The following is a 57,671-nucleotide window of genomic DNA, read 5'->3' as shown; positions in this document are numbered from 1 at the left end:
GTCGCTGAACATCACGGGCGAGGAAACGTTCGACGTGTCGGGCCTGGAAAACGGCATCAAGCCCCAGCAGGATGTAACGCTGACGATCCATCGCAAGGACGGCTCGACGCAGGCGGTGCAGGTGCTGTTGCGCATCGACACGCCGATCGAGGTCGATTACTACCAGCACGGCGGCATCCTGCCCTTCGTATTGCGCCAATTGCTGGCCGCCTGAAGGCGGGCCAGCCCCGCCGCCGGCCGGTACGGCGGTGGCGGGAGCAACACAGGACCGGGCCTGAGCGGCCCGGTCTTTTTTTATGGCGCCTCGATCGGGCCATGCAGCCGGCGCCAATCAGGCCATGCCGCCCGCGTTCAATCCAGCCGGATATCGGCCTTCTGCACCACGACCGCCCAACGCTGCCGTTCTGCCGCCAGCCATTTGTCCATTTCGGCGGGGGTCATGGTCACGACGTCGGCGCCCTGCTCCGCCAGCTTGGCCTTCAATGCCGGCGCGTTCAGGATGCCGGCCAGGTCCTTGCTGAGCCTGCCCAGGACTTCCGGCGACATGGACGCCGGCGCCACCAGTCCTTGCCAGGTACCCGACTCGAAGCCGGGCACGCCCTGTTCCGCGATGGTGGCGACATTCGGCAACTGCGGCATACGGTTGCGGCTGGACACGGCGATTGCCTTCAGCTTGCCGCTCTGCACATGCGGCAGTGTGGCGAGCATGCCGTTCATGATGATCTGGGTCTGCCCGCCGATGGTGTCCGTGATGGCCTGGGAACCGCCCTTGTAGGGCACATATTGCCATTCGGCATGGGTGGCCTGTTCCACCGCCACGCCGGCGACGTGCGGCGCGCTGCCCATGGCCGTTACGGCGAAGTTCAGGCGTTCGCGCTTGGACAGGGCCACGAGTTCGGGCAAGGTATTCACGGGCACCGACGGGTGCACCGCCAGGATATGCGGCGAATAGGCCAGCATGCTGACGCCGCGCAGATCCTTGTTGGGATCGAAGCTGAGCTTGGTGTAGACCGACGGGCTGATCATCAGCGCGCCGACGTCGCACAGCAGCAAGGTATGCCGGTCTTCGCCCGACTGCGCCACGATGGCGGCCCCCAGGTTGCCATTGGCGCCCGGGCGGTTATCGACGATGACGGTCTGCTTGAGGGTTTCGGACAGAGGCTGGCTGATCGCGCGCGCGATGATGTCGGAGGAGCCTCCCGCGGGATAGGGCACCAGGAGGCGGACGTTGCGTTCGGGCCAATTCTGCTGCGCGCGGACAACCGGCGCGGTGCCGTACAGCGCGGCCGCGCCGGCGGCGGTCAGGAACGAGCGTCGGGATAGGGGCATGGACTTGTCTCCTCGGTCTATTGCTGTTATAGGACATCATATGAGTTTCGGCAGATTCTGCCGAGAATTCAGGTCGACGTCAAATGCAATATCCGGGGACATGAGGGGCTGCCCGGGCGCCAGGCCTCCGTGCCTTTGCCGCCCACGCCACGAGCGGCAGACCACAGATGTACGATGACATGCCGGAGCTGGCGGGTGGAGCCCGGCGCAACGCATCAAGACCGAGGGTCCAACCCGCACTCCCGCCTGCGTTTGCGCGCTTTCGACAGCCGACCGGCGCCGCGCGGATCGGCCCCAAGGCCTGCGGGGACCGGCCGGGCTTAGCCGAACTGGTAAGCGTCCATGGCCAGGGCGCCATAGGCGACTTCATCCACCAGGCGCATGGCGGCGCCCTCCCCGGCCCCCCATCCGACGAACAGGGGCATGAGATGGTCGTCGTGCGGATGCGCCTGTCCGGCCTCCGGCGCGCGCGCATGCCAATCCAGCAGGGCCGGCGTATCGCCGGCGGCCAGGCGGTCGGCAAACCACTGCTGGAAAGGGCGTACGTAGGGCAGCGCGGGCGCGTCATGCCGGCGTTGTACATGGCGCAGGTTATGGGTCAGGGAGCCTGATGCCAGGATCAGCACGCCTTCGTCGCGCAGGGGCTTGAGCGCCTGGCCCAGCAGATAGTGGCCCGCCGCATCGCGCGTCGCATCCAGTGCCAGCGCGACGACCGGAATATCGGCATCCGGATATAGGTAACGCAGCGGCACCCACACGCCATGATCCAGCGGGCGCTCCGGGTCAGCATCGACCGCGATACCGCTGTCGGCCAACAGCGACCGGACCTTGGCCGCCATCCCCGGCGAACCGGGAGGCCCATAGTCCAGCCGATACAGCTCATCCGGAAAGCCGCCGAAATCGTGCCATGCCTGCTGCCGCGCGCGCGTGGCAACCGCCACCCCCTGCCGATACCAGTGCGGCGAAATGGCGAGAATGGCCGTGGGGCGTTCGCGCCCCCGCGACCAGCCGGCCAGGGCCGCGCCCGCGCGGCCGGGATCGAGCGCCAGCATGGGCGACCCGTGGGAAACGAAGAGAACGGGCCAGCGCATCGGCGGCTCCTGTAAAGAGGTTGCTTTATCGTAACGCCGTCATGTTGCCTTGCCGCAGACAGACTCGCGCCCGGCCGTAGCAGTACACTATATGGTTCCCCTTCCTCGGCCCAGTCATTCATCGCCATGCCCCGCACCCGCAGCCATACATCCTCACGTCTGACTCGCGACGCCTCGCGCCTGGCCACCCTGGCGCTTGCGCTGGACAGCTCAGGCAGCCGCGTGGAAGACCTGTTCTGGGAAGAGCAGCTGCGCGCCGCCATACCGAAACTGCTGCGCGCCCGCAACGACGCGCCGCTGGAATCGGCGCTGGATCATCTGTCCCAGACCCATCCGGGCGCCTACGAGGTGCTGATCGAACAGGCCGAAACGCTGACCGAATCGACCGTCATCGACAAGAACGGCGTCAGCTACGACGTGCTGCTGATCGTCGCGCCCATGGTGGCCTGGACGCGCTATACCATCCCCACGGGTCCCGTCTCGCCCGCCGCCTTGCAGGCGCTGATGGCGCAACTGCATGGACACGTGCTGGCCAAGGATGTGCGCCTGTCGATGATGCCGCATCTGGTCAGCATCGACCAGATGCCCCGCACGTTTTCCGAAACCTGGCACTGGCTGCAACGCCTGGGCTCCCAGGCGCTGGGCGCGGAAACCATGAAGCCGGCGATCGAGGAAGAAGCGGAAACGGCCAATATGCTGGCCGATACGCGTTATCTGGTCGGCGCGGTCGCCGTGCCGCGCGGCGCGGCGATCTTTCGCTGGCAGGAAAGCCCCGGGGATGCCGACGCCTCGCGCGAAGCGTGCCTGGCGCGGTGGGTGGAGCAAGCCCAACCCACGCTGGCCAGCCTGCTGCCCGGCTGCAGCTTCGAATGCCTGTTGCCCGACGCCTACTACATCAGCAACCGCGAAGCCGACCGCCGTGTGCGTCCGCTGGCGCTGCGCGCCGCGGTCACCTGGCTGGAAGGCGCCGTGAATCTCGAACCGGCACGCCTGCGCGCGGTGGTGGCGGGCTGCGGCGAAGGCCGCATCGACGAATACCGTGTCTCCTTCACCGCGCGCAACAGCAACGACGTCATCTACGGCTGCGTGTGGCCGCTATATGGCCGCGAAGACGAAGCCGGCGGCGAGGACGACAAGCCCGATCCCGTGGAACAGATCGCCGCCTTGCTCAAGGAGCTGGGCGTAACCGAGGTTCGCCGCATTCCCGGCGTGCTGCCGGCGGAATACTGCGAGGATTGCGGCACCCCGTATTTCCCCAACCCGTTGGGGGAAATGGTCCACGCCGAGCTCCCCGAAGACGCCGAATCGGCACCGGCCCGCTTCCACTAAGCGCCGGCCCGCGCCACAGGAGCTTCGCATGGACACGCTTACGAAGGCATTGGCCGGCCACCCCGCACCCGGGCCGCACCGGGCGTTTTCCGGGCATCACAGGCCCTAGGGGCAACGCATGCCGATATCGGAAATGCATGCCGATATCTTCTGCAGGCGCGTCGACAACTACGGCGACGTCGGCGTGTGCTGGCGTTTGGCGCGGCAGTTGCACCGGGCCGCCGGATGGCGGGTCCGCCTCTGGATCGACGACCTCGCGGCGTTTGCCAGGATGGAACCGCGCTGCGAAGTTGGCAGGCCGATCCAGGACATCGCCGGTATTACCGTCGTCGCATGGTCCGCCCAACCGCCCGCGCTACCGCCGGGCGACGTGGTGATCGAAGCCTTCGCCTGCGACCCGCCCGAGGCCTTCCGCGTGGCGATGCGGCAGCGCCCGCCCATCTGGATCAACCTGGAATACCTGAGCGCCGAGGCCTGGGTCGAGTCGCATCACGGGCTGCCCTCGCCCCAGCCGGACGGCCTGATGAAGTACTTCTTCTTCCCCGGCTTCACACCCGCCACGGGGGGATTGCTGCGCGAACCGGACCTGGCGGGGCGGCGCGATGCCTTCCAGGCGTCGCCCCAGGCGCAGCGGACATTCCTGCGCGAGCTCGGCGTGCCGGCACCCCTGGTGGCCCGCTGGCTGGCCCCGACGGAGCGCCACGCGGGGCACCGGTCCTTGCGCCTGGCCAGCCTGTTCTGCTATCCGGATGCCCCCTTGGAGGGGCTGGTCGAAGGCCTGCGGGCCGATCCCACGCCCTCCGTGCTGCTGGTGCCGGAAGGCGTGGCGCCCCGGCTGGAAACCGTGGCCGGGAGGGGCACGGCGCCCCATATCGCGCGCATCCCTTTCCTGCCGCAGGACGACTATGACCGCGTGCTGTGGTGCGCGGACCTGAATTTCGTGCGCGGCGAGGATTCCGTGGTGCGTGCCGGCTGGGCCCGCCGTCCCCTGCTTTGGCACATCTATCCCCAGGCCGACGACGTCCACCTCCACAAGCTGGACGCCTGGCTGGATCGCTACCGTCCTCCCCTCCCTGCCCGGACGCTCTTCCATGCCTGGAATACCGGCGCGGCACCCGCGGTCCTGGCCCAGGCATGGCGCGATGCCATGGCCGAGCCCTGCTGGAGCGCCTGGGGGGACACCGCGCGGACCTGGGACGACACGCTCTCTTCCTTGCCCGATCTGGCCACCCGGCTGATCCGATTTTGCGCAGATCTGCGCCAAAAATGCTAGAATTGTGGGTTTTGCAGGCCCTTGAAAGCCGCCCCCTTTGAAGCGGCCTTTTGGGCAGTGGCGGCGAAGCAGGATCTTCCCGGCAGCTCCATTTTCAGCCATGGCGACGTGGCTGCCACGCGGCTTGGGGCAAGAGTCAGGGCAGCCGCGCAAGCGTATTGTTCCCGTTCCGACGCCGTGGCCGGACCGGGCAGAACCAGGAATCTCCCCGGAGTTTTAATCGATGAAAACCGCTCAGGAATTGCGAGTCGGCAACGTGGTCATGGTCGGCAAGGATCCGCTCGTGGTCCAGAAGGCCGAATACAACAAGTCGGGCCGCAATGCGGCCGTGGTCAAGCTGAAGTTCAAGAACCTGCTGACCGCCGCCGGCAGCGAGTCGGTCTATAAGGCCGACGAAAAGTTCGACGTGGTCGTGCTGGATCGCAAGGAATGCACCTATTCCTACTTCGGCGACCCGATGTACGTCTTCATGGACGAGGAATACAACCAGTACGAGATCGAAGCCGAAAGCATGGGCGACGCGCTCAACTACCTCGAAGAAGGCATGCCGGTTGAAGTCGTGTTCTACGACGGCCGCGCCATCTCGGTCGAACTGCCGACCAGCGTGGTTCGCGAAATCACCTATACCGAACCGGCCGTGCGCGGCGACACGTCGGGCAAGGTGCTCAAGCCGGCCAAGATCAATACCGGCTACGACATCAATGTGCCGTTGTTCTGCGCGATCGGCGACAAGATCGAAATCGACACCCGCACCGGCGAATACCGCAGCCGCGTGAACGGCTGACACAGCCGCTATCGCACGGCATGCCGGGCAGTCCGGTTGCCGCAGGGCCCTCCGCAAGGAGGGCCTTTTCTTTTGCGCCCAGGCATGCGTCGGACTCGCCCGGCGGAACCGCCCGCTTTCGCCAGTCTACCCAGGTGGCGCCGCCTGCCCGCGGCCGGCTGGCGGGCGGCGACGCGATTCCGCCGAAAAACGAGTCTTCAGAGAGGTTGGCCCCATGTTTCCCATCCGCGCATTCCATCCTGTCATCCCGACGCGGATCGACACGCAGCAATCCCCCACGGCGCCGTTCCAGTTGGGCAGCAGCGCCGTACCCCGGGCCCAGGCCCGCAAGCGGGCGGGTGCCACGTTCCAGGCCGCCATCCCATCCAAGCGAACCACCATCGCCCCCGGGACGACCTGCCTCGCCAAACCGCGCGGCTCCGCGGCCGCCGCGCAGGAAGCCCGCTCCCCCGCCAAGTCCGGGCGCGCCAGCCTTGCCGCCGCGAACCATACGTCGCCACGACGGGCCGTCACCGTCGATACCATACGCGGGGCCAGCCAGCTGCTGGCCTACGACGAATACCAGAACGTGCGCGCCTGCGCCGGAAAATTCCAGGTCTCGGAACGCGAGCTGCGCAGCTTCGTCAAGCCCGACGGCAATTTCACGGACCTGGGCCATCGGGTCCACCTTGGCTCGTTGCTGACCCCGGGCGACCGCCAGGCGGCCCAATTGCCGCCCCTCGTACGCAAGACCGAGCTAACAGCCGAGGATTTCAACCTGGCGAACGGGCTGTTGGGACGGTCGGTCGGCAAAATGTCGCGCACGCTCTTCTGCGACCTGTTCGGCTACGACTACGCGACGATCTATCGCGCCTACAACAAGGACGGTTCCCTCACGCCGTGGGGACGGGAGAACCGGGAAGCGCAACCGGACGCGGCGCCATCGCCGGACGGTGCCGCAGGCGCCGTTGCCGCCGACGAGGCGGAACGTGCCGCCGAACAGGCGGCCGCGCGATGCCTGTCGCAGCGCGCCCTGCATGACGGTATCGCCATCGGCTACTGGGAGGGCGGCGGATTCCGCAGGCTGGGCGTGCCGGGTGCCCGCTTTGCGGGCGACGTCGACAGGATGGGTGGGCATTGGCGTATACGGCCGGCCCGCGATGGCCACTATCGCCTCGCGCCAGGGCCGCGCGAGACGGATCACATCGTGAATATCCTGCACCTGCACGAAAAGGGAGGGCGCCAGGCCGTGGCCGCCCGCTACGACCTCTTGCCGGCGGACCAGGGCAGTGCCATCCCGCTCGTGCCCAAACCAGGCGCGCTGCCGGACGAAAACATGTTGCCGCCGGATGTGACCGCCGGGTCCTGAGCCGCCGCGCCGGCCGCCTACTGCAGCCGGTCGTCGTCGAAGATATCGGGCAAGGCCATGAAATCGATGCCGTCCTCGGCCAGCGCCTGGCGCTCCTCCGGCGTCGAGGTGCCACGGATCGGACGTTCGTCGGCCTCGCCATCATGGATGCGGCGGGCCTCCTCGGCGAAGCGCGGACCGACGTTTTCCGCCTTGCGGACCATGTCGCGCACCTGCTTCAGCAGGGTCGCCTGCAGCCGCGCCATGTCCATGGGCGGATTCCCGGATTCCGCGCCCGGCGCCTGCGGCGCTGTCTGGGGGGCTTTCAAGTGGGAGACGTTCAGACGCGGCGCGGACAGGCGCTTGGACACCTTGTTCGTGCCGCACATGGGACAGGAAACCAGGCCGCGCGCCTGCTGCTCGTCGTAGTTTTCATGCGATGCGAACCAGCCCTCGAATAGGTGGCCCTGATCGTCGCATTGAAGGTCGAATACTTTCATAGAAGGGAGGTGCAAACGCACAATCCGCAATGCTACAGCGTTTCCGCCGGACCGATGGCTGTTTCATCGGCACCGTTCAACTCGAATTTGCGCATTTTCTCCCACAATACCTTGCGGCTGATCCCCAGCGCGGCCGCCGTGTCCTGGCGGTGCCAGCCATTGGCGCGCAACGCCGCCAGCACCCGCTCGCGTTCCTCCCGCCTGGCCGGCGTCAGCCAGGGGGCCACGGGAGCTTGCTGGTTCGCCGGGTTCGGCGAATGGCGGCCGGCGAATACTTTCTCGATGCGTATCCGGTCCCAGCCGCCCATCCGGCGCCGCAGGATCGCGACACGTTCGGCCAGATTCGACAATTCCCGCACGTTGCCCGGATAACGGCCACGCGCCACCGCATCATCCAGCCAGCCTGGGACCAGGCTGCCCTGGCCCGGCAGTTCGCGGTCGATGAATGCCTTGAAAAGGGCGATTTTCTCGGCCGGCCCGCGCTCTTCGAGATTGGGCACGCGCAGTTCGATGACGGCCAGGCGATAGTACAGATCCTGACGGAAAGCGCCCTGCATCACTCGTGCGCGCAAGTCCTGGTTTGTCGCGGCCACCAACCGAAAATCGACGGGGGTATCGATGCCTGCGCCCAGACGCGTCACGACCTTGTGCTCCAGCACGCGCAGCAGCTTCACCTGCTGGTAGAGCGGCAGGTCGCCGATCTCGTCCAGGAACAGCGTGCCGCCGTCGGCCTGTTCGAAGTATCCCTTGTGGGCGCTGGCTGCCCCCGTGAACGCCCCTTTCGCGTGGCCGAAGAAATGCGCCTCGAACAGTCCTTCCGGGACGGCACCGCAGTTGACCGCGACGAAGGGGCCGCGCGCCCAGGGTGCGCTCTCATGCAGCAGCCGCGCGACGCATTCCTTGCCGACACCGGTTTCTCCCGTGATCAGCACGCTGGCGCGGGCATCGGCATAGGCTCGGGTCTCGTCGAGAAGGTCGCGCATGGCCTCCGATACGGCAATCAGGGCGTGGTCGCGCGCAAGGCGATGGAGATCGATGTGCTGCTGGATGGAGATGTTGTCCATGGTGGGCCGGCCCCAAAGCTGCATTGTGGATACGCGCGATCCGGCGATCGACGCGATCGGTCGGTCCATGGCGCACCTTGGTCTGCCTCCACCCGGCGCCCGGCCGACGGTTGATGTATGCGTGCGTCCAGGGACCGTGGAGCCGCCCCAACGACACCGGCGGCTGCGATGTCCGCCTCGCAATCAGTCTTTACTACCACCGGATGGATGGCATCCGGGAAAGTCCTAGGTTCGGGGGACGGATTTGAATCAAAACCTCATGGAAGAGGAAGCAATTCCCCGCCCCACAAGGTTTTTTTGAAATTACAAAAGTGTAACTTCGGGGTGCCGCGGACCCCAGCCGCTGTGGTTTTTCTCTTCTTTCCCCTCGTCCTGGCTCTGCCGGTAGGGATTTCTACCTCTTTGATACATCCGGCAAGCGGAACGCGCTGGCCCGACTGGGCATCCTCTGACGACACCGTGCGTCATCCCTTCGAACGAGGTGTCCCCTTGTATCCAGCGACGAGGACCAAAACCATGAAAGCCGCTCGCCGTGCATCCATCCTGCATATCGTGGCCGCCGGCATGTTGGCGAGCGCGTTCGCGGCCGCGGCGCGGGCCGATGGACCGTTGCGCGGCAACCCGGTGGACGCGCTGCCGCCCTTGGAGAAACCCCAGGCGCCGGCGCCGGCCGGCCGCCTGGAAGGACCCACGCCGGAGCAGTCGGCAATCCAGGCGCGGTTGGCGCAGCGCATCGTGCCCCGCCATTTCGATGTCAGCGGCGTGCATGCGATTGCCTTCGACGACGTGGCGCAACTCCTTGCCCCACTGGCGAACAAGGAAATCTCGGTCGGCGAACTGGTGCAGCGGACGGACCGCATCACGGCGCTGTACCGCGAACGCGGCTACCCCTTGTCGTTTGCGGTGGTACAGAACCAGACCTTCGCGCAAGGCAGAGTGGTGGTGACTGTGGTGGAAGGCTACGTCTCCCGCGTTCGCATCGAAGGCGATCCCGGCAACGGTGCGCGGGCGCGGCTGAATGCCCTGGCGCAGCCGTTGCTCGCGGAAAAGCCTTTGACGGCGCACACGCTGGAGCGCAGCCTGAACCTTATGCGCATGGTGCCGGGGGTGACGTTCAAGCCCGCGCTGGAACTGCCACGCAGTGCCGATGGCGCAACCGAACTGGTGCTGGATACCCGCCATAAGCCCCTGAGCGCGAATGGCGGCATTGTGGACCTGGGCACCGGCATGCAACCGCTGCTTTCCGCCAGCGCCAACAGCCTGACGCCGCTGGGTGAACGGCTTCGGCTGACGGGCAGCATACCGATCGACACCGACGACGTACGCTACGTGGCAGGCGATATCACCATCCCCATCGGCGCCGACGGCCTCAGCCTGAAAATAGACGGTTTTCACTACAAGGCCAGGCCGGAGGACGACGCCGTCGAACAGCTCGGCTTCGACCGCACCGTCAGGACGGACCGCATTGGCATCGGCCTGAGCTACCCTTTCCTGCTGGATAACCGGCAATCGCTGACCGGCACGCTTGGCGTTTATGCCGTCAATGCCGAGGATCGCTACGACCTGCGGGACACGGATCTGTGGCTGAGGCAGGACACGCGGGTACGCGCCGCCACGGCGGAAATGCGCTACATCGTCGTCGGGCCGGTACGCAGCACCGATATCGCCTTGAGTGTGTCCCGCGGGATCGACACCCTGGGCGCGGACAAACACATCGATTCCAACTACGGCTACTCCGCCGTTCCCGATGTCGACCTTGCCTTCACACGATGGAACCTGAATGCCAAGCAGAGTTTCGCCTTGCCGGCGCAGTTCGGCCTGACATTTTCAGCTGCCGGCCAATATAGCGATGACGTGCTGCCCTCCTCGGAACAGATATCCTTCGGCAGCTGGCGCTATGGCATGGGATATCCGCAAGGCGAGGAAAGCGGCGACAAGGGACTGGGCGCCTCGGCCGAAGTGAACCGGCGTTTCATGACCGGCATGCCTTTGGTATCGGCGGTGCAACCCTACCTTTTGATTGACTATGCGCGCGCCTGGTACAACGCGGCCGGGCTCCAACCCTATAACACCCGGCATCTGTCATCCCTGGCGATCGGTGCGCGGTTCACGGACGATCGGTATTACCTCTTCGATTTCAACGTCGCCAAGCCAATCGCCGCGGGCAGCTCCGACGGCGACGGACATGGATGGCGCTTCAACGCGAACTATTCCTTCTACTACGGCGCGATCTGAATCCACAGCGCCGACGTTATCCGCGTACGCGCGTTACGCGCCGCGTTACGCGCGTTACGTAGCACCGTAACGACATCGCGGCGCGGCTGCCCATCTCCCCAGGGGAACGCCTCGATATCGCGGCTGCGATGGCGTTGGCATGGTTTTCGCATGGATTCGGGGATCGGCCCGCGAGGCCGCCATGAACTCGACCAAGGAGTCCACCATGCGATCCGCGTTTCCTGCCGCTTTTCATCTCGCACCTTCCCTGCGCCGCACCGCAACGGCTATCGCGCTGCTCGCGGCGCTGTCCGCCTGTGCCGGCGGCCATCATCATGATCACACCGCTTCCGCCGACATGCCGGGCGGCGGCGGCACGCAACCCGGCGGCGGAGGCGACGGTGCAGGAGGCGGCGCAGGCGGCACACCGCCGGGAGGCCAGGACTCCGGCGGCAATAACGGTGGCAATCCTGGTGGCGGCAATCCCGGCGATGGCGGCACAGGGAATGGCGGGGGTTCGGCCGCTTCCGCCGGCGTGCTCCAGAATACCTTGGGCGGTGTGGGGGCCGCCGTGAACGATGTGGTTCCGGCCGGTACGGATACAGCCCTCGCGGACACCGGACGGGCACTGGACGGCACCGTCCAGCCGCTCGTGTCCAACGCCACGATGCTGACGCAGGAAATCGGCGGCACGACCGGCCTGGGCGCGCCGACGGACAATCTACTGAATCAGGTGGGCTCGGCGCTGGACGCGACAGGCCAGCGTGTCGCGAGCACGGACGCGCCCGCCAATCTGGCGACCGGCCTCGGGGGCGCGGTCAGCCAGCTTGGCGCGACGGTGGCCGACACCGGAGATTTGCTCAACCCGGCCTCCCCGCTGCAATCGCCGCTGGCCACCGTGGCCGGGGATGCAACCGGCGCCGTGCGTGCCTTAACGGCCTCGCAGGGCGGCGCTGGCGGACTGCTGCAACCGGTGAACGCATTGGCGGGCACGTTGACCGGCACGCTGCTGGACAAGCCATCGATGCCCATCCTGCAACCGGCGTTGAGAAACACGGGTACCGGCGTGGACAATCTGGCGGACCTCGGCCTGACCGCGCCACTGGATGGCACGGGCGCAGCGCTCGATCCCACGGTGGCGCCGGTCGTCAGCCAGGTAACGTCGGTCACGCAGACATTGGGAGACAACACGGGGGCGGGCGCGCCGCTGAACCATCTGTTGAGCAACGTGGGCGGTAGCATCGCCGGCCTCGATAACGCCATCGGATCCGGCACGCCGAACGGCGGACTGAGCGGATTGCTCGACGGCGTGGGCGGTGCGGTCGCCAGCGCGGGTGGATTGGTACATGGCGGACCCGCCAATGCCAATCCGGTCGGAAGCACGCTGGCCAATGCCACCGGCGGGGTTGCGGCGCTGACGGGTGGCGCGGATTCCGGGTTGCTGTCGCCGATCAACGGCGTGCTGGGCAGCGTCGCCGGCACGCCCGCCGGCAACGCAGGGGGCGGCCTGCTGTCCCCCGTCACAGGATTGGTGGCCTCGGTCACGGGCAACCCGGCCAACGGGACCGGCAATACCGGCGGGCTGCTGGGCGGCCTGATACACGGAGTCACCCAGGTGGCGGGAGGCGCCGCGCCCGCGGGTGGCGTCGCCGCGGGCGCCGGCGCCGCAGCGACGGTCGGCGGCACTTCCGCCGGCGCGGCGGCCGGGACGACGGCAGGGATCTCTGGCGGCGCGCCGTCCGGCGGCCTCCTGGCATCCGCCGGCACTTCCAATGGCGAGACGGCCGGCACCTCCCAGCAGCAGGGCGGTTTGCTGGGTGGACTGCTGGGAGGACTGCTCGGCGCCCGGCGCTGACGCCAACCGCGGAGACGCGACCGGCCAGCGATGCGACCCGACGCGGCCCGATCCGGCCTGCCCTGGCCTGCCCGGTTCAGGCCGGCTCGGCGGCCCGCGGTCCGCGGTCCGTGCCGAAATCCAGGCGCGGCACCGCCGCCAGCAAGCGGCGGGTGACATCGTGCCTGGGATGGTGCAATACCGTTGCCGTGTCGCCCAACTCCACGATGCGCCCGCCGTGCATCACCGCGATCCGATCCGCCAGGTACTCGACCACGCTGAAGTTGTGGGTGATGAAAAGATAGGCGATGCCCAGTTCGCGTTGCAGATCGTGCAGCAGGTCCAGGATCTGCGCCTGGATGGACACGTCCAGGGCGGACGTCGGCTCGTCGCAGATCAACACCTTGGGTTCGACAGCCAAAGCGCGGGCGATCGCGATACGCTGGCGTTGCCCGCCGGAAAACTCATGCGGATAGCGCGCCGCGGTATCTTCCGGCAGGCCCACCCGGGCCAGGAGGCGGGCGACGCGATCGCCGCACATCTGCCGCGATAAATCGCGCCGCAGCGCCAGCACGCCTTCCAGCAGGATATCGCCCACGCGCATGCGCGGGTTCAGCGACGCAAAGGGGTCCTGGAACACGATCTGGATGTGTTCGCGCAGACGCGCCAGCGTGCGCCCGCGCGCCTGCATCAGATCCTTGCCATCCAGCATTGCCTGCCCGCCAATGCGGGCGCCCTCGATCAGGCGCAGCAGCGCCTTACCGGTCGTGGTCTTGCCGCAGCCGGACTCTCCCAGCAAGGCCAGCGTTTCTCCCGCCCGCAGGTCGAAGCTGAGCCCGTCCACCGCCTTGACCCAGGATCTGACGCGGCGCAAGGGGCCTTTGCGTACCGCGTAATGAACCGACAGGTCGCGCACCGACAATACCGCCGCCGACGGCGCCGCGGCTTGGGCAGGGCCGGCATCGTCCGCAGGCCGTCCCCGCGCCGCCGGCCCGGCATCGTTGCCCGCGTCGCCCGGCGCGGGCGCCTGCATGGCGCCGCCCGACAGGGGCCGGCCGCGCTTCTCGAAGGCCGGGATGGCGTCGAACAACTGCCGCGCGTACGGGTGCCGCGGCGCGGTAAAGAACTGTTCGGCCGGCGCGCATTCGACGATCTCGCCGGCGCGCATCAAGGCAACGTGCTGCGCCACATTGCGCACGACCGCCAGGTCGTGGGTAATCAGCAGCATGGCCATGCCCATATCGCGCTGAATGCTGGCCAGCAGCTCCAGCACCTGGGCCTGCACGGTGACGTCCAGAGCGGTGGTGGGCTCGTCGGCGATCAGCAGCGCCGGCTCGGCCGCCAGCGCGATGGCGATCATCACACGCTGCTTCTGGCCGCCGGAAAACTGCATGGGATAGTCGTCGATGCGCCGTTCGGGCTCGGGAATGCCGACGCGCCGCAGCCAGTCGATGGCGCGTGCCCGCGCCGCTTCGCCGCGCAGCGCGGTGTGCGCGCGCAGGGTCTCGACGATCTGCTCGCCCACCCGCATCACCGGGTTCAGGCTGGTGGAGGGTTCCTGGAAAATGATGCCGATGCGCCCGCCGCGCACACGCCGCATGGCGCTTTCGGGCAGGCGGTTCAGGTCCTCGCCGGCCAGGTCGATCTGGCCGGCGACGATGCGACCCGCATCGGGCAGCAGGCGCAGCAAGGCCAGCGCGGTGACGCTCTTGCCGCTGCCGGACTCGCCCACCAGCGCGAAGGTCTCGCCGCGCGAGATCGCCAGCGCCAGTTGCTTGACGGCGACGGCGATGCCGCGCTCGCTGGCGATCTCGACGCGCAGGTCCTCCACGCGCAGCACGTTGGCCGGAACGCTCATCGCCCCTCTCCCCGCTGCCGCGTCACTTCGCTCGTTTCCGCCGCCACGGGCGATACCGCGAACAGCCCGCCGGTGGGCGGCGGCGCCAGCACGGGCACGCGCCGCGCCCTGAACTTGCGCGCGCGCGGATCGAAGGCGGCGCGCACGCCATCGGCGAACAGGTTGGCCGACAGTACCAGCGCCAGCATGAAAACGAAGGCGGTGCCCAGGTTCCACCAGATCATCGGGTCCATCGACATCTCCAGCCGGGCGGAATTGATCATCGATCCATAGGAATTCATGCTGGGATCCACGCCTATCCCAAGATAGGAAAGCACCGCCTCGTACAGCACCAGGGAGGAAAACTCCAGCACGACGGTGATCAGCACGATGTGCATGACGTTGGGTACCAGGTGGCGCCGCATGATGCCCCACTTCGATACGCCGAAAGCGCGCGCGGCCTGGACGTATTCGAGTTCGCGCAGCTTCAGGACCTCCGCCCGTACCAGCCGGCACAGTCCGGCCCAGCCGGTCAGCCCCAGGATCAGGCACAGCAGGAACAGGCGCAGGTCCGCGCGTTCGGCGGAGGTCGGGAAGCGCGTGGGATTGTTATCGATGTAGACCTGCATCATCAGCACGCAGGCCGCCACCAAAAGCACGCCGGGAATGGATGTCAGCGTGGTGTACAGATAGGTGATGGCGTCATCGACCTTGCCTTTGAAGTAACCCGCGGCAATGCCGAAACCCAGCGCGGGCGGCAGCATGGCCAATGTGGTCAGGCTGCCGATGACCAGCGCGGTGCGCACGCTTTTTATGGCCTGCCAGAACACGTCGTTGCCGGTGCGGTCCGTGCCCAGCGGGTGGTAGCCGGTGGCCAGCCCCGCCAGGATGCCTGCCACGGCGCACAGCGCGCACAGCGTGATGAACATGGACCGCCAGCGTATGTCCGTATCGCCGCGCAGCAGGTCGCGCATCGCGGCGCGCCAGGACGGCCGGCGCCGCGCCAGCCCCAGGCCCAGCACCGCGCCGGCGGCCAGTGTCACCAGGACGCCGCCGGCCAGCCCGGCGACGGCGCGCCATGCCGCGTCCGCCGGTCTTTCGGCGTCCGGGTCCGCAAGATGGGCGGCGCCGGCCCGCAAGCGTGGAAAGTCACGCACCGGGTGGCCGTCGACCAGCATGGTTTCCTTCGTGAACTGGCGCGCCGCCAGCGGCGCCGAGTAGGTCTTCTCCGGCCGGGTCAGCACGGTATCGGCCAGCAGCGCGTCCAGCAGCGAACGCGCCGATGGCGCATAGGCAACCGGCGCATCCGCGGCGGCCCCCGGCAACGGCGGCAGGCGCGGCCGGTAATGCACCGAATCGAGCAGGCCGATGACGACGAATACCGCCAGCACCGCCGCCGCGCACATCGCCGGGCCGTCCTGCGCGACACGCAGCCAGGTGGCGCGCAGCGTGGGAGTGCGGCGCACATGCCATCCATAGGCCAACACCGCGATCACGATCAGGTACAGGGCGACATCGGTCCAGAGCAGAACGATCAAGGGCATGGCGGTCACTCGAAACGCACGCGGGGGTCGGCCAGCGTATAGGAGATATCGGCCAGGATCAGGCCGACGATATACAGCGCCGACCCCAGGAAAACCATCGCGCGCACGATGGAAAAATCCTGCGCATTGATCGCGTCGATGGTGTAGCTGCCCAGGCCGGGGATGCCGAAGAACGATTCGGCGATCAGGCTGCCCATGAACAGCAGCGGCAACGTCGCGACGGTACCCGTAAGAATGGGCAGCAGCGCGTTGCGCAGCACGTGGCGGAACAGTACGGCGGTTTCGGTCAGGCCTTTCGCTCGCGCCGTGCGCACGTAGTCCTTGCCGATTTCCTCCAGGAACAGGGTGCGGTAGAACCGCGCCTCGGGTCCCAGGCGCGATACCATCGCCACCACCACCGGCAAGGCCAGGAACTTGATCGCGTCCCAGCCGCCGGCAAAGCCCGAATACGGCACCAGCCTCAACACCTTCGAGAACATCCATTGCCCGGCGATGATGTAGAACAGTCCGGATATGGACAGCAGCACCACGCAAAGCACCACGCCCCAGAAATCCAGCCGCGTCGCGCGGAAGAACACCAGCAAGAGCGAGAACGCGATGCTGGCCCATAAGCCAAGGATGAAGGTCGGCACCGCCAGGGACAGGCTGGGCCACATGCGCGTGCCGATTTCGCGGCCGATATCGCGGCCGCCGTCGGAGGATCCGAAGTCCATGCGCAGCAGGGGCACGGAGCGCTGGTAGAAGATGGTGTCCGTGACGCGTCCCGTACCGGTCGCGGCCGCGTTGTAGAACAGCGGCTTGTCATAGCCGCGCTCGGCCTTCCATTTGTCGATCGCGTCCTGGCTGACCCGCTGTCCGCCGATGGACAGGCGCGCCATGTCGTCCGGCGTATTGACGGCGAAGAACAGCACGAAAGTGAACAGGTTCACGCCGATCAGGATCAGGACGCCGTACAGCAGGCGGCGGACGATATAGGCGGTCATGTGGGCTCCCCGGACGACGATCCTGCGCGATCGCCGAACGCCGTCTGCTTTTCACGCCGTCGCATGGCGCGGTACGAAGGCCAGATCGCCAGCACGGCCAGCGCCGCCAGCAGCACCAGCGGCCACCACCGCGGCCGGTTCCATTCGTCTATCTTCCTGACCCGCAGGGCGGTATCCAGCTTCATGTACTGCAGGGTGTTGCGCACCATCTGCGTCGGCTTGGCGTTGCCCACCCATTGCTGGTATGCGCCCCCGGACATCGGGAAGTAGCCGAACATCCAGGGCGCGTCGCGCTGGACGATGGCGACCATGCGGTCGATGATGGCCGCCTTCCGCGGCCCGTCGTCCAGGAACTTCATCTGGTCGAACAGCTTGTCGAATTCGGGATTCACGTAGTTCGAGGCGTTCTCCCCGCCCGATGCCACCTTGGCATTGGGGCCGTACAGCAGGAAAAGGAAATTTTCCGCATCGGGATAATCGGCATTCCAGCCCCAGAAGAACATCTGTGCCGTGCCGCGCCGCATCTTGTCCTGGAACCTGCTGTAGTCGGTGGAGCGCACATCCAGCTGCACGCCCAGTTTGTCGAGCTGGCGGCGCATCCAGTCGAACATCGGGTTGGCGCCCATGCCGGTCATGGCGTCGTAGTGCAACACCAGCGGCTCGCCCGTTGCCGCGTCGCGGCCGCCCGGATAGCCGGCTTCGGCCAGGAGCTTCTTCGCCACTTCGATGGACTTGCGCACCGGCTTGCCGTCCACCACGTCATAGACGACCGGATTGATGCCTTCCGGCGCGGGCTTGTATCCCAGCACGCCGGGCGGGACGGGACCGTATGCCACCGCCGCCTGGCTATTCTCGAAGATCGCGACGTACTCTTCCCAGTCGAAGGCGATACTGATGGCCTGGCGCAGCTTGCGATTGCGCTCCTGCCGTTCCGGGGTATCCCCCTTGCCGACGACGGGATCGTTCCAATTGAAGCCCATGTACCAGTTCTGCGTTTCCACCGTGGTCGGCAGCTGGATCCCGTGCTCGCGGTAGCGCGCCGCCTTCTCGGCGGAATCGCCCGCCGCCACCAGCATCGCCACGCCGTATTCGCCGCGCTCGAGCTGGGGAATATCGTAGTAGCCCTGCATGAACTTGCCGCTGAGCGGTGTCGATTCCTTTTCGATGCTGAACACCACGCGATCGATGAAGGGCGTCGGCTTGCCGCAATCGTCCAGCCGGCCGGCGGCGCGGTCGGCCGGCTCGCCGTCGCAGGGATAGGGCTCGCCATGGAAGTTCGGATTGCGCGCCAGCACATGGCGCCGGTTCTGCAGCGACTCCACCATCATGTAGGGGCCCGTCCCCACCGGCCAGGTATTCAAGGACAGATTGCGCGTCGCCATCCCGGGCTGGCTGTAAAAGCGTTCAGCCTCCCAGGGCACCGGCGCGGTAAAGGTCATCGCCAGCCAATACTTGAACTGCGGATACTTTCCCTTGATGCGGATGCGCAGCGTATGCGGGTCGGGGGCCGTCACGCCGTCGAAGCCGACCTGCCGCAGGTCCAGCCAGGGCAGATCGCGCTCCTGCGGAGGCAGCTTGGCGCGCGCGGCCTGGTCCTGCGCCTTGAGGCGGTCGCCGTATTCCTTCATGCCCACCACGTAATCGGCCATCAGCGAATAGATGGGCGATACCAGGCGGGGGCTGGCCAGGCGCCGGAAGGCATAGACGTAATCGTCCGCCGTCAGCTCGCGCGTGCCGGTCTGCGAAAAATCCGGGATCGCCGACTTATCGTCGAGCTCCCCCGGCCGCAGCGGGTAGTACACGTAGCTGCCGTCGGGATTGCGCGCGAAGGCCGGATGCGGCTGGAAGCGGATACCGGGGCGGATGGGGATTTCGTAGACGCTTTCGGCGATGGTCTCGCCCGGCGCATCCTGCGGCAGCACATGCCCCTGGGCATCCAGATAGGTGGGTGGCGCGATGCTCGCCGCCGCGCGGGGAACCAGCTTGTACGGACGGGCGAGGTAATCGTAGCCGTACAGCGGCTCGTAGACGTTGTAGGTGAAGGGCGTTTCATCGACCGAATACGAACTGGCCGGATCCAGGTACTTGGGAGAATTACGGGTAAAGGCCGTATACAGCGTGTTGTCCTTTTCCGCGCCCGACGGATAAGGGCTATTGATCGGGCTTTCCTGCCCGCAGCCAGCCAGCGCGGCCGCGCACAGCGCCGCGATGACCCAAAGCCACCTGATGCTCCCCATGTTTGCCCCGATGCCGCCCGCAAGTCTATGTCGCGGCAAGGATAGCAAACTGGACCCGAATATAGGACCGATTACACCGGACGAGCCGCCGCGATCGGCCAACCGCGGGTAATCCCCCAGGCATGCCGCGCCGCAAGTCCGGCGCGGCATGCCCGCTGGTCCGGCGTCACGCAGCAGCGTGGCCGTGATCCCGGCCGGCCGCGATCACGGCGCCGCCTGGCCCGCCACCGCGCATTTGCGTTCATTCCAGCATTCGAAGCGCCACACCCAGGGAGCCACCGCCCCCGGCTGCGCCCAGATGCCCTTGCGGCCCTCGCGCGCCGCGCGCTCCAGCGCCGGCAGCGACGCGTCGCGCAGGTATTCGCCGTGGCGCACGGTATTGGCCCAGGCATAGCCGGCTTCCACCTGCCGGCGGTTGGCGGTCTCGCCGCCTTCCGCGGGCAGGTCGCAGACGTCCCTGCCGTAGCGGTCCTGCTCGTAGCAGCGGGCCGTCAGCGTACGGCCGGCCACGAGGCTTTCCAGATTGCGCCGCGACGCCTGTGCGTAAGGCTGTCCCGGCTTGTCCTTGCCATGCCCGGTTTCGGGGGCGTCGATGCTTGCCAGGCGGATCTTGTACTGCCTGTTGTTCGTTCCCAGCAGGGTCACCGTATCGCCGTCGGCGACACGCACGATCCGTCCTTCCAGCGTGTAGCCTGGATGCGCGGCCCCCGCCGGCCCGCGCGACGACGAGCAATACGCCACACCCACACTGGCCATCGCAGCGACCGCTGCGATAACGGCGCGCGAGGCCCCCATGCGCCGCAACACGGCGCGTACAGCTTTTACAACCACCCTGCTCTCCGAAACCGCCAATACAACAACCCGCACGCCAGGGCGATGCCCCCCAGCGTCGCCGGGTATCCATACAGCCAGTGCAACTCTGGCATGTGTTCGAAATTCATTCCATAAATGCCCGCGACCGCCGTCGGCACGGCCAGGATGGCCGCCCAGGACGCCAGCCTGCGGGTCGTATCGTTCTGCTGCGACTGGCCGATCATCAGGCTCGCTTCGAAAGCGAATGCCAGCGCATCGCGCAGCGCGGCCACCAGTTCATCGATCCGCATGACGCGGTCGGCCACCTCGGCGAAGTATGGCCGGGCATGCTCGTCGATGGCCGTCATCTCCACGCGCGCCAGGCGCCGGCAGATCTCCGACATCGGAGCGATGGCGTTGTGTATGCGCAGCAGGTCGCGCCGCTGCCGGTACAGCCGCCGGATATCGGTATCTTTCGCCCCGCGTATCAAAAGCTTCTGTTCGGCGTTCTCCACCACGCCTTCCAGCCGCGTCACGCCCTGAACGTAACGGTCCACAAGGAAATCCAGCAGTTCTGACGCGATGTAGTCGCTACCGCGCGCCAGCAGATCCGGCGCGCCTTCCAGCCGTTCGCGCAGCGCGCTGTAGGGCGCCGTGGAGCCGCGCCGTATGGTGAACAGAAAGCCGTCGCCGATGATCAACTGCGTTTCGCCGAACAGCGGCCGATCGCCGTCCACCTCGAGCGTGACCGCGACCACCAGCACGACATTGCCGTAATCGATGATCTTCGGGCGCTTGTGCGGCTCCAGGATTTCCTCCATCGCCTTCGGCCCCAGTCGCAGCTCTTCACCCACGCGTATCAGCAGATCGGGATGGGGATTGCGCACGCCCAGCCACAGCAAGCGTTCCGACTGTCCTACATAGGAATGGATCTGCTCGATGGGCACGGCCTGGTCGCGGCGGCCTTTCACATACGAGATCGATGCGACGACCTCGCCGTTGTACTCACCGCCCGCGCCCTGGGCCGCAGCGGGACCGGCGGCCGGTTTGGATTCGGGATCCTGCATAAGTCCTTCCTTCAGGTCTCTTGAAAGGGCCGCGCGCCGGGCGGCTTCTCTTTCGAGCAACCGACGATGATAGCACCGGGCCCGGACGCCTCCGCCGGCCCGCGAGAGCGGGGACGGCATGGCGCTTGCAACGCGGCGGCAGGCTACATTGTCCCGTCGGAATCCCACGCATGGCTGAACATCGGCAACGATCCGCGGTTCGCATCGGCATTTCAGGATGGCGCTACGCACCCTGGCGCGGGCGCTTCTATCCGAAGGGCCTGCCGCAGCACAGCGAACTGGCCTACGCCGCGCATCAGGTATGCACGGTCGAAATCAACGGCACGTTCTATTCGCTGCAACGCCCGCCGCTGTTCGCCCGCTGGCGCGATGAAACCCCCGGCGGCTTCGTCTTCGCGGTCAAGGGGCCGCGATTCATCACGCACACGCTCAGGCTGCGCGACATCGACGAACCCCTGGCGAATTTTTTCGCCTCGGGCGTGCTGGCGCTGGGGGAAAAGCTCGGGCCATTCCTCTGGCAGTTGCCGCCCACCCTGCCCTGGGATGCGGCGCGCATCGAACCCTTCCTGGATATGCTGCCGCGCGACACGGAAGCCGCCGCGCGCCTGGCGCGGCGACACGGCCCGCGGATGAAAGGGCGCAGCCTGACCGAAACGGATGCCCGGCGTCCCGTGCGCCACGCCGTGGAAATCCGCCATCCCAGCTACGCCCGTCCGGAATTCATCGCGATGCTGCGACGGTACGGCGTGGCGCTGGTCACGGCGGATACCGCGGGAAAATGGCCTTTGCTCGAGGACCCGACAGCCGACTTCGCCTACGTCCGCCTGCATGGCGATAAAGCGCTGTACAGCAGCGGCTACAGCGAAGAGGCCATCGCGGACTGGGCACGCCGCATCGACGCCTGGTCCCGGGGCAGGACGCCGCGCGGAGCGCGCCTGGCCGGCCCGCGTCCGCGGCCATCGGGGGCTCGCGATGTCTATTGTTATTTCGACAACGATGTGAAAGTCATGGCGCCGCGCGACGCGCGCGCATTGATGAGCGCGCTGCGCCTGCCCATGCAGCCGGTCACGGAATCCGGCGCGCCGGCCTAGGAATGCCCATCCCGGCACCCGCGGCCCGTTGGCACGCATGGTCCGGCAAGCCGTGTCGCCGGCGGCTGCGCCAAGGCATGCCGATTGCTGCAGGGCAGATGGCGGCGCCGGGATGATCCGGTTCCGTATCCCCCAAGAGAATCGCGGTAGACGGTGCGGGCCGATCCGCCGCGACAGACGGAGAACGACATGACGCGAGAAAATCCGAAACAAGGTGGACAGTCCAAGGCCGACAAGGACGCCGATCGCCAGGGCGACAAGGTGCCTACCTACCAGGAGGCGCTGGACGAGGCCGTGGAGGAATCCTTCCCGGCCAGCGACCCGATTTCACCGGGCGTCGCGGAAAAAGCGGACCGCAAGGTTTCCACGGCCAAGGACGAAGTCGATTGGAAGGCCGACCACGACAAAAGCGGGAAGCAACGCAAATAGCCGCCGCCCGGCGCTAGAAAAGCCGGCGCAGCCGCGCCGCCACATCCACCTGGGCCACGGGTGTGGGCGCGGCGCCCCGCATGGGCGGCAGTTCGGGCGGTTTGGGCAAGGCTTCGAACAACGGCGCCAGGTTGTCCGGGATGAACCGCGTGCGTGACCCATAAACGTGCCGGTCGCCCATGCCGGTCTGCTGGTGCACATAGAATCGCTGCGGCACGATCAGGTGCAGCTCTTCCTTGGCGCGCGTCATCGCGACATACAGCAGGCGGCGTTCTTCCTCGATCTCTTCGGCCGAGCCCGTCGCCATATCCGATGGAATGCAGCCGTCCACCACGTTGAGTACGTAGACCGACTTCCACTCCTGCCCCTTGGCCGAGTGGATGGTCGACAGGATCATGTAGTCCTCGTCGCGCAGCGGCGCGCCGGATTCCGCGCTGGTCGCGTCGGGCGGATCCAACGTCAGCTCCGTCAGGAAGCGTTCGCGCGACGCATAGCCGGACGCGATGCGGGCAAGCTGATCCAGGTCGGCCCTGCGAACGCGCGCGTCCTCATACAGGCGCTCCAGGTGCGGCGCGTACCAGCGCAAGGCGACGTCCAGGTCCGCCGGCCACGCCAGGCCGGGGGCGCACAAATCCTTGTAGGCCTGGGCGAATCCCTGCCAATCCTCGCGCGCGGCGCTGCCGGGCTTGAACGCGTCCAGGGCCGCCAGGGGATCGGGCGCACCGTCCATCGCATCCAGCAGGCGCGCGGCCGTCGCCGGCCCGACGCCCGGCACCAGTTGCGCCACGCGGAACCCGGACATGCGGCCGCGCGGGTTCTGGGCCCAGCGCAGCAGCGCCAGCAGATCCTTGATGTGGGCAGCCTCCAGAAAGCGCAGGCCGCCGAACTTGACGAAGGGAATGTTGCGGCGGGTCAGTTCCAGTTCGACCGCCGCGCTGTGGCCGGAAGCGCGAAACAGCACCGCCTGCGACTTCAGCGTGGCGCCCGCCTCGCGCTGCGCCAGGACTTGGTCCGCCACCCAGCGGGCCTGGCCGGCTTCGTCGCTGACCGTGACCAGTTTGGGCCGGTTCGAGGACTTGCGCTCCGTCCACAGCTGCTTGGCATGCCGTTCGCGCGCCAGCGCGATGACGGCGTTGGAGGCATCCAGGATGGGTTGCGTCGAGCGATAGTTGCGCTCCAGCGTGACCACCTTGGCCGGCACCTTGAACTGTCCGGGAAAATCCAGGATGTTGCGTACCGTCGCCGCGCGGAAGGAATAGATGGCCTGAGCGTCGTCGCCCACCACCGTCAGGCCGCGGCCGTCGGGTTTCATGGCCAGCAGGATGGCGGCCTGCAGGCGGTTGGTGTCCTGGTACTCGTCCACCATGACGTGTTCGAAACGACCGCCTACGTCGCCGGCGATGTCGGGATGGACCATCATTTCAGACCAGTAAAGCAGCAGATCGTCGTAGTCCAGGACCTGCTGCGCCTGCTTGGCCTCGACATAGGCGCGGAACAGGCGCTTGAGTTCGTCCTCCCACTGCGCGCACCAGGGATAGACGTCCTTCAGGATACCGTCCAGCGGCGCCTGGCTGTTGACCACGCGCGAATAGATGGACAGGCAGGTTCCCTTCAACGGGAAACGGGATTCGGTCGACGACAACCCCAGCTCGTGGCGCAGCATCCCCATCAGGTCTTCGGAATCCCCGCGATCGTGGATGGTGAACGCTTCCGCCAGGCCGATGCGCGGCGCGAATTCACGCAGCAGGCGGGCGCCGATGGCGTGAAAGGTGCCCGCCCACGGCAAGGCGGGCGGCACGTGGCCGGCGCCCAGCCGCAGGACTTTCTGCAGCACCGCGCCGACGCGCCTTTCCATTTCGATGGCCGCGCGCCGGGAGAAAGTCAGCAGCAGCATGCGCTGTGGATCCGCGCCGCGCAGGATCAGGTTGGCGACCCGATGAGCCAGCGTGCTCGTCTTGCCCGAACCGGCGCCGGCGATGACCAACAGCGGCCCATCGTCCCGCGGACCGGCACCGTATTCGGCCGCTTCGCGCTGGCTGGGATTGAGGTCCGCGAGAGGATCGGGCACATCGGCGGGACGTTCGGACATTTGAAGACGGCAGGAGCCGGGGCACAACGCTCATGGATGGGCAGATGCCGCCAGCGGCGACACGACAGCCCGCAATAATACTGGATAAAACCTCAGCCCGGCGCGGGGCGCTCCCCTGGGAACGCGGTTTGCGAAGTGTCCGGTCCAGGGAAATCGCGCTGCGCGCGGGCACAGCGCGCCACCCGCTACCAAGGAGAATGCCATGGCCGATCGTATCGTCAAACTGCTGAACGACCTGACCGAAACCTGCAAGAACGGCGAAAAGGGTTTCCAGGTGGCAGCCGAGGACACCAAGGATCCGGAGCTGCGGGGATTGCTGCAGAATCGCGCCCAGGATTGCGCGGCGGGCGCCGCGGAACTTCAGGCCATCGTTGCGCGGCTCGGCGGCAAGCCGGAAACCGGCGGTAGCGTCGCCGGCGCCGTGCATCGCGGCTGGGTTCACCTGAAGGCAGCCGTTACCGGACGCAGCGATGCCGCCATCCTGGAGGAATGCGAGCGCGGCGAGGACGTTGCCAAGCAGGATTACACCAACGCCCTGCGCGAACCCCTGCCCGAAGACATCCGGGCGGTGGTGCAGCGGCAATATGAAGGCGTGCTGCGCAACCACGATCAGATCCGCGCCCTGCGCGACCGCTATCGCGCGAACGCCTGACCGCCGTCGCCGCGGGGACATGGGCCGGCGCCCACCGCCCCGCGGCCATCCACCGCCCGCATGCCATGGGCGGTGAAGGCGCTCCCGGTGGCAAGGGGGATTGAGGGATAATCCGCGGAGCGCCCAGGCGCCCGGCAAACCCGCACAGGGCATCTGCCGGCGCGCCGGCACCGGGCCGGCAACGCGTGCCGGGACCGCTACGCGACTCATGTCAGAAGCAATGCATTTCCCATCCGGGCAGCGGGCAGCCCAGCCTGCCGCCGGCTTTCCGGGCGCACCGTCCATCCTGGTCGGTACCGCGTCCTGGACGGATCCGACCCTGCTGGCGTGCGGCCGCTTCTATCCACCCGGCACCGCCGACGCACAGGCGCGACTGCGTTACTACGCGGCCCACTTCCCGATTGCCGAAGTGGACTCCAGCTATTACGCCCTGCCCTCCGCGCGCCATGCCCATGCCTGGGCGACGCGCACGCCGCCGGACTTCGTTTTCAACATCAAGGCATTCCGCCTGTTTACCGGTCACCAGACGCCTTTGGCCGCGCTGGATACCGACCTGCAGGATGCCTTGCGCCACAATGCCGGCGACGTCTGCTTCATCGATCAGTTGCCGCGCGAGGTCGTCGATGAAGCGTGGCGCCGCTTCGTCTTCGCGCTGGAACCCCTGCGCATGTCGGGCAAACTGGGCGCCGTGCATTTCCAGTTTCCGCGCTGGATCAAGCCGGATACGCGCGGCCGGGCCCGGGTGGCGGACTGCGTGGCCCGGCTGGAGGACCACGTCGCATCGGTGGAATTCCGTCATCGCGCCTGGTTCGAAGGCGCGGAGGCCACGTCGACATTGGACTTCCTGCGGCAACTGCGCGCGGTCCATACCGTCGTGGATGCCCCGACGGCATCGGAAGACAGCGTGCCGGCGATATGGGAAACCACGCGCGACGATCTGGCCCTGGTGCGCATGCACGGACGCAATGCCGCGGCCTGGATGTCGTCCGGCAGCGCATCTTCCAGCCGGTTCAACTACGAGTACAGCGTGGCGGAACTCGAAGAAATGGCTCGCCGGGTACGGCAGCTGGCGCAACGCGTGCGCAAGACCCACGTGATTCTGAACACCAACTTCGAGGACCAGGGCATGCGCAATGCGCAAGGCCTGATGCAGGCCTTGCAGCGGGCCCTGCCGTAATCGCGGACCGCGCCCGGCGCGGCGACAACCGGTTCACTGCCGACAGCCGCGAAAAGCGGCGCCCGCCACCGCTTTACTTCAGGAATCCAATGGACAGCCAGGGTATGGCCGCGACGATGACCAGGCCGATGGCGATGGAAACCAGGTAGCCCACGATGGCGCGCATGCCGCGGTCCGGCGCCACGCGGCTGATGGCGCACGCGGCGTAATATCCCACCCCGAAGGGCGGGGCGAACAGGCCGATGCCCATCGCCAATATCACCACCATGGCGTAGTGGACCTCGTGCACGCCGATCTGCCTGGCGATGGGGAACAACAAGGGGCCGAACAGCACGATGGCCGGGATACCTTCGAGCACGCTGCCCAAAATCACGAAGGCGACGATGGATACCGCCAGGAAGGTCACCGCGCCGCCGGGCAGCTTCGCCATCATATCGGCCAGCTGGTGCGAAAAACCCGATTGCGTCAGCGCCCAGGCCATGCCGGTGGCCGCGCCTATGATCAGCAGGATGGCGCCGGACAGGCTCGCGGTATCGACCAGCATGGGCCACAGGCGCTTGCAATCGAAACGCCGGTACACCAGCAAGCCGATCAGGGCGGAATAGACGATGCCGATGGTCGAGACCTCCGTGGCGGTGGCCACGCCTTCGACGACCGCCGCGCGGATCACGAAGGGCAGCGCCAGGGCCGGCAGGGCCACCACCAGCGCGCGCAGGATCTCCGCGCGCGTCGCGCGCGCGACCGTGCCGGCGTTTTCATGGCGGTTGCGGCGCCATACCACGAAGCAAAGCATCAAACCCAGCACCAGGCCCGGCAGCAGGCCGCCCGTGAACAGCGCGGTGATGGATACGCCGGTCACAGACCCGATGGTGATCAGCACCAGGCTGGGCGGTATGGTTTCGGTCTGGGCACCCGTCGCCGACAGCAACGCGACCAGCTCGCCTTCGCTGGCGCCGCGCTTGCGCATTTCGGGAAACAGCACCGGCGCGACCGCCGCCATATCAGCGGCCTTGGCGCCGGAGATGCCCGACACCAGATACATCGCGCCGATCAGCACGTACGACAGGCCCCCGCGCACATGGCCCAGCAGGCTGGCGAGGAAGCCCACCATGCGCTCGGCCATGCCCGTCATTTCGATCAGCAGGCCCAGGAAGACGAACATCGGCACCGCCAGCAGGATCAGATGCGACATGCCTTCGTCCATGCGCCCGACGACCACCATCATCGGCGTCCCGGTCGTCAAGGCGAGGTAGCCGAAAGTGGCCAGTCCGAAGCAGAATGCGATAGGCACGCCGGCGAACACGCAGGCGGCCACGATCACAACGAAAAACACCACCAGGTTGCCATTGCCCAGCGACGCGAACACCGGCTGCAGCGCCGTCATCGCGGCGACGATGGCGGCCACCAGCGCAACCGCGCCCACGGTCGCCTTCCATGCGCCGCGGCTCGCCAGCCGCAGCAAGGCGATCAGGATCATCAGCGCGGTGCCCACCGGCAGCGCCGCGGCGCGCCAGATGTTGGAAATTTCCAGGGCGGGCGTGGTGACGTACTGTTCCTCGATGGCGTACTCGTAGCCCGGCATGGCGATCATCAGCAGGAACGCCAACGCGCTGGCGACGGCCACTACGTCCAGGAAGGCGCGCGCCACCGGGGATGCGCGGTTCACCAGTGCCGTCATGCGCATGTGTTCGCCACGGCGGAATGCCACCACGGCGCCCAGCATGGCCAGCCACAGGAACAGGATGGAGGCCAGTTCGTCCGACCACACCAGGGGCGCGTGAAAGACGTAGCGTGCCACGATGCCGGCGAACAGCACGACGATTTCCGCGACCACCAGCATGGCCGCCGGAATCTCCACCAGCCAGCCCAGCGCGGCATCGGCCCCGGCAACCCAGGTAAGGCCCGCGGCCGCGCCGCCGGTTCCGCCGGCCTGCGTGCGCGTGCCCGGCATCACGACAGCTTGCCGACCGACTGTTCCAGGATGGCCCAGGCCTTCTCGCCGTACTTGCCCTGCCATTCCTTATAGAAGCCGGCCTTGCGCAAGGCGTCGCGGATGGGGCCTGGGTCCGGCGTATTGAAAACCAGGCCCTGCTGCGCCAGTTTCGTTTGCAGTTCGCCGTTCAATGCGAATGTGTCGGCGCGCATATTCATGCCGGCTTCGTTGATGTGCCTGGAAACGATGCCCTGGATGTCCTCCGGCAGTTTTTCCCACGCACGCCGGTTCATCAGGAACCAGAAGCCGTCCCACATGTGGTTGGTCATGGAGCAGTACTTCTGCACTTCATAGAGCTTGGCGGTCTGGATAATCGCCAGGGGGTTTTCCTGGCCGTCCACGATGCGGGTCTGCAGCGCCGAATACGTCTCGTTGAAGTTGATGCTGGCCGGCGCCGCGCCCAGCGCCTGGAACATGGACGTCCACAACGGGCTGACCGGCACGCGGATCTTCATATCCTTGAAGTCGCCGGGACCGTTGATGGGACGCGTGCTGGTCGTGACCTGGCGAAATCCGTTGTCCCAGATCTTGTCCATCACGAGCAGGCCCTTGGCCTTGATCTCGCCGCGGATGAACTCGCCCAACCGGCCGTCCATGGCCTTCCATACCGTGTCGTAGTCGGGAAACGCAAACCCCACGCCACTGATGGAGGCCGTCGGCACGAGCGTGGAAAGGATCAGCCCGGACAGCGTGAAGAACTCGACCGCGCCGGCGCGCAGCTGGCTCAATGTATCGGTATCCGAGCCCAGCTGGCTGCTGGGGAAGATATCCAGCTGGAAACGGCCGTTCGTATCCTTGGCGATCGCCGCGGCGGCTTCGCGCGCGCGCACGTTCATGGGATGCGTGGCGGGCAGGTTATTGGCGTACTTGTAGCGGAAAGGGGCTGCCGCAAGCGCACCCCGTACCGATGCCGCGGCAAGCACAGCGCCGCCCGCGGCGGTAAGCATCAACTTCCGTCGTGTCTGGTCCATCCTGTGTCCTTTGTCTCCGTTTTGTTTTTCCGCTGCGTCGTGTGGCGATGCGCGCTTGCCGCGCGCAGGCGCCGCGGCACTGCGCCAGGCAGTAGCCGCCGCGCGCGGCGAAAAGTATTAGAGCATAGAGGCATTGCAGATGGCTTAAGAATGTTCCGGGACTATTACCGCCAGGCATCGTGGACTTCAACGCCCCTAGCGCCGTCCCACGGCCGCTGCACCGGCTATTTATCCCCACATTATGTGGACAACCCTTGGGATAGAAGTTGTGCAGGTCGGAAAATGCCTTTGCGCACAAGCACTTGGCAGGAGCGAGCAGGGATGGCCCAGGCATGCCGCGCCGCTTTATCCCCACGTTTTGTGGACAACCCTTGGGATAGCTTCGGGGCAGTTCCAAAAATGCCTTGCTGCACAAGGACTTGGGGGTGGCGCTTAGAATCGGTGCAACGGCCGCCCCATTCCGGCATCCGCGCCGACGGCAGCGTCTCGTGGTAGATTCGGCTCCCGTCCCAGCTTTTCCCGGGCCCGCGCCCGGGGGCACAGCCCGGCCAGACCATCATGCTTCGATCGATCAATCGTGAAGACACGCGCCGCATCGTCGCGCTCATGGCGGAAGCCGCGGACGCCGAGATCATGCCGCGCTTTCGACGCCTGGCCGCGAGCGCCGTACGCAACAAGACATCGCCCCTGGACGTCGTCACGGATGCCGACGAGGCGGCGGAGCGCATGATCGGCGAACGGCTTGCGCGCGCCTATCCGGGCGCCGTGGTGGTCGGCGAAGAGGCCTGCTCGCGCAACCCCGCCCTGCTGAATGTGTGGATCGACGCCGAACTGGCCTTCCTTATCGATCCCATCGACGGTACGCGCAATTACGTGGCCGGCCTGCCGCTCTTCGGCGTGATGGTGGCCGCGGTCAGCCGCGGCGAAGTCATGGCGGGCATCATTTACGACCCCCTGTGCCGGGACGCCGCCATCGCGATACGCGGCGAGGGTGCGTGGCTGGAAAGCGAACACGGCGAACAGACGCCGCTGCGGGTGGCCGCGCCGGCGACAACGGACGCAATGACCGGGCTGATCGCCGTGCGGCATCTGGACGATACGCTGCGCGCCACCGTCAATGCCAATGCCCTCGGGCTGGCGTCCTCGACGATACTCAATTGCTCGGCGCACGAATACCGCATGATCGCCGGCGGCCATGCGCACATCCTGCTGTATGGGCAACTGATGCCCTGGGATCACGCGGCGGGGTGGCTGCTGCATCGCGAGGCCGGCGGCTACGGCGCGCATTTCGACGGGTCGCCCTACAAGCCCACCCATCGCGGCGGCGGGCTGCTTTACGCGCCCGACGCGGGCAGCTGGAAGGCCGCAAGGCGCCTGTTGCTGGGCGGGGACCAGGACTAGCCCATCGGGGCCGGCGGCTCATAAACCCTGTGCATGGCAAGGTTTGCCCCCGCGGATACCCTGCCATCGGGGTAAATTAGGATTACGCCGCCGATGCGCCCCCCAGGTACCGGCGGCGATATGTCCTCTTCCACTCGCAGCCTGAGCGCCATGAATGCACCCTTGAACCCACACAGCGCGTCCTGGAACCTGGATCGCATCGTTTCGGAGCTGCGCGGGGTCCGTACCGAATGGCGGCAGCCGCTCGGACGCCTGCGCGATGCCGGCGGACGGGAATTCCCATCGCAGGAAAGCCTGCGCCAGATCGTCTCGGCGCTGTGCGGCGCGCTCTTCCCCATGCGCCTGGGCCCCATCGACCTGCGCGAGGAGCTCGAGGACTTCTACGTAGGCCATACCATCGGTACGGCCCTGGATGCCCTGTTGCACCAGGTGCGGCTGGAACTGAACCATGCCGAGCGCAACCACGGCCCCATCCGCGATGAAACCGAACAGCGCGCCGTGGAAATCGTACGCGCCTTCGGCGCGCAGCTGCCCGCCGTGCGCCGCAAGCTCGACGCCGACGTGATCGCGGCGTACCAGGGCGATCCGGCGGCGCGCAGCGTCGACGAAGTCCTGCTGTGCTATCCCGGCGTGATGGCGATGATCCACCATCGCCTCGCGCACGAACTCTATCTGCTCGGCGTGCCGCTGCTGGCGCGCATCGTCGCCGAGATCGCGCACGCCGATACCGGCATCGACATACATCCGGGCGCCACCATAGGCCGCAGTTTCTTCATCGACCACGGCACCGGCGTTGTCATCGGCGAAACCGCGGTGATCGGCGACCGCGTCCGCCTGTACCAGATGGTGACGCTGGGCGCCAAGCGCTTTCCGCCGGGCGACAACGGCGAGCTCAAGAAAGGCCTGCCACGCCATCCCGTACTGGAGGACGACGTGGTGGTCTACGCGGGGGCGACCATCCTGGGACGCATCACGATCGGACGCGGGTCTGTCATCGGCGGCAACGTATGGCTGACGCGGGACGTGCCGCCCGGATCCAACGTAACGCAGGCCGGCACGCTGAATACCTCGCCCGACGCCGGGCTTGGCGGCTGACCGCCGATGGCCGCCGCGGACCTGCTGCCGTTGCGCGACTTCGTGCTGGCGCATCCGCGCCTGTTCGTGCTGACGGGCGCGGGCTGCAGCACAGGGTCCGGCATTCCCGATTACCGCGACAGCGAAGGCGCGTGGAAGCGCCGTCCCCCCATGGATTTCAGTACCTTCATGGGCAGCGCGCCGTCGCGGTCGCGCTACTGGGCGCGCGGCATGATCGGCTGGCGCATGTTCGGCAACGTGGCGCCCAACGCCGCCCACCTTGCGCTGGCTCGGCTGCAGACGCAGGGCCGCTTTACGCGTCTGGTCACGCAGAACGTCGACGGCCTGCACGAGAAAGCCGGCAGCCGCGATGTGATAGACCTGCACGGCCGCATGGACCGGGTCATCTGCACCCAATGCGGGCACACGCTGGCACGCACACGCATGCAGGACATGCTGGAATCCATGAACCCCGACTGGCTGGCGCTGGATGCGATCCATGCCCCCGATGGCGACGCCGATCTCGACGGCGTGGATTTCTCCGGCTTCCACGTGCCGCCCTGCCCCGTCTGCGGCGGCATCCTGAAGCCCGATGTGGTGTTCTTCGGCGAATCCGTGCCGCGCGACCGCGTGGCCGGCGCCAACGACGGCCTGGCGCGCGCGGACGCCATGCTGGTCGTCGGGTCGTCCTTGATGGTCTATTCCGGCTATCGTTTCGCCGCCGCCGCGAACCGGGCCGGACTGCCCATTGCCGCCATCAATCTGGGACGCACCCGCGCCGATCCGCTCCTGGCGTTGAAGATAGAACGGCCCTGTGCCGATACCCTGGCGGCGCTGTTGACGGTCCTGCCCGATATCGACGGGGCCGGCGACGCGCCGGCGGCCGCGGGCCTGCCTTGAGAGGATTTTGACCTCTTCTCCCAAGACCTTGTCATAAAAGGGTTTTTTCAGGCTGTGCGCAGACTATCCAGAGGGTTGTCCACAGAAGCTGTGGACAACCCTGGACGGCAAATCGTTCATGCGAGCATGCGCCGTGCCCGCCTATTCCCCCAGGAACTCGGCGACGCCCTCGAAGCCCTCGACGTGATCGGCGACGACCTTCACGATGACCGCGATGGGGATCGAGAGCAGCGTGCCCCACAAGCCCCATGCCCAGGTGAACAACAGCAGGATGACGAAAACGGCGACGGGATTCATCCTGGCGATGCGTCCCGTCATCCAGGTCTGCACCACGAAGCCGATCAGGGCCGCGATCAGCAATGAGACCCCCGCCACCAGCAGGGCTGGGCCCAGCTCGCCGAACTGCACGACCGCCGCCACGCCCGTAAACACCGCCACCAGCAGCGGGCCGAAATAGGGAATCACGTGCATGGCGCCCGCGAATACCGCCCAGGTCCCCGCATTGTTCAGACCGATCCAGCGAAACGCCAGCCAGGTCAGCAGGCCCAGCATGACGTTGGTCACCACCATCATCATCATGTACAGGCGTATGGAGCGATGGATCTCGTCCAGCATGTGCACGTTGATTTTTTTCTCGGTCAGGTTGCGGCCGGAGACACGGACGAACTTGCGCTTGAATGTATCGCCGGAAAGCAACAGGAAGAACACCAGGAAAATCACCATCAATGCCTGCCCGAGGAACTCCGCGACACCCATGGAGCCCGCCAGCAGCATTTCTTCCAGCTTGTCGGCCGGACGCGTCACCACCACGCGCGCGCCATCCGAGCGCGGCTTCGACGGTGTATTCACGGCATTGGCGGCGGCGCGCAGCTTGTCCACGATGGAGCCGCCGCCGGCCTGGAAGCTTTCCACGGAGCGCGATACCTTCTGCGCCGTCTTCGGCAGGCTGTCGACGATGGACAGCACCTGGCCGCGCAACGAGGCCATGCCGAACAGGATCAGGCCGACCATCGCGATCACCACAATCACCGTCGCCAGCACGCGAGGCAGGCGGACGCGCCGATGCAGGAAGTTCACGGGCGTGTCCAGCGCATACGACAGCACGATGGAGATCACCAGCGGGATCACGAAATCGCGCGCCAGGTGCAGGGCGAACACCACCGCCAGCACCGCGATGATCGATAGCGGCGCGTGGCGGCGATCGAAGGCGCGCGGTGGCGACAGGGCCGCCGGGGTGTCGCTGGGTGCCCGCGCGGCATGGTGGACCGCGGGTGCGGCTGTGTCTGACACTGTCGTCGCGCTGGCGGATGGCGCGCGTGGCTGTGAGCTCATGGCTGGGCGGCTGTTCGAAGTATGTTGCTGCCGGTGGCATGAAGCCGCCGTAATGTCGTGGTCCGACGTAGAGCAATTACCATGCCCGCCCGCCGCGGCGCCGGTGCGCGAGAGCCAGCCAGCGCACGCGCTATCGGCCCGCCAGGCCTTAGTGCAGCGTCCCGTAGCCCTCGGGATTGGACTGCTGCCAGCGCCAGCCGTCCTTGCACATGCTCTCCACGCCGTACGAAGTGCGCCAGTTCAAAAGGCGCCGGGCCAGGCTCGGGTCCGCCCAGACCCGGTCCACATCGCCCGGCCGCCGCGCCTCGACCTGGCAGGGAATGCGCAGCCCGTTGACGCGTTCGAAGGTGTGCACGAGCTCCATGACGCTGGTGCCTTTGCCGGTGCCGAGGTTGACGGCGACGAAACCGGTGTGGTTCAGCGCGTAATCGACCGCGCGCACATGGCCCGCGGCCAGATCCATGACGTGCAGATAATCCCGCACGCCCGTGCCGTCCTCGGTGGCATAGTCGTTGCCGAAGACCTTCAGATGCGGCTGGCGCCCCACCGCGACCTGCGTGATGAAGGGAAACAGGTTATTGGGAACGTCCCGCGGATTTTCCCCGATCAGGCCGCTGGGATGCGCACCGATCGGATTGAAATAGCGCAGGGTCACGGCGCTGAATTCCGCCTCGGCGGCACAAGCATCCTGCAGCATCTGCTCGACGATCAGCTTGGAACGTCCATACGGATTGGTCGGCTGTAGCGGATGCTCCTCGGTGAACGGCAGGAAGCGCGGCACGCCGTAGACCGTTGCGGAAGAACTGAACACCAGCCGGCGCACGCCATGGGCGTGCATCGCCGACAGCAGCGCCACCGTGCCCGAGACGTTATTGTCGAAGTACTTGATCGGATCGCGGACGGATTCGCCCACCGCCTTCACCCCCGCCAGATGCAGGACGCACTCGATGGGCTGCCGGCGACGCTCCTGCAGGGAAAACAACGTGGCAAGCAAGCCGGCGGAGCGGATATCGCCTTCCACGAACGCGATCCGCGTGCCGGTGATGCGTTCGACGCGGCTGACCGCGGCACGGCTGCCATTGCACAGATTGTCGATGACGATGGGGCGGTATCCCGCGCCGATCAGCTCTATCAAGGTATGGCTGCCGATGTAGCCGGCGCCTCCGGTGACCAATAACGTCGTCATTGCCGCTCCGTCGCCCCACTCGTTAAAAAGGAAGTCGCAATCCCGGTGCCACGCTAAGCAGCTGCCGGCGGAAATCCTCCTGGATGCGCGAGAGCGCGGTGCCGTTATCGCCCTCGAAGCGCAACATGACGGCCGGCTGCGCGACCGCGGCGCGGGCCAGGCCGAAACCGTCCTCGTATTCGACGCGCACCCCATCCAGGTGAATGATTTCCCGCGCCCCCATGAAATGGCCGTCGGCGCGCAGCGCCTCGACCAGCCGGTACTGTTCGCCGTCCGCGGTATCCAGGCGAAGTTCCGGCGTCGCACAGGACTGCGGCAAGCCATCCAGAATCGCCGAGGCATCGCGGTGGCGCGACAGCAGCTCCACCAGCCGCGCCGCGGCATACAGCCCGTCGCTGTAGCCCAGCCAGCGGTCCGTGAAACGGATGCCGCCGCCGGTTTCCCCCGCCAGCATGGCGCCCGCCTCGCGCATCTTGGCGCCGATGCTGGCATCGCCGCCGCGGCTCACCACCGACGTGCCCCCCAGCGCCCGCACTTCGCGGGACAGATTGCGGCTGCTCTTCACGTCGTGGACCACGGCGCCGCCCCGCACGCCGGACAGCATGTCGCGCGCGAACAGGATGAGCAGACGATCCACGCACACTCGCGCGCCGGACCGGCTGATCACCACCAGGCGATCGCCATCGCCGGCGATCGATAGCGCCAGTTCGCATCCGCTGTAGCGCAGCCGGGCGGCCAGGTCGGACAGGTAGCGGGCCTCGCCGGGCCTGGGCTGGTCCGGCGGATACGACCCCGTCACTTCGCAAGCCAGCTCGGTGACCTCGCAGCCCAGTTCCCGCAACGCGTCCGGCGCCAGCGTGCCGGCCACGCCATGCCCGCAGTCCAGCAGCACCTTCATGGGCCGCTCCAGGCGGATGTCGCTGGCCAGCCGGGACAGATAGCACGGCGCGGCGCTGATCTGCGCCCGGGTGCCGGGACGCGCCGCCGGCGCCGCGCCGGATTGCATGCGGCCGCGCAGCGCTTGCAGGGCGGCCTGGTCCACGGCATGCCCCTCCAGCATGATCTTGAAGCCGTTATAGGCTTCGTCGTCGTGGCCGCCTGTCACCGACACCGCCGCCCCCGCGCCGGTCAGGCGCGCGGCGAACCACGTCAGGGGCGAGGCCGCCATGCCGATGTCGATCACCGCCATTCCGGACTGCCGCACGCCGGCCTGCAAGGCGGCGCCCAGCTCGACGCTGCTGAGCCGCGCATCCTTGCCGATCACGACGGCGCGGCCTCCGAGTTCGGCCACGCAGCGTCCCACTGCCAGGCCCAGGGCATGCGCGAAGCGGCTATCGATCTCCTGCCCCACGCGGCCCCGTACTTCATCGGCGCGAAAAACCTCCGGCGGGAATCCGGACGTTTCCGCGGCACCCAGGGAATCCATGAAGTCTCCAGTGCCGCTATGGCTGGTTTTCGCCGTAGTAGGACGCGCGGGAATATCGATACGGACCGTACTTCGAGCGGTAGCCCCAGCCTTCGGACTGCAGCTTCAGGCCATTGAAGACCACGCCCGCGACGGGTGCCCCCGCCTGCTGCAGGCGCTTGTTGGTTTCCCGGATCTCGCCCACCGTGTTCATGCCCGAACGGACCACCAGCATGACGGCCGCGGCGTGCGCGCCGACCACCGCCGCATCCGAGGACGACAGCACCGGCGCAGTATCAACGATGACGATGTCGTAATCGGCCGCGAGGGCGTGCAGGCATTCGCCGAAAGCCTCGGACGCCAGCAGTTCGGAAGGATCGAAGGTGACCCTGCCGGTGGAAATGAAATCCACGCCGTTCATGATGTTGCGCTTGGTCACGGCTTCCAGCGGCACGGTGCCCGCCAGCACTTCGAACAAACCGTTCTCGGCCGAAGTGGCGAAATAGCGGTTGAGCGTGCCGCGGCGAAAGTCGGCGTCGATCAGCAGCACACGTTTGCCTACCGCCGCCTGGATAAAGGCGAAATTCGCGGACAGGAACGACTTGCCCACGCCGGCCAGGGGCCCGGTGAACACCACGATGTTGTTGGAGGAATCGCGCATGGCGACCTGCAGCACGGTGCGGAAGCTGCGCAGGCTTTCGATGGGCGGCGTACTGCCGTTGCTCTGCGCCAGCAATGCCGGAATGCGGGCATTCTTGCGGCGCGCGCGGCGCCACAGCCTATCCTGCAGATCGCTGTAGGGCACGGTCGCCAGCACCGGCAGCCCGGTATAGCGTTCGATTTCGTCAGGATCGGTCAGGCCGCCGAACAGCGCGTTGCGTACAAAGGCGGCGACCACGCCAAGGACCAGGCCGGCCAGCGCGGCAATGCCCAGCACGATGGGGGCCTTGGGGCTGAGCGGCCGTTCCGCCGCCACCGCCGTATCCACCACCCGTACATTGCCGACCTTGCCGGCGCGGATCATGCGCAGCTGCTGCGCGTTGTTCAACAGGCCGGTGTACAGGTCCGTATTGACCTTGACGTCGCGGGTCAATCGCACCACGTCCTGCTCCAGGTCCGGCAGTTCGCGGATCTTGCTGTTCAGCTTGTTCATATCGCCGGTCAGCGAGGCGATCTGACGGTCGATGGCGCTGATGCTGGGGTGCGAGGCCGCGAAACGGGTCACCAGTTCCTGGCGGCGCGCCTTCAGCTCGAAGATGCGGTTCTGCGTTTCCACCGACTGGCCCAGCACCAGCTTGGCTTCCTCGGTAAGGTCGATGGTGCCGCGCGCGTTGCGCAAGGCGTTGTAGCGGGTCTCCGACTCTTCCAGCTGCTTCTTCAACACGGGCAACTGCTGATCCAGGAACGCCAGCGATTTCTCGGCCTGGGCGGTCTTGCGGTTGGTGTTCTGCCGCACGTACTCCTGGCCGATCTCGTTCAGCACCGCGGCCGTCAGCACCGGATCCTGCCCCTGAAGCGTCACGCCGATCACGTTGGATTGGCGTCCGCGCTCGAAAATGCCCATGCGGGTCTGCAGCGATTCGATCGCTTCCAGGCGCGAATCCCGTACCACCGTGAAGGTAGTCTCGGGCCGGGCCTGCAGGACGTCGATCTGCATCTCGATCGCCCCACCCGGTACTTCGAAGCGCTCCAGTTGCCCGACGCGCCCTTCGAACCGCCGGTCGTGCACGGGGTCGACCAGCTCGTAGGCGCCCCCGCCCAGCGCGACCACGCTCAGCTTCTTGCCGATCAAATCGTCGGGCACGTCGATACGATTCACCTGGATACGCTCGCCCCCCCAGGCCCAGCCTCCCGGTATCGCATCGGTGATCGCGGCCGGCAGCGCGAAGCTTTCATGCCGCCTGGCCAGCCACCGGCCTATGACCGGGAAGTAGTCCGGGGTCGCGTGCACGTAGAGCTGGTAGTAGTCCACGGCATGTCCCACCACCATGCGCGAACGCAGTATCTCCATTTCCCCCGACGCGGCCTGCTTGATGTCGAAGATCGACGACACGTCGCCCAGCATGCTGGTCCTCTGCCCGGTCGGCAATTCCTCTTCCACCTGCACGGCGATGTCCGACTGGTACACCGGCGGTTTGATCAGGTAATAGGCGACGCCGATCAAGGTCGCGAGTACGGTCAAGACGATGATCATGAAACGATTCGCCAGCAATACGTCCACGTACGACATCATCGGTGTATCGGGAGGCGTTCCCCCGGTATTGGCGTATTCCAGCTGGAGAGGTGGCTGCTTCATTGTCGACTCGCTAGTAGGAAGAAACATCGCGCCGGCCGGAACCGGCACACGGAGGCCCGCATCGCAACACCATGCGGGCCGCGTGCGGAGGGGGTTACTGTTTGCGGACGGCGTCCACGGTCTGGACCGTCTGCGCGCTGGGGAACAAGAGCGAGATAAAGCGATTCCACCGCACCAGGTTGCCCGCATCGACGAAAACGACGTCCTTCGATTCCAGCGGGAACTTCTGAGCTACCGCCATGGCCTGGGGAGATGCGCTGTCCAGACGAAATACCTCCGGTGTGGCGTTGGGCAGGGAACGGACGACATAGATGTCCGCGGGCTCACTGGTCAATTGGCTCGGACCGGAGGTCTCGCCCAGCGCATCGCCGAGCGTAAGCACACCGTCGCGCATCGTCAGTGCCTGAGGCACCGTCACTTCTCCCATCACATAGACCTTGTTCTCGTCGCGCGGCACGACCCGGACAATGTCGTTGGATTGCAGCAGGATGGATGTCGGGTCGATACCCGCCTGCTGAAGCAACGGCAAATCCACGCGTGTCGTCTGACCGTTACGCGTCACGTAAACGCGGCTGCGGTCCGCCGTGGCAAGCACCCCGCCGGCCGTGTTGATGGCCTGCGGCAGGGTCATCGGCACATCGGTAATCGGCAGCGGACCAGGCGTCTTCACTTCGCCTTCCACGAATACGCGTTTGCTGCGATAACCTAGCACGCGCACTGTGATTTGAGGATCCTGAATATAGTTGGCCGATCCCCGTATGAGGCCGCTGCGGACCTGTGCCTCGGTCAACCCGGCTACCTTCACAAGGCCTACGTAGGGGAACTGAATGTAGCCATCCGAAGAGACCGGGTAGCCCGGAATACCGGCTCCCGTGTCGCCGAAGGTAAGTTCGGTCGGCCCCGTCCCGATGCTGTAGGTCTGGGTCGGAAGCACTAGTTCCGGATGGTCCCAGACTACGATCGAAAGGATGTCGCCCGGTCCGATCACGTACGGTTTAGGCGTGCCGATAAGTTTACGAACGTTATCGCCGACGGGCTGATCCCGCGCCCGAGTCTGCTCCATCGCCAGTTGAGGCGTGATGGCCTTGACCTCCACACGCGAGTTGGGATCGTTGGGATCGACCAGGAAGTCGGGCTTGTAGCGCATGCCTGGCGCGAATGCGCAAGCGCCCAACAGCGAGAGCAGCGCGACCATCAGGCCGCCCCGGCATAGCGTGCGAAGGATCGTGTTCATTGGCTTTCCACGGTTGATGGCCTGTCAGGGCCTACTGTTTCCCGGTACTACGGCCGCGTAACGGGTTGCGACATTCCACGCGATTTCCGCGGTGCCGCACATTGGGCTGACGGCCTAATACTTCGCATAAGCCCTTTGGACGTTTCGACCGGCATGACTCGTCCCTATGATTTTTCGGTCGTCATATGCGCCGCGCACTTCGCCGGCCGCGCCGATGAAATCGCCCTGGGAGCACGTCATGGACACCTCGTCGGTGAATGTATCGGGCCGGCTTGCCGATACGAGCCTGCTGTTTCGATTGACGGATGCCGCGGTGGTGGCGGCCGTCGGACTGGCCGCAACCGCCTGGCTGGACGTACGCCAGGGACCGGACGTCGCGCCCATACACGCGATGCTGGTGTACCTGTGCAGCTTCGGCACCATCGCGCTGTTTCCCGCATTCCGTCTATACAGCTCGTGGCGCGGCCGCAGCCTGTTCGACCTATCGATACGCAGCTTCGCCGCGTGGACGGTAGTGTTCGCGCTCGGGATTCTGATCAGCTTCGTGAATCACCAGGCCGGCGCGATATCGCGCATGTGGGCGCTGGTGTGGTACGGCGGTACCGCGGCCGGACTTGTGGGGCTGCGGCTGGTGGTGCACAGCATCCTGCGCGAGGCACGCGACCGCGGCATGGACCGCAAACGCGTCGCCATGATCGGCTTCGGTACGCTGGGCCACGACCTGTGGCGACGTGCCTCCGCCGCGCGCAGCACGGGCTACGAGATCGTCGGCATCTACGTCAATACCAGGGAACACGTTCCGGCGCGCGTGCATCGCATCGAAACCCTTAACGAACTATCTGGCTTTATCCGCCAGCACGAGGTACGCGAAGTGTGGATCGCGCTGCCGGTCGAATCCAGCCAGCTGGTACGCGAAGCGATCTACCACCTGCGCCACGATTGCATCGACGTGCGATGGATCCCGGACGTCATGTCGGTCCGGCTGCTGGGACACCGCGTGGACGAGTTCCTGGGCGTGCCCGCGATCGAGCTGAACAGCCTGCCCGCCGCCGGCATCCGCGGCCTGGCCAAGGAGATATTCGATCGCGTGTTCGCGTCCTGCGTGCTGGTGGCCCTGTCGCCGGTACTGCTTTCCATCGCCATACTGATCAAGCTGACGTCGCGCGGACCCGTGCTCTTCACGCAGAAACGTCTGGGCGTGGACGGCAAGGTATTCAACGTCTACAAGTTCCGCAGCATGACCGTGCACCAGGAAACGCATGGCACGGTCACACAGGCCACGCGCGGCGATGCGCGCGTGACTCCCATCGGGGCATTCCTGCGCCGCACCAGCCTGGACGAGCTGCCGCAGTTCATCAATGTGCTGCGCGGCGAGATGTCCGTGGTCGGACCGCGGCCGCACGCGCTGGAACACAACGAACAGTACAAGGATGTGGTAGCGCGCTACATGATGCGCCATCGCGTCAAGCCCGGCATCACCGGATGGGCGCAGGTGAACGGCTATCGCGGCCAGACCGACACCATCAACAAGATGCGCAGCCGCGTGGAGTTCGATCTGTACTACATACAGAACTGGACCTTCCTGATGGACCTGCGCATCATCGCCAAGACCGCCGTGTCTGGCTGGACCGGGAAAAATGTCTACTGACCGACAGGCGCGGACCGCCGCGGGCAGGCTCAGCACCGAGCGCTTCCGCGCCGCGGTCGACATGCTGCCGCTGGTCTCCATCGACCTGTTGGTGCGGGACCAGCGGGGACGCTATCTGCTGGGCCTGCGCGGCAACCCGCCGGCCCAGGGGCGGTGGTTCGTACCGGGTGGACGCATCCGCAAGGGCGAAGCGCTGGCGCAGGCGCTGGAGCGCCTGGCCGGCGAGGAACTCGGCATGACCCTGCCGCCGGCGCACTGGCGCCTGCGCGGCGTGTACGAACACTTCTACGACATCAATTTCGCCGGCGAACCCGGGATGCCCACCCATTACGTGGTGCTGGCATATCAGACGCAATTGCCGGCCGGTCCGTTGGCGTCGGCACTCCCTGCCAGCCAGCACCTGGGCTACCGCTGGGACACCCCCGAGGATGCCGCGGCCGACGCGCAAGTGCATCCCTACACGAAGGCCTACTTCACGGAGCAACATCCATGACTGGACCCTATCCCGAGTTTCGCCCCGTCATCCTCTGCGGCGGATCCGGTTCGCGGCTTTGGCCGCTGTCGCGCGAGCTGCTGCCCAAGCAGTTCATCCGCCTGACCGGCGAGCGCAGCCTGCTGCAGAACACCGTCATGAGGCTGGCCGCCAACGCCGGCGCGCGCCGGCCGCTGCTGGTCTGCAACGACGCCCACCGCTTTATCGCGGCCGAGCAGCTGCAGGAGCTGGATGGCATCCAGCCGGAACTGCTGCTGGAACCCTGCGCGCGCAATACCGCGCCCGCCATCGCGGCGGCGGCGCTGCGCGCCATGCGCGACGGCGACGATCCGGTCATGCTCGTCGTGCCATCCGATCACGTCATGGAGGAAGGCGAAGCGCTGCGCGACGCTTTCCGCGTGGCGCACGAGGCGGCCAGCGATGGCGCCCTGGTCACCTTCGGCGTACGGCCGACCGCCCCGCTGACGGGCTACGGCTATCTGCGCACGGAAGCATCGGACGGCCCGTGGCACCGCGTCCAGGCCTTCGTCGAAAAACCGAACGCCGAACGCGCGGCCCAATTCCTGCGCGACGGCGGCTACTACTGGAACAGCGGCATGTTCGCGTTCCGCGCGTCGGTGTTCCTGCACGAGCTGGAGCGCCTGGCCCCGGCCATGCTGGATGCGGTACGCGGCGCCGTGCGCGCCGGCGCCGGCGATGACGCGGCCTTCCGGCTGGATGCGGCGGCCTTCGCCACCTGCCCGAGCGATTCGATCGACTACGCGGTCATGGAGCGCACCGACAGCGCGGTAGCCGTGCCGCTGGATGCCGGCTGGAGCGACGTCGGTGCCTGGGACGCCGTATGGGACATTGCCGCCAAGTGCCCGGACGGCAACTCGACCTCGGGTGACGTGCTGATAGAGGGATCGCGCAACTGCCTGGTGCACGCGACCAACCGGCTGGTGGCGACGATAGGGCTGGACAACATCGTCGTCATAGAAACCGCCGATGCCGTGCTGGTGGTGCACAAGGACCACACGCAGGATGTCAAACGCGTGGTAGAAACCTTCCGCGCCCAGCACCGCAGCGAAATGGAGCATCACCGCGAAGTCAGGCGCCCATGGGGCTCCTACGACTCCATCGGGCAGGGCCCGCGCTACCAGATCAAGCGCATCACGGTAAAGCCGGGCGCGCGCCTGTCGTCACAAATGCATCATCATCGTGCGGAACACTGGGTGGTGGTCTCCGGCACCGCGCGCATCCACAACGGCGACCGGACTTTCCTGCTGACCGAGAACCAGTCCACGTATATCCCCCTGGGCGAAGTGCACTGCCTGGAGAACCCCGGAAAGATCCCCCTCGAACTCATCGAGGTGCAGTCGGGCGCCTACCTGGGCGAGGACGACATCGTGCGTTTCGAGGACATGTACGGCCGCGTCTGAGCCCCGCGGACCGCCGGCCTGCCCGGGCCTTCCCCCCATGGGGCGGCACGGGCAGGCTGCCTTAGACCTTCCGGCCGATACCCCGGCTAGCACTACGTCAGTAATCTTCTTGCACATCTCAGCCTTAAGGACACAGCCATGCCAAAACGGGCACTGATTACGGGAATCACCGGCCAGGACGGCGCATATCTCGCCGAGTTTCTCCTGGGCAAAGGCTATGAGGTGCACGGCATCAAGCGCCGCGCCTCGCTTTTCAATACCGCCCGCATCGATCACCTGTACCAGGATCCTCACACCAGCCCGCGCAACTTCGTGCTGCACCATGGCGACATGACGGACGCCTGCAGTCTGATCCGCATCGTGCAGGCCGTGCAGCCGGACGAGATCTACAACCTGGCCGCGCAAAGCCACGTCGGCGTCTCGTTCGAGGAACCCGAATACACCGCCAATGCCGATGGCCTGGGCACGCTGCGCCTGCTGGAAGCGATGCGCATCCTGAAGATGGAAGACCGCACCCGGCTGTACCAGGCGTCGACCTCCGAGCTCTACGGCATGGTGCAGGAAGTCCCCCAGCGGGAAACCACGCCCTTCTATCCTCGCAGCCCCTACGCGGTCGCCAAGCTGTACGCCTACTGGATCTGCGTGAACTACCGCGAAGCCTACGGCATGTACGCGTGCAACGGCATCCTCTTCAACCACGAATCGCCGCGGCGCGGGGAAACCTTCGTCACCCGCAAGATCACCCGCGCGCTGGCGCGCATCGCGCTAGGGCTGGAGGACTGCCTGTACCTGGGCAACCTGTCCGCGCTGCGCGATTGGGGACACGCGCGCGACTACGTGGAAATGCAATGGCTGATGCTGCAGCAGGACAAACCGGAGGACTACGTCATCGCGACCGGCATGCAGTACAGCGTGCGCGATTTCATCAATATCGCCGCGCGCGAACTGGGGCTGCTGCTGGCCTGGGAAGGCGAAGGCGTCAACGAGACCGCCACCGTTCTGCTGAGCCCCGCCTATGAGGCGGTGAAGCCGGGCCAGGTCATCGTGCGCGTGGATCCGCGCTACTTCCGCCCGACGGAGGTGGAAACGCTGCTGGGGGATCCGACGAAGGCAAGGGAAAAGCTGGGATGGACGCCGCGCACCAGCTTCGAAGGCCTGGTCAAGGAAATGATCGCCAACGACCTGAAGGAAGCGCAGCGCGACGCCCTGGTCGAACAGAACGGCTACGAAGTCTACGCCTACAAGGAATAGCGCCATGGCTGACCTGGATCAATACGTATTCGTGGCGGGCCATCGCGGCATGGTGGGCTCGGCCATCGAACGGGAGCTGCGCCAGCGCGGCTATCGGAACATCGTCACCCGCCTGCACAGCGAACTGGATCTGGAGAACCAGAACCAGGTCAACCGTTTTTTCTGCACGCAGCGCGTGGATACGGTCTACCTTGCCGCCGCGAAGGTGGGCGGGATCCTGGCCAACCAGAACCATCCGGTGGACTTCCTGTACCGCAACCTGATGATGGAATGCAATGTCATCCGGGCCGCGCACGCCGCCGGAGTGCGCCGCCTGCTGTTCCTGGGGTCGTCCTGCATCTATCCCAAGCTGGCACCGCAACCCATGCGCGAGGAGGTGTTGCTGACCGGCCCGCTGGAGCCGACCAACGAGGCGTATGCGATCGCCAAGATTGCCGGGCTGAAACTGTGCGAGGCCTACAACCGCCAGTACGGCGCCCGTTACCTGTGCGCCATGCCGACGAACCTGTACGGGCCGAACGACAACTACGACCTGGAAAACAGTCACGTGCTGCCCGCGCTGATCCGCAAGTTCCACGAAGCGCGCGAACAGGGGTCGCCCACGGTCACCATCTGGGGCACCGGCAAGCCGCGGCGCGAATTCCTCCACGTGGATGACCTGGCGCGCGCCTGCGTGATGCTGGCGGAGTCCGACCGTGCCGAGGGGGTATACAACGTCGGCGTGGGCAGCGACGTATCGATCGCCGAGCTCGCCGCCATGGTCGCGCAGGTGGTGGGCTATCACGGGGAACTGGTGTACGACACCGGCAAGCCGGACGGCACGCCGCGCAAGCTGCTCGACGTCAGCCGCATCCAGGCCCTGGGCTGGCGCCCGGAAATGGGGCTGCGCCAAGGCATCGAGTCCACCTATCACGACTACCTGCGCCATGCCGCCCGGCAGGCGCTGCCGCTTGCCTAGAACCGGGTCCGCTCCAGCGGGCTCGCGCAACCGATACGGGGGAATCGCGCTCATGCGTGCGCTCGTCAGGAAATACATCTCCGGGAACGCCTCGTTCTGGGGCTTGATGGAATACGGACTGGGGCCGCTCATCGCCCTGGCCGCCACGCCCGTCCTGCTGCGCCAGCTCGGCACGGTGGGCTTCGGGCAGTTCGCCATGATCATGGCGCTGGCGGGCTTCGGCAACGTCGCCAACCTGGGGGCAGCGGTGACCGGCACCAAGCTGGTTTCCGAACGCCTGCACGAGCGGGGCGGCGCCATGCGCGGAGCCGGGGTCAGCTTCTCGCTGGTCGGCTGCGCCCTTATCTTCGTGGTGGCGCTGGCGCTGCTGGCCTGGGGTGGCGTGTCCTGGCTATGGCCCGATGCCACTTTCGGCGGCATCGCGGTGTCGACCCTGGCGCTGCCAGCCCTTGCCGTATACCTGAGCCAGCAGTTCGACCAGTTGTTCACCGGTTGCCTGAAGGGCCGCGAAGCATTCGCGACCACGGCCCTGTGCGAAGTCGGCGGCCGCCTTACCGCCTACACGGTGACCTGCAGCGTGGCGATGCTGACCGGTTCCCCCACGCTGGCCAGCCTGACGCAGGCGTGCGGCCTGCTCGCGACGGGGCTGGTCAAGATGCATCTGTTTGCCCGTCGCGAAGGCCATTACTTCGTGCGGCCGCTGCTGGATCGCCGGGCAATGGGCGCGGCCTTCCGATTTTCGCGGTGGTCCTGGTTCAACAGCCTGAGCGCCGTCGCCTTCGGCTCGGTCGACCGCATCCTGGTGGGATCGCTGCTGGGTCCGGCCACCCTGGCCATCTATACCGTTGGCGCCCAGGTCGGACAAATGATCCATACCGCCTCGGTGGCCATATTCCAGAAGACCATGCCGCGCATCAGCCATCTCGCCGCCGGCGCCGATGGCGAGCGCGCGGTCTCGAAAGAAGTGCGCCGCCTGATGGCGGTCAACCTGGCGTTGTCCCTGTTCGGTACCGCGCTTGCCCTGGCGATCAGCGGGCCCGCCCTTTCCCTGATGCTCGGCCATGCCTATACACCCGGCCACCTCGCGACTTTCAGGCTGCTGATCGTCGCCGCGGGCCTGCTCTCCCTGAATGTCGTTGCCCATTTCTCGCTGCTGGGCATGGGCAACAGCCGCGCGGTGGCCGTACTGAACGGCCTGGCCGGGGTCAGCATGGTCTGCGTGCTGTTCCTGCTGGTGGCGCCTGTGGGCGAGATCGCCGCGGGCTGGGCGCGCATCGCGTATTCGGTGACGACGCTCTACGGCATCTACCTCGCACTGCGCCAGTCGCGCCCGCCGCCCTTCGTTCCAGCCCGTACCGCAACACGATAGTTTCACGCCCATGCTGAGGTCTTTGATGCGCAAGCGCCATTTGAAAGCCACCCGTGACCTGGTTGACTTCGTCAGCCGCCTGCAGGTGCCCCCGCCGCCGGCGGACGCCGACAGCCTGCCGAAGATCACCATCGTCACGCCGTCGTACAACCAGGCCCGCTTTCTGGAACGCACCATCCTGTCCGTGCTGAACCAGGGCTACCCGCGGCTGGAATACATCATCATGGACGGCGGCTCGACCGACGGCAGCGTGGACATCATCCGCAAGTACGAATCGCACCTGGCCTATTGGGAGAGCAAGAAGGACCGCGGACAATCGCATGCCATCAACAAAGGCTTCGCCATGGCAACCGGCGATTACGTCGGCTGGCAGAACTCCGACGACCTGTACTGCGCCGGCGCGCTGGTCAAGCTGGGCCGGGCTGCCGCCAAGCGTCGTCCGCCCATCGTCAACGGCCACCTCTACATCGCCGATGCCGACAACCGCATCTTCCGCCAGGTCTACTACATTCCCCTGACGCGCGCCAAGCTGACCGTCATACGCGCGTCCATCCCCAACCAGGTCGCGCTGTTCCGCCGCGACAGCCTGGAGCACCACGGCCTGCTGAAAGAGGAAATGCGCTATTGCATGGATCTGGAGCTGTGGAGCCGCCTGCTGCATGACGGACCCAACGTCATCGTCCCCACGGCCATGGGCGTCTATACGGCGCACGAGGAAACCAAGACCGCCCTGCTGCAGGATGTCCTGGAGCGCGAGCGCGAGCAGATCGTCGGCGACATCCGCGCCACCGAAAACGGCCTGGGTCCGCTATTCGGCCTGTCGTGCCGGGCGGCCAAGGTCGCGGCGCATGCGCGCCAGGGCGATCTGGATTATCTGTTCGACAAGCTGCTGCACAAGGTAGCCGGTCGCGACGACTGGAATGCTCACTAAGAGGCCGCCATGCGTCACGTCCAGAATCACTATTCGACCGTCCCCCTGCTGTGCGCCTTCGTGTTCAGCGCACTTGCGCTGAGCAACGAGTCGCTGGTCATCGCCGTAGGCGGCTTCAAGCTGTCGCTCTTCGATCTGATCTTCCTGGCCATCCTTGCCGTCAAGTTCGTCAGGCTGGCCGATCCGGACGCCTATCAGCTGCCTTCCGCGCCCATCACGCTGCTGATGGGGCTGAACCTGCTGGCCTGGGCCTACCTGATCTACATGGCACCGCCGCCGCCGGGCATCGAGGTCGGCGATATGTTGCGCGACATGCGCATCGTCGTCTATTTCCTGATAACCCCTTATCTCTGCTATCGGGATATCGACGGCCCGGAAGCCTATCGCAAGCTGCAATGGACCATCGTGGCCGCCGGCCTGACCGTATCGGCCCTGATGATCATCAAGGTAGCGCTAGGGTTCAGCACCGTGGATCCGGTACGCGACGTCAACCTGGGCATCTGGGCCCTGCCCATGTCCATCACGTCCATTCTTTACTTCCGGGAAGTGCTCGGCCTGAAATCGCGCACCGCGTATTTCCTGATCATGTTCATGTTCATGGCGCTGGTGTTTTCGCTGAATCGCAGCCAGTACCTGCAGCTTGCCGTCACGGTGGGCATCGCCGTGGCGCTCGGCGGCAAGGTCGGCGCATTGCGGCGGGTCACCGTGATCTTCGCGCCCGCCATCGTCGCCGGATTGCTGGTGTTCTACGCCATCGGCTATCTCGATGTGCTGGCGAGCCGGGTACTGACGGTCGAGGCCCTGGACGACGACTCCAGCTACGGGGCCCGCGTACAGGAATACGAGGGGCAGATGGATCAGTTCCGCGAAGAGCCCCTGTTCGGCCACGGGGCCGGCTACCGGTACTGGGTCATGGGCGAAGACGGGTTCGAGCTGGGCACGTTCGCGCATAACTCCTGGGCCTTCTACCTGATGAAGTTCGGGCTGGTGGGCACCTTCGCCATCATGGGGCCGCCGCTGCTCCTGATGCTGCTCTCGCTGGGGCGGCGCAACGGCAACGCCGGGCTGGACATGCATCGGCGCTACCTGATCGCCTGCGTTCCGATATACATCTTCATCGACTCCCTTTCCGGCGGACTGGCCTACGCGCCCAAGACCGCCCTGACGGGTTTTCTCCTGACCTACTGCCTGTCCTTGTTGCGCAACTACCGTCCGGCACTGTCGCCCTACGAGGTGGCGGCCGCGCGGCCCGTCGCGCCGGCCGGGCCTGTTCCGCCCGCGGGACCGCGTCAACGCACCCCGCGCCCGATCATTCCGGGGCAAGCGCCTGGAAAAACTGCCTACCCGAGGTTGCCGCACCATGGTTGATATTCTCTTCGTCGTTCCGGACCTGCATCGCGGTGGCGTCGGCCGATGCGTCTACTTCATGCTGGAAGACCTGCCCAAGCACGGTTTCACCACATCGCTGTTCTGCATGCGGGAGATCGAGCACGAGTTCAGTCCCAGCAAGGCCAACGTCACGCGCGGCATCGCCCGCAAGCTCGGCAACCGGGCCATGCAGATTTCCGCGCCCTGGAGCCTGGCGCGGCTGATCGCCACCATCCGCCGCGAACGGCCCGCGGTCGTCTGTTCGCATGGCCTGATCTGCAACATCCTGGTCGCCGCCGCGCGCACGCTGATGTCCGGCAGCTTCCGCACGGTCGCCTTCGAGCACAACAGCCCGTCCGCGCACTACCGCTCCACCAGCCTGGGGGGACTGAAGCGCGCGCTCTTGCGCAGCTGCTACGGAGCCCATGACGACGTGGTGGGTGTCTCGCGGGGCGTCGCGCGCGACCTGATCGCCATGGTCCCCTCGCTGCGCGACAAATGCCGGCACATCTACAACGGCATCCCCCTCGACGAAGTGCGCGCACAGGCCCGCGCGCCCGGCCAGACGCTGCCGCGCGACGGCAAGCTGCACGTCGTGTCGGTGGGCCGCCTGGTCCGCAACAAGGGATTCCAGACGCTGATCGACGCGGCCTGCCTGCTCAACGATCCGGGCATCGTCTTCACCATCATCGGCGAAGGGCCCCAGCGCGGCGAATTCGAGGCACAGATCGCCGCGCGGCAGCCCGGCAGTCCGGTGCGCCTGGTCGGCCACGTCGACAATCCTTTCCCCATGCTGGCCAGCGCGGATATCTTCCTTTCGGTCTCGGAGCGCGAAAGCTTCGGCATCGTGCTGGTGGAAGCCCTGTGCCTGGGCATACCCGTGGTCGCGACCGACTGCCCGTCGGGACCCGCCGAAATCCTGGAGGACGGCAAGTTCGGCGAACTCGTCCCCGTCGGCGACGCGGCCGCCGTGGCGCGCGCCATCCAGTCGCTGGCCGACGACGGCTCGCGCCGTGAGCATCTTTCCGACCTCGGTCCCCAGCGGGCCGCGGACTTTTCCCTGGAACGCCACTGCCGCAATGTGGCCGACCTCTTCCAGCCCCTGCTGCGCAAGCAGGCCCTGGACCGCGTAGGAGCGCGCACATGACCCGTGTACCAGTATCCGTGATCGTCATGACCAAGAACGAGGAACGGAACATCGAAAAATGCCTGCGGGCACTGAGCGATTTCGACGAAGTCTTCGTCGTCGATTCGCACAGTACCGACCGGACCGTCGAGATGGCCACCGCCCTGGGCGCGCGCGTGGTGCAGTTCGAATGGAACCGGCGGTATCCGAAGAAGAAGCAATGGTGCCTGGACAACCTGCCCTTCTCCCACGACGTGGTGCTCTACGTGGACGCCGACGAAGTCATGAGCCCGGCGCTGGCACGCGAAATCAACGACTGCCTGCCGCGCTTCGCCCAGGGCGCGGGCGGCGCCTTCGTCGGCTTCGACTACGTTTTCTGCGGCAAGCTGCTGCGCCACGGCCATCGCGTGTACAAGCTGGTGCTGCTGCCGCGCGCACGCTCGCGCTTCCTGGACTACAACGACCTGGACGTCGCCAATATGTGGGAAGTCGAGGGTCACTACCAGCCGCAGGTCACCGGGCCGGTGTTCCTGCTCAAGCACCGCATGGCGCACCATGACCACGACGGCTTGTTCCACTACTTCGACAAGCACAACAAATACTCCGACTGGGAGGCCAGCCTGCGCGTCAAGGGGCTGCTGAACGATCCGCGCGAGGCCAATATCGGCCTGCGTTCCGCCATGAAGCGCATCTTCGCCGCCATGCCCTTCAAGGCCGCGGCGGCCTTCGTGCACTGCTACATCGTGCGCCTGGGGTTCCTGGACGGCAAGACCGGACTGGACTACGCCGTGGCGCGATCCATGTATTACTGGCAGATCGGCATCAAGGCGCGCGAGCTGCGCGCGGCGATGGCGGCTGCCTCTCCCGCCGCCGACGCCAACGCCGATCCCGTGCGTGGCGGCACACATTGACCCGTGGAGCCGGCGCCATGGACACTTTCCAAAGACTCAATCTTTTCCAGATGCCCACCGGCTTTCGCGGCCGGAACGCCTTGTACGTGCAGCTGTGGTGGATGGTGCAAAGCACCGCATTCCGCTATTCGCCCCAGTTCGCCTACGGCTTTCGGCGTTTCCTGCTGCGGCTGTTCGGAGCCCGTATCGGACAGAAGGTGCTGGTCCGCGCCAGCGCGAAAATCACCTATCCATGGAAGGTCCGCATCGGCGATTACTCCTGGATCGGCGACGATGTCGTCCTGTACAGCCTGGCCGACATCGACATCGGCAATCATGCGGTCGTCTCGCAGCGCGGTTATCTATGCGCCGGCGACCACGACGCCGCGCTGCCCGAATTTCCGATCCGCGGCAAGCCCATCGTGATCGAGGACGGTGCCTGGATCGCCACCGATGTCTTCATCGCCCCGGGCGTCACGATCCACCAGAACGCCGTCATCGGGGCGCGAAGCTCCGTCTTCAAGGATATGCCGTCCGGTATGGTCTGCCATGGGACGCCCTGCCGTCCGGTACGCCCACGCGTGCGGACGCTTCCATGAAGATACTCGTCTACGGCATCAACTTCGCGCCGGAGCTTACCGGTACCGGCAAATACACCGGCGAAATGGCCGCCTGGCTGGCCGCTCGCGGCCACCGGGTCACCGCGATCACCGCTCCGCCGTACTACCCGCAATGGCGCGTACAACCCGGCTACCGCGCCGGCCGCTACGCCGCCCAGGCGTGGCAGGGCGTCAAGGTCCTGCGCGCGCCGCTTTGGGTTCCGCCCAAGCCGGGCGGCGCCAAGCGCCTGCTGCACCTGGCGACCTTCGCCCTGTCCAGCCTGCCCCTGCTGCTGGCCTGCGCGCTGCGCCGCCCCGACGTCATCGTGGTCGTCGAGCCGCCTCTTTTCTGCGCGCCCGCGGCCGTGGCCGCCGCGCGCCTGTGCGGCGCGCGCGCATGGCTGCACATCCAGGACTACGAAGTCGATGCAGCCTTCGAACTGGGCCTGCTCAAGGGAGACCGGCTGAAGCGCCTGGTCGGCGGCATCGAACGCTGGCTGATGCGGCGCTTCGACCGGATCTCCACCATTTCGACCCGCATGCTGGCGCTGGCGCGCCAGAAAGGCATCGGCGACGATCGCCTCGTACTGTTTCCGAACTGGATAGACGTGGATGCCGCGCGTGCCGGCGGCGCCGCGGTGGACTACCGTGGCCAGCTGGGCATCCCGGCGGACGCCATCGTCGCCGTTTACTCCGGCAACATGGGCGGCAAGCAGGGCCTGGAAACCCTGTCCGGCGTGGCCCGAATCCTGCGCCGGCGCACCGGCATCCACTTCATTTTCTGCGGCGAAGGCCACCAGCGCGAGGAACTGCGGTTGCGCTGCGCCGACCTGCCACAGGTTCATTTCCTGCCGCTGCAGCCGGCAGAACACCTGCCCGCCCTGCTGGCGACCGCCGATCTGCATCTGCTGCCGCAGCGCGCGGGCGCGGCGGATCTCGTCATGCCGTCCAAGCTGACCGGCATGCTGGCCAGCGGCAAGCCGGTTATCTGCGGCGCCGCGCCAGGTACCGAGCTGGCCCAGGTCGTCGCCCAATGCGGCATCGTCGTCCGGCCGGAGAGCCCTGGCGCCATGGCCCGCGCGATGCTGCGCCTGGCGGCCTCGCCCGCGCAGCGCGCGGTGCTGGGCGACGCGGCGCTGCGCTACGCGCGCGCCCACTTGCATACCGACACCGTGCTGGAGCGCCTGGAGCGCGAATTGATCGCGCTACGCGAACCCGGACGGGCGACGGTCCGCAAGGCCCAATAGGCTTCCCGCGGCCACGCGCGGCACGACGTTTCCCGGCGCGCGAACGCCCTGGGCACGCGCCCGCCAGGGCGCCTGCCGCCATGCCGGTCGCCACCCCCACGGAACCGGTCGCCACGCACGTCCGCGGACGTCAGCCGGGCGACGGCTCGTCGCCTTTCGCCTCCGGCGCCTCGTCGCGCAGCAACCCCTCCTGCACGGCGATATAGGCCGCTTCAGCCTGGTTGCGGGCGTTCAGCTTCCAATACAGGGTGCGCGCGTGGCTTTTCACGGTAGCGACGGAGATGCCGATTTCCCGGCTGATCTCGCGCATCGTGCGGCCCTTCGCCAGCAGCCGAAGGATCTCTTCCTGCCTGGGCGTGAGCATCCGTATCGCCGCATGGCCGCGCCCTGGCAAATGCGGCGTGGTCTGCGTCGCCTCGACGATCGTGCGCGGAAAACACTGTCCGCCGGCCAGCACCAGGTGCACGGCGGCCGTAATGGCTTCGGTGGTGGACGATTTGGGAAGCAGCCCGCAAACACCCGAGCGCGCCGCCTCCAGCATGAAGCGCGGGTCGAGCGCATCGTGCAGCACCAGCGTGTGGCGGGGCGCCAGCAGCGACATCGATGCCGATAACAAGTGCAAGTCGTTATCCGTGACTCCGGCGATTCCCAGGACCAGCAATTCCACGGGACGCACCGCGGATAAGGACAACTCGTTCAACTTCTGCGGCGCCATGGCCATGACACTTTCGGGGCTGCGCGCGGTCTCCAGGATGTGTTGGATGGCGATGCGCAGAATCGCGTATTCCTCGATCAGGACGGTAGTCATTCGCCGGGAGCCTCTCACGATGTGCTGAGCGTCCCAGCCATGGCACGGATCGGGTCGATCGTGGCTTGCTCGGGAACGGCCTGCGCCATCGTATCAAGGGCATGCCCCTGTGCATCTCCGTCGTGCGGATGACAGCCGACGCATGGGCCTTAACGGCCTCGCTCCCAATGCAAAAAGCAAGCCCCGACTCTCATCGAAAGGCTTGCTTCGAAGTCCGACAAAAACCGCGATCTAACGCGCTAGAGCCGGTTGCGCTCATAACTGGATCCATTGGCACCGCTGGAATCCCAATCCAGCGTCGCGCCACGTTGCAAGGCCGTGTATACCGCCTCCCCTTTGTTTTTCACCTGCAGCCGCTGGTACAGCGTGCAAGCGTGGGTCTTTGCCGTCGCCACGGAAATATTGAGCATGCGGCTGACCGTTTTGATCGGATAGCCGCGCGACAGCAGAACCAGGACTTCGTATTGCCGCGGCGTGATCTTCAGCAACTGCGCCCCGGCCGTGATCGGCATTGCCATCTTCTGGCTGGCCGCGTGATCGCCGTCGCCGGCCATCATCATCGAGGTATTGGCAGGCGCATGCTGCACCGTCGCCGCCGCGGGCGCATCGGCGGTGGCCGACGGTTGCGCCATCTGGCCGCTCGGAAAGCATTGCCCTCCCGCCATCACCAGCCGTATGGCGGCTTCCAGCACCTCGATCGATGCCGTTTTCATCAGGCATCCATGGATGCTTCCTTCCGGAAGACGGGACAGGGCCTGCATCGGCATGTTGTCCACCAGCAGGAGGATGCGCTTGGGCGCGAGCACCCGACGCACATCCGCCAACGCTTGCCAACCGGTTTCGGTTTCGATCGGCAAGCCGAAAATCAGAAGTTCGGCACCGCGGTTTTGCTCAGCGGCTTCGTCCAGATTCGCCAGATCCAGACCGACGATTTCCCACACGCCTTCAACCTTGCCCAGAATTTGACGCAGACCCAGCCTTAAAAGTGGATGAGCCTCGATCAAGACCATTTTCGACATAGCTTTCCCCATAGGACATCATCAGATGCAACAAGAGTGCAGCAGTGAATGGTACGTAGCGCAAACACACGGCGGCTATTTTTTTGTTCGGTGTGCCTGCCGACCACTTGGGCGAGACGTTGGCGGAACCGACCGAAACTTGAGTAGTCATCGTTAGGATGACCAGCCCATGTTATGGGTAGCCCAGTCCAAAATCAAGCTTATCCAATCGACATAAACCGACAGGAAGCGAAGTCATCCGTTAGTATCAATCGGATGCCCCCGGAGCCGCCCCTTCCTGATTTTTTCTACATCAATAAACATCAGCGCCACGCTGGTTTAAATGCGGTACTAAACAAGTTTTGAATGGAGTCGGTCTGCAAGCTTTTGCAAGCGACCCTGGGCGAGTTGTGTCTTCATGTAGAGCTCCGAGCCTTATTTCATGCGGGTTTCGAGGGGGAGCGGCGAAACGCTGCTGCTGCTTTACGCGATGCGCCGCGATTATGCTGCGGGGGATTTCCTTTTACCGGCGCGCCACGCGCGGTGGCGCGCGCCGGTATTTGTTATTCCATAAATGCAAAGTCGAACACGGTATGGCCGCCGTGGTGATGCCAGTGATGCATGGAAGCGTATGGTTTGCGCAGGAAACTGGGGTAATTCACAGGGCCGTCGGCCTCCCGGTAGGTATGGGGCGTAAGCTCCTCTATCCGGTTCAGCGATACCCCGTTGCCGTAGTGCTGGAAGCCCTGCGACTGGGCGCAGCGGACCACGCTGCCGTCCGGCGCCAGGATCACCCCGGCGTTGCGGGCCTTGACGGGGCTATGGACGATCGGATTCAGCGCATGCGGCGTCCAGCGGTCCGTGTCGGGACGGTCGGCATAGAAGGCGAACAGTTCGTCGCAATGGCTGACGCCATCGGTTCGATCGATGTTCGTGAATAGCCACCAATGCCCGCCGTAAGGGAAAACGATGGTATCCACGGCCGAAATATTATCCATCAGCCTGCAATGTAATTCCCATTTAAGCGGGAATTCCGTGCATTTCCACAATTCGATGGTTCGGTTACCGCAGGTTTCCGGGACCATATAGGTAGCCCCGCCGTATTCGAAAATGTAGGGGAAACTCAGGTGATAAGGCAGGTCCAGCACCACGCCCAGAAAGCGGAAGGCTCCGTCGATATACGTGGCGACCGATATCTTCCCTTTACGCTCGCGGAAGTAATAATCCTCGAAAAAAATATAGGGTTGCCCGTTGCGCGTATACACGAAGGGGTCGGCGAAGAACCGCCCCTTCGGCGGCACCATGACCGCTGCCTCTGAGGTAACGACCTCCTGGCGCCCGGTCGGGCACATACCGATGCGCCACCGCACATTGCGCTTCATGGCGCGGCGCAGCACCATGCTCGAGGCCAGCCATGCCTGGCGTGCCAGGTAAGCGGCGCCGTCCCATTGGGCTGGCTGCGGCCGAGTCATCGCCGTATGGATCTGCAGCGACGACGAGGGCTGCTTGCGCCGCTCCGGCTGCGCCATCGCCTGCAAGGTATCGAAGATCATCAGGTTGGCGAGGCTCAGCGCGCGCGCGCGGTTCTTCAGCCAGAACACTTCGGTGTTGAAGCTGCGCGCGTCCAGGAGTTCATCGGCCTGCTCGGTCGCCCCCAGCCGCCACAGCTTGACCGTGGTGTGGTCGGCGCGCTGATACACCTCCCAGAACCCGGCATGGGCCACGTGCTGCTGGTCCTTGAGGTCCGAGTGCACGGGCATCCATACCCCGTGGGTCGGCAGGGAAGCCAGCTCCCCCCGTATCGCCGGCGCGCCCAGGATCAGAATGACGTCCAGGCGCAGTGCGATCAGATCGCGCAGTTGCTCCGGATCGGCCGCCAGCAGGCCGCCATGGCCACGGGTGACCCCCAGGTCCAGCACCGGCGTACCGGGAGGCAGGGATGCCGTCAGCTCGCTGGTCGCCAGCTGCGCGCGGTGGCGGGTTTCCAGCATGCGCGATTCCAGCCGCGCCACGGTCCCCAGCGGGTCGCGCGACCACGGCAGGCTGCGTTCGGCGGACTGCGTATCGTCCCAGGCGACGATCAGCGCGGCGATCTGGAAGTGTTCTTCACGCGATAGCCACTGGGCGAC

General features: G+C 66.2%; 46 protein-coding genes and 1 pseudogene (2 of these 47 running past the window's edge). 26 read left to right on the top strand and 21 right to left on the bottom strand.

Annotation, left to right across the window (positions count from 1 at the left end):
• Positions 1 to 214, top strand: the end of a protein-coding gene (acnA, locus tag CAL28_RS08900) for an aconitate hydratase AcnA (protein WP_094844504.1). Its footprint begins 2,492 nt before the window's first position; 214 of the gene's 2,706 nt are visible here — the last part of the coding sequence; the start codon falls outside the window, past its left edge; its stop codon occupies positions 212 to 214.
• Between the two features lie 137 nt (positions 215 to 351).
• Here the strand turns inward: acnA and CAL28_RS08895 are convergent, their stop codons facing one another.
• A complete protein-coding gene (locus CAL28_RS08895) occupies positions 352 to 1,329 on the bottom strand; it encodes a Bug family tripartite tricarboxylate transporter substrate binding protein (protein ID WP_094841061.1) in 978 nt (325 codons plus the stop codon).
• A gap of 320 nt (positions 1,330 to 1,649) precedes the next feature.
• Complete coding sequence (locus CAL28_RS08890; protein WP_094841060.1) at positions 1,650 to 2,420, bottom strand: DODA-type extradiol aromatic ring-opening family dioxygenase; 771 nt, start codon at positions 2,418 to 2,420, stop codon at positions 1,650 to 1,652.
• A 126-nt stretch (positions 2,421 to 2,546) separates the two neighbouring features.
• Between CAL28_RS08890 and CAL28_RS08885 the strand changes: the two genes are divergently transcribed.
• From CAL28_RS08885 to CAL28_RS08870, 4 genes are all read left to right on the top strand, one after another.
• On the top strand, positions 2,547 to 3,749 hold the full coding sequence (locus CAL28_RS08885; protein ID WP_094841059.1) for a DUF2863 family protein: 1,203 nt from the start codon (positions 2,547 to 2,549) through the stop codon (positions 3,747 to 3,749).
• 133 nt (positions 3,750 to 3,882) lie between these two features.
• Complete coding sequence (earP, locus tag CAL28_RS08880; RefSeq protein WP_094844503.1) at positions 3,883 to 5,022, top strand: elongation factor P maturation arginine rhamnosyltransferase EarP; 1,140 nt, start codon at positions 3,883 to 3,885, stop codon at positions 5,020 to 5,022.
• A 223-nt stretch (positions 5,023 to 5,245) separates the two neighbouring features.
• Positions 5,246 to 5,806, top strand: a complete 561-nt coding sequence (gene efp, locus CAL28_RS08875; RefSeq protein ID WP_094841058.1) for an elongation factor P — start codon at positions 5,246 to 5,248, stop codon at positions 5,804 to 5,806.
• Positions 5,807 to 6,020: 214 nt separating this feature from the next.
• Positions 6,021 to 7,154, top strand: coding sequence for a hypothetical protein (locus CAL28_RS08870; protein ID WP_094841057.1), 1,134 nt, complete (start codon positions 6,021 to 6,023; stop codon positions 7,152 to 7,154).
• A 17-nt stretch (positions 7,155 to 7,171) separates the two neighbouring features.
• Here CAL28_RS08870 and CAL28_RS08865 read toward each other — a convergent pair whose 3' ends face one another.
• Entirely contained in the window at positions 7,172 to 7,633 is a 462-nt protein-coding gene (locus CAL28_RS08865; RefSeq protein ID WP_094841056.1) for a DUF1178 family protein, read from the bottom strand.
• A 32-nt stretch (positions 7,634 to 7,665) separates the two neighbouring features.
• A pseudogene (locus tag CAL28_RS08860) lies at positions 7,666 to 8,640 on the bottom strand (sigma 54-interacting transcriptional regulator); the annotation flags it as partial.
• A gap of 573 nt (positions 8,641 to 9,213) precedes the next feature.
• Here CAL28_RS08860 and CAL28_RS08855 point away from each other — a divergent pair.
• Entirely contained in the window at positions 9,214 to 10,932 is a 1,719-nt protein-coding gene (locus tag CAL28_RS08855) for a ShlB/FhaC/HecB family hemolysin secretion/activation protein (protein ID WP_440588371.1), read from the top strand.
• Positions 10,933 to 11,113: 181 nt separating this feature from the next.
• Positions 11,114 to 12,766, top strand: a complete 1,653-nt coding sequence (locus CAL28_RS08850; RefSeq protein ID WP_254926059.1) for a collagen-like triple helix repeat-containing protein — start codon at positions 11,114 to 11,116, stop codon at positions 12,764 to 12,766.
• 76 nt (positions 12,767 to 12,842) lie between these two features.
• On the opposite strand, the gene CAL28_RS08845 is transcribed toward CAL28_RS08850, so the two are convergent.
• The 6 genes from CAL28_RS08845 to CAL28_RS08820 form a co-directional block, all read right to left on the bottom strand.
• On the bottom strand, positions 12,843 to 14,603 hold the full coding sequence (locus tag CAL28_RS08845; protein WP_094841054.1) for an ABC transporter ATP-binding protein: 1,761 nt from the start codon (positions 14,601 to 14,603) through the stop codon (positions 12,843 to 12,845).
• Positions 14,600 to 16,126, bottom strand: a complete 1,527-nt coding sequence (locus CAL28_RS08840) for an ABC transporter permease (protein WP_094841053.1) — start codon at positions 16,124 to 16,126, stop codon at positions 14,600 to 14,602. Before CAL28_RS08840 ends, CAL28_RS08845 begins: the two co-directional genes overlap by 4 nt.
• A gap of 5 nt (positions 16,127 to 16,131) precedes the next feature.
• Positions 16,132 to 17,109, bottom strand: a complete 978-nt coding sequence (locus tag CAL28_RS08835; protein ID WP_094841052.1) for an ABC transporter permease — start codon at positions 17,107 to 17,109, stop codon at positions 16,132 to 16,134.
• A complete protein-coding gene (locus CAL28_RS08830) occupies positions 17,106 to 19,346 on the bottom strand; it encodes an ABC transporter substrate-binding protein (protein WP_094841051.1) in 2,241 nt (746 codons plus the stop codon). Before CAL28_RS08830 ends, CAL28_RS08835 begins: the two co-directional genes overlap by 4 nt.
• A 204-nt stretch (positions 19,347 to 19,550) precedes the next feature.
• Entirely contained in the window at positions 19,551 to 20,141 is a 591-nt protein-coding gene (locus tag CAL28_RS08825) for a thermonuclease family protein (protein ID WP_094844500.1), read from the bottom strand.
• Between the two features lie 26 nt (positions 20,142 to 20,167).
• On the bottom strand, positions 20,168 to 21,205 hold the full coding sequence (locus CAL28_RS08820; protein ID WP_094841050.1) for a magnesium and cobalt transport protein CorA: 1,038 nt from the start codon (positions 21,203 to 21,205) through the stop codon (positions 20,168 to 20,170).
• A gap of 170 nt (positions 21,206 to 21,375) precedes the next feature.
• On the opposite strand from CAL28_RS08820, the gene CAL28_RS08815 reads away from it, so the two are divergent.
• Together CAL28_RS08815 and CAL28_RS08810 are read left to right on the top strand one after the other, a co-directional pair.
• A complete protein-coding gene (locus tag CAL28_RS08815; protein WP_094841049.1) occupies positions 21,376 to 22,296 on the top strand; it encodes a DUF72 domain-containing protein in 921 nt (306 codons plus the stop codon).
• A 189-nt stretch (positions 22,297 to 22,485) separates the two neighbouring features.
• The gene (locus tag CAL28_RS08810; protein WP_094841048.1) at positions 22,486 to 22,725 is read left to right on the top strand and encodes a hypothetical protein; all 240 of its coding nucleotides are present in this window, start codon (positions 22,486 to 22,488) and stop codon (positions 22,723 to 22,725) included.
• A 13-nt stretch (positions 22,726 to 22,738) separates the two neighbouring features.
• Here the strand turns inward: CAL28_RS08810 and CAL28_RS08805 are convergent, their stop codons facing one another.
• Entirely contained in the window at positions 22,739 to 24,814 is a 2,076-nt protein-coding gene (locus tag CAL28_RS08805) for an ATP-dependent helicase (RefSeq protein ID WP_094841047.1), read from the bottom strand.
• Positions 24,815 to 25,016: 202 nt separating this feature from the next.
• Here CAL28_RS08805 and CAL28_RS08800 point away from each other — a divergent pair, with 202 nt between their 5' ends.
• Positions 25,017 to 25,466: a PA2169 family four-helix-bundle protein gene (locus CAL28_RS08800; RefSeq protein ID WP_094841046.1), complete on the top strand. Its 450-nt coding sequence runs from the start codon at positions 25,017 to 25,019 to the stop codon at positions 25,464 to 25,466.
• A 220-nt stretch (positions 25,467 to 25,686) separates the two neighbouring features.
• Complete coding sequence (locus CAL28_RS08795; RefSeq protein ID WP_094841045.1) at positions 25,687 to 26,643, top strand: DUF72 domain-containing protein; 957 nt, start codon at positions 25,687 to 25,689, stop codon at positions 26,641 to 26,643.
• A 73-nt stretch (positions 26,644 to 26,716) separates the two neighbouring features.
• Here CAL28_RS08795 and CAL28_RS08790 read toward each other — a convergent pair whose 3' ends face one another.
• Together CAL28_RS08790 and CAL28_RS08785 are read right to left on the bottom strand one after the other, a co-directional pair.
• Complete coding sequence (locus CAL28_RS08790; protein WP_094841044.1) at positions 26,717 to 28,594, bottom strand: TRAP transporter large permease; 1,878 nt, start codon at positions 28,592 to 28,594, stop codon at positions 26,717 to 26,719.
• Positions 28,594 to 29,607, bottom strand: coding sequence for a TRAP transporter substrate-binding protein (locus CAL28_RS08785; RefSeq protein ID WP_094841043.1), 1,014 nt, complete (start codon positions 29,605 to 29,607; stop codon positions 28,594 to 28,596). Before CAL28_RS08785 ends, CAL28_RS08790 begins: the two co-directional genes overlap by 1 nt.
• A 558-nt stretch (positions 29,608 to 30,165) precedes the next feature.
• Between CAL28_RS08785 and CAL28_RS08780 the strand changes: the two genes are divergently transcribed.
• From CAL28_RS08780 to CAL28_RS08770, 3 genes are all read left to right on the top strand, one after another.
• On the top strand, positions 30,166 to 31,008 hold the full coding sequence (locus CAL28_RS08780) for an inositol monophosphatase family protein (RefSeq protein ID WP_094841042.1): 843 nt from the start codon (positions 30,166 to 30,168) through the stop codon (positions 31,006 to 31,008).
• 150 nt (positions 31,009 to 31,158) lie between these two features.
• Positions 31,159 to 32,103 (top strand): serine O-acetyltransferase EpsC, encoded by a 945-nt coding sequence (gene epsC, locus CAL28_RS08775; protein ID WP_094841041.1) that lies wholly within the window; start codon positions 31,159 to 31,161, stop codon positions 32,101 to 32,103.
• Between the two features lie 6 nt (positions 32,104 to 32,109).
• On the top strand, positions 32,110 to 32,982 hold the full coding sequence (locus CAL28_RS08770; RefSeq protein ID WP_094841040.1) for an NAD-dependent protein deacetylase: 873 nt from the start codon (positions 32,110 to 32,112) through the stop codon (positions 32,980 to 32,982).
• A 141-nt stretch (positions 32,983 to 33,123) separates the two neighbouring features.
• Here the strand turns inward: CAL28_RS08770 and CAL28_RS08765 are convergent, their stop codons facing one another.
• The 5 genes from CAL28_RS08765 to CAL28_RS08745 all read right to left on the bottom strand — a co-directional run bounded on the left by CAL28_RS08765 (position 33,124) and on the right by CAL28_RS08745 (position 40,435).
• Positions 33,124 to 34,272, bottom strand: coding sequence for an AI-2E family transporter (locus CAL28_RS08765; protein WP_254926057.1), 1,149 nt, complete (start codon positions 34,270 to 34,272; stop codon positions 33,124 to 33,126).
• Between the two features lie 190 nt (positions 34,273 to 34,462).
• Complete coding sequence (galE, locus tag CAL28_RS08760; protein ID WP_094841038.1) at positions 34,463 to 35,500, bottom strand: UDP-glucose 4-epimerase GalE; 1,038 nt, start codon at positions 35,498 to 35,500, stop codon at positions 34,463 to 34,465.
• A 22-nt stretch (positions 35,501 to 35,522) separates the two neighbouring features.
• Positions 35,523 to 36,926, bottom strand: a complete 1,404-nt coding sequence (locus CAL28_RS08755) for a phosphomannomutase/phosphoglucomutase (RefSeq protein WP_094841037.1) — start codon at positions 36,924 to 36,926, stop codon at positions 35,523 to 35,525.
• A 16-nt stretch (positions 36,927 to 36,942) separates the two neighbouring features.
• Entirely contained in the window at positions 36,943 to 39,201 is a 2,259-nt protein-coding gene (locus CAL28_RS08750; protein ID WP_094841036.1) for a polysaccharide biosynthesis tyrosine autokinase, read from the bottom strand.
• A gap of 94 nt (positions 39,202 to 39,295) precedes the next feature.
• Entirely contained in the window at positions 39,296 to 40,435 is a 1,140-nt protein-coding gene (locus CAL28_RS08745; protein WP_217906556.1) for a polysaccharide biosynthesis/export family protein, read from the bottom strand.
• Between the two features lie 238 nt (positions 40,436 to 40,673).
• Here CAL28_RS08745 and CAL28_RS08740 point away from each other — a divergent pair, with 238 nt between their 5' ends.
• From CAL28_RS08740 to CAL28_RS08685, 12 genes are all read left to right on the top strand, one after another.
• Entirely contained in the window at positions 40,674 to 42,083 is a 1,410-nt protein-coding gene (locus tag CAL28_RS08740) for an undecaprenyl-phosphate glucose phosphotransferase (protein ID WP_094844498.1), read from the top strand.
• Entirely contained in the window at positions 42,073 to 42,576 is a 504-nt protein-coding gene (locus CAL28_RS08735) for a GDP-mannose mannosyl hydrolase (protein ID WP_141218156.1), read from the top strand. The genes CAL28_RS08740 and CAL28_RS08735 overlap by 11 nt, the downstream gene beginning before the upstream one ends.
• The gene (locus CAL28_RS08730) at positions 42,573 to 43,997 is read left to right on the top strand and encodes a mannose-1-phosphate guanylyltransferase/mannose-6-phosphate isomerase (protein WP_094841035.1); all 1,425 of its coding nucleotides are present in this window, start codon (positions 42,573 to 42,575) and stop codon (positions 43,995 to 43,997) included. The genes CAL28_RS08735 and CAL28_RS08730 overlap by 4 nt, the downstream gene beginning before the upstream one ends.
• Before the next feature lie 138 nt (positions 43,998 to 44,135).
• On the top strand, positions 44,136 to 45,248 hold the full coding sequence (gmd, locus tag CAL28_RS08725) for a GDP-mannose 4,6-dehydratase (protein WP_094841034.1): 1,113 nt from the start codon (positions 44,136 to 44,138) through the stop codon (positions 45,246 to 45,248).
• 4 nt (positions 45,249 to 45,252) lie between these two features.
• A complete protein-coding gene (gene fcl, locus CAL28_RS08720; protein WP_094841033.1) occupies positions 45,253 to 46,206 on the top strand; it encodes a GDP-L-fucose synthase in 954 nt (317 codons plus the stop codon).
• 52 nt (positions 46,207 to 46,258) lie between these two features.
• Positions 46,259 to 47,575 (top strand): lipopolysaccharide biosynthesis protein, encoded by a 1,317-nt coding sequence (locus CAL28_RS08715; protein ID WP_094841032.1) that lies wholly within the window; start codon positions 46,259 to 46,261, stop codon positions 47,573 to 47,575.
• Between the two features lie 10 nt (positions 47,576 to 47,585).
• Positions 47,586 to 48,506 carry a glycosyltransferase family 2 protein gene (locus CAL28_RS08710; RefSeq protein WP_254926056.1) on the top strand — a complete coding sequence of 307 codons (921 nt, stop codon included), beginning with the start codon at positions 47,586 to 47,588 and terminating at the stop codon, positions 48,504 to 48,506.
• 9 nt (positions 48,507 to 48,515) lie between these two features.
• Positions 48,516 to 49,874 carry an O-antigen ligase family protein gene (locus tag CAL28_RS08705; protein ID WP_094841030.1) on the top strand — a complete coding sequence of 453 codons (1,359 nt, stop codon included), beginning with the start codon at positions 48,516 to 48,518 and terminating at the stop codon, positions 49,872 to 49,874.
• Entirely contained in the window at positions 49,867 to 51,021 is a 1,155-nt protein-coding gene (locus CAL28_RS08700; protein ID WP_094841029.1) for a glycosyltransferase, read from the top strand. Before CAL28_RS08705 ends, CAL28_RS08700 begins: the two co-directional genes overlap by 8 nt.
• A complete protein-coding gene (locus CAL28_RS08695) occupies positions 51,018 to 51,911 on the top strand; it encodes a glycosyltransferase family 2 protein (protein ID WP_094841028.1) in 894 nt (297 codons plus the stop codon). The genes CAL28_RS08700 and CAL28_RS08695 overlap by 4 nt, the downstream gene beginning before the upstream one ends.
• A gap of 17 nt (positions 51,912 to 51,928) precedes the next feature.
• The gene (locus CAL28_RS08690) at positions 51,929 to 52,489 is read left to right on the top strand and encodes a putative colanic acid biosynthesis acetyltransferase (protein ID WP_094841027.1); all 561 of its coding nucleotides are present in this window, start codon (positions 51,929 to 51,931) and stop codon (positions 52,487 to 52,489) included.
• Complete coding sequence (locus CAL28_RS08685; RefSeq protein ID WP_094841026.1) at positions 52,486 to 53,736, top strand: glycosyltransferase WbuB; 1,251 nt, start codon at positions 52,486 to 52,488, stop codon at positions 53,734 to 53,736. The genes CAL28_RS08690 and CAL28_RS08685 overlap by 4 nt, the downstream gene beginning before the upstream one ends.
• A gap of 130 nt (positions 53,737 to 53,866) precedes the next feature.
• Here the strand turns inward: CAL28_RS08685 and CAL28_RS08680 are convergent, their stop codons facing one another.
• From CAL28_RS08680 to CAL28_RS08670, 3 genes are all read right to left on the bottom strand, one after another.
• Positions 53,867 to 54,544 carry a helix-turn-helix transcriptional regulator gene (locus CAL28_RS08680; RefSeq protein ID WP_094841025.1) on the bottom strand — a complete coding sequence of 226 codons (678 nt, stop codon included), beginning with the start codon at positions 54,542 to 54,544 and terminating at the stop codon, positions 53,867 to 53,869.
• Positions 54,545 to 54,783: 239 nt separating this feature from the next.
• On the bottom strand, positions 54,784 to 55,563 hold the full coding sequence (locus CAL28_RS08675; RefSeq protein ID WP_094841024.1) for a response regulator transcription factor: 780 nt from the start codon (positions 55,561 to 55,563) through the stop codon (positions 54,784 to 54,786).
• A gap of 542 nt (positions 55,564 to 56,105) precedes the next feature.
• Positions 56,106 to 57,671: the 3' portion of a glucosamine inositolphosphorylceramide transferase family protein gene (locus CAL28_RS08670; RefSeq protein ID WP_094841023.1), read on the bottom strand. Its footprint extends 63 nt past the window's final position; only the last 1,566 of its 1,629 coding nucleotides appear in the window; its start codon lies beyond the right edge, outside the window; it ends in the stop codon at positions 56,106 to 56,108.

The organism is Bordetella genomosp. 11 (assembly GCF_002261215.1).
GTDB lineage: Bacteria > Pseudomonadota > Gammaproteobacteria > Burkholderiales > Burkholderiaceae_B > Bordetella_C.
Note: the sequence above shows the minus strand (reverse complement) of the source record. Positions and strands in the feature narration are given on the sequence as shown.

What these genes read in the sequence shown, in the direction of transcription:
- CAL28_RS08895 (WP_094841061.1), bottom strand. Translation starts at nt 1,329, where the DNA reads ATGCCCCTATCCCGACGCTCGTTCCTGACCGCCGCCGGCGCGGCCGCG.
- CAL28_RS08890 (WP_094841060.1), bottom strand. Translation starts at nt 2,420, where the DNA reads ATGCGCTGGCCCGTTCTCTTCGTTTCCCACGGGTCGCCCATGCTGGCG.
- CAL28_RS08885 (WP_094841059.1), top strand. Translation starts at nt 2,547, where the DNA reads ATGCCCCGCACCCGCAGCCATACATCCTCACGTCTGACTCGCGACGCC.
- earP (WP_094844503.1), top strand. Translation starts at nt 3,883, where the DNA reads ATGCATGCCGATATCTTCTGCAGGCGCGTCGACAACTACGGCGACGTC.
- efp (WP_094841058.1), top strand. Translation starts at nt 5,246, where the DNA reads ATGAAAACCGCTCAGGAATTGCGAGTCGGCAACGTGGTCATGGTCGGC.
- CAL28_RS08870 (WP_094841057.1), top strand. Translation starts at nt 6,021, where the DNA reads ATGTTTCCCATCCGCGCATTCCATCCTGTCATCCCGACGCGGATCGAC.
- CAL28_RS08865 (WP_094841056.1), bottom strand. Translation starts at nt 7,633, where the DNA reads ATGAAAGTATTCGACCTTCAATGCGACGATCAGGGCCACCTATTCGAG.
- CAL28_RS08855 (WP_440588371.1), top strand. Translation starts at nt 9,214, where the DNA reads ATGAAAGCCGCTCGCCGTGCATCCATCCTGCATATCGTGGCCGCCGGC.
- CAL28_RS08850 (WP_254926059.1), top strand. Translation starts at nt 11,114, where the DNA reads ATGAACTCGACCAAGGAGTCCACCATGCGATCCGCGTTTCCTGCCGCT.
- CAL28_RS08845 (WP_094841054.1), bottom strand. Translation starts at nt 14,603, where the DNA reads ATGAGCGTTCCGGCCAACGTGCTGCGCGTGGAGGACCTGCGCGTCGAG.
- CAL28_RS08840 (WP_094841053.1), bottom strand. Translation starts at nt 16,126, where the DNA reads ATGCCCTTGATCGTTCTGCTCTGGACCGATGTCGCCCTGTACCTGATC.
- CAL28_RS08835 (WP_094841052.1), bottom strand. Translation starts at nt 17,109, where the DNA reads ATGACCGCCTATATCGTCCGCCGCCTGCTGTACGGCGTCCTGATCCTG.
- CAL28_RS08830 (WP_094841051.1), bottom strand. Translation starts at nt 19,346, where the DNA reads ATGGGGAGCATCAGGTGGCTTTGGGTCATCGCGGCGCTGTGCGCGGCC.
- CAL28_RS08825 (WP_094844500.1), bottom strand. Translation starts at nt 20,141, where the DNA reads ATGGGGGCCTCGCGCGCCGTTATCGCAGCGGTCGCTGCGATGGCCAGT.
- CAL28_RS08820 (WP_094841050.1), bottom strand. Translation starts at nt 21,205, where the DNA reads ATGCAGGATCCCGAATCCAAACCGGCCGCCGGTCCCGCTGCGGCCCAG.
- CAL28_RS08815 (WP_094841049.1), top strand. Translation starts at nt 21,376, where the DNA reads ATGGCTGAACATCGGCAACGATCCGCGGTTCGCATCGGCATTTCAGGA.
- CAL28_RS08810 (WP_094841048.1), top strand. Translation starts at nt 22,486, where the DNA reads ATGACGCGAGAAAATCCGAAACAAGGTGGACAGTCCAAGGCCGACAAG.
- CAL28_RS08805 (WP_094841047.1), bottom strand. Translation starts at nt 24,814, where the DNA reads ATGTCCGAACGTCCCGCCGATGTGCCCGATCCTCTCGCGGACCTCAAT.
- CAL28_RS08800 (WP_094841046.1), top strand. Translation starts at nt 25,017, where the DNA reads ATGGCCGATCGTATCGTCAAACTGCTGAACGACCTGACCGAAACCTGC.
- CAL28_RS08795 (WP_094841045.1), top strand. Translation starts at nt 25,687, where the DNA reads ATGCATTTCCCATCCGGGCAGCGGGCAGCCCAGCCTGCCGCCGGCTTT.
- CAL28_RS08790 (WP_094841044.1), bottom strand. Translation starts at nt 28,594, where the DNA reads ATGCCGGGCACGCGCACGCAGGCCGGCGGAACCGGCGGCGCGGCCGCG.
- CAL28_RS08785 (WP_094841043.1), bottom strand. Translation starts at nt 29,607, where the DNA reads ATGGACCAGACACGACGGAAGTTGATGCTTACCGCCGCGGGCGGCGCT.
- CAL28_RS08780 (WP_094841042.1), top strand. Translation starts at nt 30,166, where the DNA reads ATGCTTCGATCGATCAATCGTGAAGACACGCGCCGCATCGTCGCGCTC.
- epsC (WP_094841041.1), top strand. Translation starts at nt 31,159, where the DNA reads ATGAATGCACCCTTGAACCCACACAGCGCGTCCTGGAACCTGGATCGC.
- CAL28_RS08770 (WP_094841040.1), top strand. Translation starts at nt 32,110, where the DNA reads ATGGCCGCCGCGGACCTGCTGCCGTTGCGCGACTTCGTGCTGGCGCAT.
- galE (WP_094841038.1), bottom strand. Translation starts at nt 35,500, where the DNA reads ATGACGACGTTATTGGTCACCGGAGGCGCCGGCTACATCGGCAGCCAT.
- CAL28_RS08755 (WP_094841037.1), bottom strand. Translation starts at nt 36,926, where the DNA reads ATGGATTCCCTGGGTGCCGCGGAAACGTCCGGATTCCCGCCGGAGGTT.
- CAL28_RS08750 (WP_094841036.1), bottom strand. Translation starts at nt 39,201, where the DNA reads ATGAAGCAGCCACCTCTCCAGCTGGAATACGCCAATACCGGGGGAACG.
- CAL28_RS08745 (WP_217906556.1), bottom strand. Translation starts at nt 40,435, where the DNA reads ATGAACACGATCCTTCGCACGCTATGCCGGGGCGGCCTGATGGTCGCG.
- CAL28_RS08740 (WP_094844498.1), top strand. Translation starts at nt 40,674, where the DNA reads ATGGACACCTCGTCGGTGAATGTATCGGGCCGGCTTGCCGATACGAGC.
- CAL28_RS08735 (WP_141218156.1), top strand. Translation starts at nt 42,073, where the DNA reads ATGTCTACTGACCGACAGGCGCGGACCGCCGCGGGCAGGCTCAGCACC.
- CAL28_RS08730 (WP_094841035.1), top strand. Translation starts at nt 42,573, where the DNA reads ATGACTGGACCCTATCCCGAGTTTCGCCCCGTCATCCTCTGCGGCGGA.
- gmd (WP_094841034.1), top strand. Translation starts at nt 44,136, where the DNA reads ATGCCAAAACGGGCACTGATTACGGGAATCACCGGCCAGGACGGCGCA.
- fcl (WP_094841033.1), top strand. Translation starts at nt 45,253, where the DNA reads ATGGCTGACCTGGATCAATACGTATTCGTGGCGGGCCATCGCGGCATG.
- CAL28_RS08715 (WP_094841032.1), top strand. Translation starts at nt 46,259, where the DNA reads ATGCGTGCGCTCGTCAGGAAATACATCTCCGGGAACGCCTCGTTCTGG.
- CAL28_RS08710 (WP_254926056.1), top strand. Translation starts at nt 47,586, where the DNA reads ATGCTGAGGTCTTTGATGCGCAAGCGCCATTTGAAAGCCACCCGTGAC.
- CAL28_RS08705 (WP_094841030.1), top strand. Translation starts at nt 48,516, where the DNA reads ATGCGTCACGTCCAGAATCACTATTCGACCGTCCCCCTGCTGTGCGCC.
- CAL28_RS08700 (WP_094841029.1), top strand. Translation starts at nt 49,867, where the DNA reads ATGGTTGATATTCTCTTCGTCGTTCCGGACCTGCATCGCGGTGGCGTC.
- CAL28_RS08695 (WP_094841028.1), top strand. Translation starts at nt 51,018, where the DNA reads ATGACCCGTGTACCAGTATCCGTGATCGTCATGACCAAGAACGAGGAA.
- CAL28_RS08690 (WP_094841027.1), top strand. Translation starts at nt 51,929, where the DNA reads ATGGACACTTTCCAAAGACTCAATCTTTTCCAGATGCCCACCGGCTTT.
- CAL28_RS08685 (WP_094841026.1), top strand. Translation starts at nt 52,486, where the DNA reads ATGAAGATACTCGTCTACGGCATCAACTTCGCGCCGGAGCTTACCGGT.
- CAL28_RS08680 (WP_094841025.1), bottom strand. Translation starts at nt 54,544, where the DNA reads ATGACTACCGTCCTGATCGAGGAATACGCGATTCTGCGCATCGCCATC.
- CAL28_RS08675 (WP_094841024.1), bottom strand. Translation starts at nt 55,563, where the DNA reads ATGTCGAAAATGGTCTTGATCGAGGCTCATCCACTTTTAAGGCTGGGT.